Genomic DNA, 56907 nt, shown 5'->3' with positions numbered 1-56907 from the left:
CCTTACTGGATCGGCGGCAGTGGGCCGCTCTGAGGCAAGCCGTTAAGGCATGGCTTTAAGGCAAGCCTCTGGCGCAAGCCGGTAGCCGGTCCTTCGCGTTTCCGCCTGCCGCGTTGCAGGGGAGAGAAGGCCCCGGGGGTGCCCCCGGGGCCTTCGCTTGTGTATCCCGCGGACGGCCCCGTCGGGCCCACCGCACCCGAACGTCGCGTCCGTGCGAGAATCCTCCGGTCCGGCCGCAGCTCGGCGGCGGGATTTGCCGGACGGTGCGGCGTATTGCCGTTCCCGATCACAATCCGTTCGCGACGGCCGCCGCATCCGGCGGAACCGATCGCGGCACCAGATGGAGACAGGAATTTCCCATGGGCATCACAGAACTTCTTGCGCAGCCGATTGGCAACCTGGCGGACTGCGTGCGGCTGCACGCCGCCGAGCGGCCCGGCCACACGGCGGTGATCGACAACCGCCGCTCGCTCACCTACGCGGAATTCGATGCGCTGGCCGACCGGGTCGCCGCCGCCCTGCAGCGTGACGGCTTGCGGCCCGGCGCGGCGCTGGCCATCTGCGCGGCGGCGTCGGCGGAGTACGCGGCGCTGCTGATCGGCGGCCTGCGCGCGGGCGTGGCGCTGGTGCCGCTGGCGCCGTCGTCCACGCCGGCCAGCCTGGCCGGCATGGTGGCTGACTCCGATGCCCGGGTGCTGTTCGTGGACGCGGATGTCCTGCGCGAGCTCGCGCCGGTGAAGGACGGCATCGGGGTGCCGCTGGTGGGCCTGGCCGGTGCGCCGGCCGGCCAGTCGTTCGAGGCCTGGCTCGCGCCCGAGGGCAGCCGGCCGCAGGAGCACCCGCTGGACCCGGAGCAGGTGTTCAACATCATCTACTCGTCCGGCACCACCGGCACGCCCAAGGGCATCGTGCATGCCCACGCGCTGCGCTGGAACCAGATTCGCCGCGTGCAGGAAAGCGGTGGCTACGGCCCCGACGCCGTCACGCTGATCTCCACGCCGCTCTATTCCAACACCACCCTGGTGAGCTTCATTCCCACGCTGGCGCTGGGCGGCACCGCGGTGCTGATGCCGAAGTTCGATGCGCAGCGCTACCTGGAGCTGGCCGCGCGGCACCGCGTCACGCACAGCATGCTGGTGCCGGTGCAATACCAGCGCTTGATGGCGCGCCCCGACTTCGACAGCTACGACCTGTCCTCGTACCGCATGAAGTTCTCCACCAGCGCGCCGCTGAGCGCGGCGCTCAAGGCCGATGTGCTCAAGCGCTGGCCGGGCGGCCTGGTCGAGTACTACGGCATGACCGAGGGCGGCGGCAGCTGCGTGCTGGCCGCGCACGAATTCCCGGACAAGCTCCATACCGTGGGCCGCCCCATGGAAGGCCACGATATCCGCCTGATCGACGACGACGGCAAGGAAGTCGCGGTGGGCGAGATCGGCGAAGTGGTCGGCAGTTCCAACGCCATCATGGCCGGTTACCACAAGCAGCCCGAGAAGACCGCCGCCGCCCACTGGCACGACGCCGCGGGCAAGCTGTTCATCCGCACGGGGGACGTCGGCCGTTTCGACCAGGACGGCTTCCTCACGCTGATGGACCGCAAGAAGGACATGATCATCAGCGGCGGCTTCAACATCTATCCCAGCGATCTCGAAGGCATCCTGCAGAAGCACCCCGCCGTGGCCGACTGCGCGGTCGTGGGCGTGCCCTCGCAACGCTGGGGCGAGACACCGGTGGCCTTCGTGGTGCTGCGCGACGGCGCGGCAGCCCCCGCGGCATCGGCCGGGGCGCTGATGGACTGGACCAACGATCAGGTCGGCAAGACCCAGCGCCTGGCCGTGGTGGAACTGGTGGACGTGCTGCCGCGCAGCGCGATCGGCAAGGTGCTCAAGCGTGAACTGCGCGACGGGTTCCGGCCGGGGCAGGCGCTGGACTGAGGCGGCCCGGGGCAGGCGGCGGGCGCACCGCTCGCCCCCTGCCGTCTGCCGTCTGCCGCCAACCGCTATCGCGGCGCGATCATGTCGATGAAATCCTGCATATAGCCGCGCACGTACTGGTCGGCCCGCAGGCTGACTGCCGCCATCGACGGCGGGAACAGGTCCGCGGTATCGATTACCGCGAGATCGGTGTCGCGCCGCGGCTCCACCGCCATCTGCTGGACCACGGCCACGCCCAGGCCGGCGGCGACATAGGCCTTGATCACATTGGCGTCGGTCGCGCGCACCACCACGCGCGGCGACAGCCCCCGGCGCTGGAACTCGCGCATCACCACCCATCCCGAATTGAAGTGCTCGTCGTAGGTCACCAGCGGGTAGCGCGCGATGTCTTCGATGGTCACGCGCGCCAGCTTCAGCAGCGCATGGCGGCGCGGCACGATCAGGCAGCGCGGGATGGGGTAGGCCTCGACCGAGATGATGCCCTCCGGCGTGACGTCCGGCAGCGTGGAGATGCCCAGGTCCACCGCGTTCTCGCTGACCCACTGCAGGATCTGCGCGGGGTGGCCCTGCAGCAGTTCCAGGTTGACCGCCGGGTACGCGGTGCTGAAGCGGCGGATGGCGTCGAGCAGGCCATAGCGCGCATGGATGTGCGTGGTGCCCACGCGCAGCGTGCCGCTGCCGCCGCCCGCCTGCCCGGCGCCGGCCAGCCCGTTCAGCGCGCGGGTGTCGTTGAGCACGCGCCGCGACAGCGCCGCCGCTTCCTGTCCCGCATCGGTCAGGCTCACCAGCCGGTTGCCACGGCGCACGAACAGCTCCACGCCAATCTCGCTCTCCAGTGAGCGGATCAGCTTGCTGACTGCCGGCTGGGTGGTGTGCAGGGCGTCCGCGGCGCGGGAGACGCTGAGCTGGCTGGCAATGACTGCCTGCAGGCAACGTAGTTGTTGGAGGGTCATATCATGCCATTTTGGCAATGATTGTCTACGAACATGTCATTTTACAGAAAGAAGCCGGCGGCCGAGAATGGCTGTAACCCCTCAGGCGAAAAAGGCTTCCGCGATGACCAGCAGTGTGTTCGACCAGTCCCTCCAGCAGCACATGTGGAGCACCGATGAGATGCGGGCCGTGTTCTCGGAGGAGAACCGCGTGCAGAAGTGGTTCGATTTCGAAGCCGCGCTGGCGGCCGCGCAGGCGGAACTCGGCATCATCCCCGCCGCGGCGGCCGCCGAGATCGGCGCCCGGGCGCGGGTGGCGGACATCGACCTGCCCGCGCTCGCTGCCGAAACCCGCCGCGTAAAGCACCCGCTGGTGCCGGCGGTGCGCGCCCTGCAGCGGCAATGCGCCGGCGGGCTGGGCGAGTTCGTGCATTTCGGGCCGACTTCCCAGGACGTCTACGACACCGGCATGATGCTTCAGGTGCGGCAGGCCCACGGCATCCTGATGCGCGACCTGGGCGCCGTGTCGCGCGAGCTGTACCGCCTTGCCGACGAGCACAAGCACACGCCGATGGCCGGGCGCACGCATGCCGTGCAGGCCTTGCCGATCACCTTCGGCCACAAATGCGCGATCTGGCTGTCGGAACTCGGCCGCCACCACGAGCGCATGCGCGGCCTGGAGCAGCGCACCTTCGTGGGCCAGATGGTGGGCGCGGTCGGCACGCAGGCCTCGTTCGGCGAGCAGGCCGGCGAGCTGGAGACGCGGCTGATGGCGCGCCTCGGACTGGGCGTGGCGCCGATCAGTTGGCAGCCCGCGCGCGACCGCCTGGGCGAGTACGTGAGCGTGCTCGGCCTGATCGGCGCCACGCTGGGCAAGATCGCCAACGAGATCATGAACCTCGAGGGCGACGAGATCGGCGAGCTGGCCGAGCCGTTCAGCGAAGGCAAGGTCGGCTCGTCCACCATGCCGCACAAGCGCAATCCCGCCGTGGTGGAGACCGTGGTGACGCTCAGCCGCGCTATCCGCTACAGCGTGGCGATGATGCACGACGCCCAGATGGCCGAGCATGAGCGCGACGTGGCGGCCGTGCGCATGGAATGGAAGGCCGTGCCCGAGGGCTGCATGATGGCGGCGGCCATGCTGCAGATGATGCACTACGCGCTGTCCGGCCTCACCGTGAACGCCGCGCGTATGCGCGCCAACCTCGACCTGCTCGGCGGCTTCCTGATGTCCGAGCGCGTGATGTTCGCGCTGGCCGACAAGGTCGGCAAGCAGAGCGCGCACGAACTGGTCTACGCCGCCGCCATGCTGGGCATGGAAAGCGGCATCACCTTCGAGCAGGCACTGTCGCGCGATCCGGCCATCCGGGCGGCGCTCGAACCGGCGGCGCTCAATGCGCTGCTCGATCCCGCCACCTATGTCGGGCTTGCCCCGCAGATCGTGGAGCGCTTCCTTGGCGAGACCCGGGCAAGCGGCTGGCTGGACTGAAGGCGACCATGCCTGCAAAGACAGCAGTCAACAGATAACAGATAACAGAAAACAGACAGGAGACACAGTCATGAACCGAATTGCCAGGTTACTGGGGCGCGCAGGCGCGCTGGCGCTGCTCTGCATGGGCGCCGCCGCGGCGGCGCCAGCGCAGGCCGACACCTATCCGAACCGCCCCGTGCGCGTGGTGGTGCCCTATCCGGTGGGCGGGGGCGGCGATACCGTCGCGCGGCCGCTGACCTTGTACATGTCCGAGCGCATGGGCCAGCGCATCATCGTGGACAACCATGGCGGCGCCAACGGCAATATCGGCATGGACATGGTCGCCAAGGCGCCTGCCGACGGCTATACGCTGGCGCTTGCGCTGACCTCGCAGCTCGCCGTCAACCAGAGCCTGTACCGCAAACTGCCCTACGACCCGATCAAGGATTTCGAGCCGGTCTCGCTGCTGGCCTCCGCGCCGTACTTCCTGGTCGTGCATCCCTCCGTGCCGGCGAAGAACCTGGCGGAATTCATCAAGCTGGTCAAGGCGAATCCCGGCAAGTACACCTACGGCTCGTCCGGCAACGGCAGCGGCCCGCACCTGTCGATGGAGCTCCTGAAATCCATGGCCGGGCTCGACATGGTCCATGTGCCGTTCAAGGGCACGGGGCCCGCCATGCCGGCGCTGCTGGCCGGGCAGGTCAGCGCGATGTTCGCCAGCTACGGCGTCGCGTCGCAGCAGATCAAGGCCGGCAAGCTGCGCGTGCTCGCGGTGTCGACGGCGCAGCGCGCGGCTTCGATGCCCAACGTGCCCACCATCGCCGAGGCGGGCGTGCCCGGCTACGAATCCAACGTCTGGTACGCGCTGCTGGCGCCGCGCCCCATCGTCGACAAGCTCAGCGGCGAGATCGCGGCCCTGATCAAGAACTCCGACCTGCGCAAGCGCTTCATGTTCGACGGCATCGTGCCGGTGGGCTCCACCCCCGAGGCCCTGGGCGCCTACATCCAGTCAGAGAGCGTCAAGTGGTCTGCCATCGTCAAGCGCTCGGGCGCCACCATCGACTGAGCCTGGCCCGCACGCCCATCCAACCGCAAGACCACAGGAATCCGCAACCATGAAGATCGAACGCGTAGAGGCCATTGCCGTCCGCATCCCGCTCAACAAGGTGTTCTCCGGCAGCTCGTACAAGGTCGACAGCCGCGCCACCGTGATCACCCGCATCCATACCAGCTCGGGGCTGGTCAGCGAGGTGTACAACGGCGACCCCCGCGAACACGGCCCCGAGATCGCCCGCATGATCGAGCAGGACATGGCGCCGCTGCTGGTCGGCGAGTCCGTGCATGCCTGCGAACGCATCTGGGAGAAGCTGTTCCGCCTGACCATCAAGGCGCCGGACCGGCCGCTGGTCATGAACGCGATCGCCTGCGTGGATTCGGCCGTCTGGGATCTGGCCGGCAAGGCGCTCGGCGTCAATGTGTGCCGCCTGATGGGCGGCTACCGCCAGGAAATCCCCATCATCGCCATCGCCGGCTACTACCTGCCGGGCAAGACGCCTGCCGACCTGGCCGGCGAGATGGCGTGGCTGAGGTCGGTCGGCATGGCCGGCTGCAAGGTGAAAGTGGGCGGGGCAACGCCCGAGGAAGACGCCGAGCGGGTGAAGTACGCACGCGAAGGCGGCGGCCCGGACTTCCTGCTCGCGGTGGATGCCAACCGCGGCTGGAGCGTGGCGGAGGCAACGCGCTTCGCCCGCCTGGTCGAGCCGTACGACATCGCATGGTTCGAGGAACCCTGCCACTGGCATGACGATGTGCGCGGCATGGCGGCGGTGCGCCAGGCCACCTCGATCCCCATCAACGCAGGCCAGAGCGAAGTCAGCGCGGCCGGCGTGCGCCGCCTGCTGGACGCCGGCGCGGTGGACATCGTCAATTTCGACGCCTCGGAAGGCGGCGGCATCACCGAATGGCGCCGCGCCGCCGCGGCCTGCGCGCTGGCCGGCGTGCGCATGGCGCACCACGAAGAGCCGCAGATCGCCTCGCACATGCTGGGCGCCATGCCGCACGGGATCTGCGTCGAGTGCTTCCCCGACCCGGACCGCGATCCGATCTTCCCCGGCATGTGGGCCAACCCGCCGCGCATCAAGGACGGCATCATGGCGATCCCGCAAGGCCCGGGCTTCGGCATCGAGCTGGACTGGGACATGGTGAAGCGATACCGGGTGAACTGAGCGACTGCAGTTGCAACTGCAACTGCAACTGCAACTGCAGGGCACGGCGTGCCGGGGCGTCCCGATATGTCTTGCCGGCCGGCCCGCGCGCGCCTCGGGGCAGGCTTTCCGTGCTCTTTCCTTGCGCCTTCTCTGCCCCTTCCGGCGTCGTTCCCGCGCACCGTCCCCGACCCTCCCGCTTCACCCTTGCGCCCAACCGTGATACTGTATAAATATACAGTAATCGGAAATCTCGCCTTGTCCCTCGGGGTAAGGCCGCAAGCGTCACATGACACCCCATCTTCAGACCGACTCGCCCGGCTTGCCGGGCGTTTCTTCCTTGGCGCCGGCACCCGCGGGGGGCCGCCAGGAGGCGCTGGATGCGCTCGAGCGGCGCTATCCCGGCCTGTGGCGCGCGGGGCAGCTCGGCCGGGCGGGGCAGGCGGGTAGCGTGCCGGCGGTGGAGACTGGACATGCCGCGCTGTCGGCTGAGTTGCCGGGCGGCGGCTGGCCGCTGGGGGCGCTGACGGAGCTGCTGCTGGCCGAGCCCGGCGTGGGCGAGCTGCGCCTGCTGCGGCCGGCCCTGGTGGCGCTGGCGGCGGGGCAGCGCCGCCTGGCGCTGGTGGGGCCGCCGCACCTGCCCAATGCAACGTGCCTGGCCAGCTGGGGTTTGCCGGCCCGGCAGGTGTTCTGGATGCGCGCGCCGGCCGGCGCGGGCAAGGCCGCGGCGCAGGCCGATGTGTTGTGGGCGGCGGAGCAGGTGCTGCGCAGCCAGGCCTTCGGCGCGGTGGTGGTATGGCTGCCCGCGGCGCGTCCCGAGGCGCTGCGCCGCCTGCAGGTGCTGGCGCAGGCCGGCGACGCGGCGGTATGGGCGTGCCGGCCGGCCGGCGTGCTGCACGAGTCGTCGCCGGCGGTGCTGCGGCTGCTGCTGGCGCCGGCGCCGGGCAATGCGATGTCGATCACCTTTCACAAGCGGCGCGGGCCGGTGCGCGAGCAGCCGCTGGTGCTGCCGCTCGACGAGATGATGGCGGTGCCGGGCCGTCCGTGCGCGCCGCGGACCTTGCCTGCGGAGGTTGCGCCATCGCCGGTTTCCCAGGCTATTGCGGGAGAGCAAGCCCATGTCGTACTGGATCGCGGTGCATCTGCCGCGCCTGTCGCTGGACGCGCTGCAGCCGAACTGGCCTGAGCCTGCCGCGGCCGCTGCCGTTCCCGGCCTGCTGCATCACAGCGTGCCGGTGGCGGTGGTGGAGCGCGAGCGCGTGGTGCTGGCCAACGGGCCGGCGGCGGCGCTGGGCGTGCAGGCCGGCATGCGGCGCGGCGGGGTGCAGGCCTTGTCGGCGCAGGTGGTGCAGCTCGAGCGCGAGCCGGCGGCGGAGGCGCAGCTGATGACGGCGCTGGCGCTGGCGCTGTTGCATTTCTCGCCGCATGTGGCCTTGCACCCGGACCCCGACGCGGCCACGGTGATGATCGATGCCGGCGCCAGCGTGCGGCTGTTCGGCGGGCATCGCACGCTGTGCCGCGCCGTGTATGCGCGGGTGCGCCGGCTGGGGGCGTTCCTGCAGCTTGGCTGCGCGCCGAGCGCCTTCGGCGCGGCGTGGCTGGCGGCGCAGCCGTTCAGGCGCGACCGGCGCGGCGCCATGGTGCGCCCGGCGCGGCGCGCGCTGCAGCCGGCGCGCATGGCACGGCTGCTGGACCGGCTGCCGGTGGGGATGCTGCATGGCGTGGCCGACGAGGGCTGGCTGGACGGCATCGGCTGCCGCACCGTGGGCGAGGTGCGCCGCCTGCCGCGCGCCGGCCTGCGGCGCCGCCTCGGCGCGGACTTGCTGGTACGGCTGGACCAGGCCTACGGCGAGGTGCCGGTGCGCTTTGCCTGGTTCGGCGCGCCGCCCGCCTTCGCGCAGCGCATGGAGCTGCCGGGCCGCACCGAATCCGTCCAGGGCGTGATGGCGGGCGCGCAGCGCCTGCTGCTGGCGCTGGGCGGCTGGCTGGCGGTGCAACAGGCCGGCGTGACGCGCGTGGTGCTGCGGCTCGAGCATGAGCGTTACCGCCTGGGCTGCGAGACCCCGGCCACGCCGGTGACGGTGAGCCTGGCCGAGCCCAGCCGCGATCCGGCGCATTTGTCCCGGCTGCTGCAGGAGCGGCTGGACAGGGTGCAGTTCACCGTGCCGGCGGTGGGACTGATGCTGGTGGTGGAGGCCATGCAGGCGTACCTGCCGCAGAGCGAGTCGCTGTTTCCCGAGCCGGGCGGCACGCCGGCCGAGCTGGGCCGCCTGCTCGATACGCTGATGGCGCGCCTGGGCCGCGAGAACGTACTGCAGCCGCAGCCGCTGGCGGACCACCGGCCCGAGCGCGCCAGCCGCTGGTGCCCCGTGGACGAGATGCCCGCGCGCGCGCAGGGGGCGGGCACGCAGGCCTGGCCCGAGCGCCCGCCCTGGCTGCTGGCGCAGCCGCTGCCACTGACCGTGCAGCGCCACCGGCCTTGCCACGGCGGGCCGCTGGCGCTGCTGTCGCGGCCCGAGCGCATCGAGTCCGGCTGGTGGGACGACGCGCTGGCCACGCGCGATTACTTCGTCGCCGAGCGCGCCGACGGCCTGCGCTGCTGGGTCTATCGCCAGCGCCCGGGGCGGGAGGAGGGCGGCGAGTACCGCTGGTTCCTCCACGGGTTGTTCTGAAACCGGAACGGCCCCCAGGCCCCCGCATTTCCTATTTCGCGTTCCCTATTTGCATTCCCTGTTCGCATTCCAGTTTCGCATCGTTGCTTCCCGTCCGCCTCCATCATGTCCAGCCAGCCTGCCGCTCCTTCGTTTTCCGCCTTGCCGGCCGCGCTCTCGGCGCTGCTGCCGGCCTTGCCCGACTATGTGGAGCTGCACTGCATCTCGAACTTCACCTTCCTCGAAGGGGCCTCGCACCCGGTGGAGCTGATCGAGCGCGCGTTCGCGCTGGGCTATGGCGGCCTGGCGCTGACCGACGAATGCTCGGTGGCCGGCACGGCGCGCGCGCACCAGGCGCTCAAGGATCTGCGCGAGCGCACCAGCGACGCGCTCGCGCGCAGCGCGGCGCGGCTGGCCGCCGGCCTGGATGCGGGCGAGGACGAGGAAGGCGAAGATGACCTGGAGGCCCTGGCCGCGGAAGAAGCGCAGGAGGGCGAAAGCAGCGAGCCAGGCGCGCAGGGCGCCTGGCTGGATGCCGCGGTCGCCGCGGGCCCCGGCGAGGCCGCCGAAGCGCGCCTGCTCCGCCATGAAAAGCTATCCGCCGTGGCCGCCGCCGCGCAGGAGTTCCGCCTGCTGATCGGCAGCCGCTTCACGCTCACCGGCCACGATGGCGAGCCGGCGCTGCGGCTGGTGCTGCTGGCGCAGGACCGCGAAGGCTTCGGCAATCTCTGCGAGTTCATCACGCTGGGCCGCCGGCGCGCGGGGAAGGGCGCCTATTGCCTGCACCCGGAAGACATCGCCGCGCCGCAGGCGGAGCAGGCCCACCTGCGCGGCATGCCCGATTGCGTGGCGCTGCTGCTGCCCGCGTATTGCCCCGAGCCGCAGGCGCTGCTGCGGCAGGCGCAGTGGATGCGGCAGGTCTTCGGCGCGCGCGCCTGGATCGCGCTCGAGCAATTGCAGGGCCATGCCGATGCCCTGCACCGGCTGCGGCTGGAGGATGCCGCCGCGCAGGCCGGCGTGCCGCTGGCGGCGGCGGGCGCGGTGACCATGCATGTGCGCTCGCGCAAGCCGCTGTCGGACGTGCTGAGCGCGATCCGCACCGGGCAGACGCTGGCCGGATGCGGCATGGCGCTGGCGCCCAATGCCGAGCAGCACCTGCGCATGCGCCAGCGGCTGTCGCGGCTGTACCCGCGCGATGCGCTGGCGCAGACGCTGCGCATCGCCGGCCTGTGCGATTTCTCGCTGGATACGCTGCGCTACGAATATCCGGAAGAACTGGTGCCCGCTGCCCTGACGCCGTTTGGCTACCTGTACAGCGAGACCATGAAAGGCGTGAAGCTGCGCTTTCCCGGCGGACTCGAACCCAGGTGGGAAACGCAGTTGACGCAAGAGTTCGCCCTGATCCGCGAGAAGCAGTACGAGTCGTTCTTCCTCACCGTGCACGACATCGTGCGTTTCGCGCGCGGCGAAGGCATCCTGTGCCAGGGGCGCGGCTCGGCGGCCAATTCGCTGGTCTGCTATTGCCTGTTCATCACCGAGGTCCATCCGGCCGACGCCAATATGCTGTTCGGCCGCTTCCTCTCGCGCGAGCGTGACGAGCCGCCCGATATCGATGTCGACTTCGAGCACCAGCGGCGCGAAGAAGTCATCCAGTACATCTACGAGAAATACAGCCGGGACCGCGCCGCGCTGGCGGCATCGCTGATCACCTACCGCTCGCGCAGCGCGCTGCGCGACGTGGGCCGCGCGCTGGGCATCGATGCCAGCGTGGTCGAGCAGGTGGTCAAGGGCCAGGCGTGGTGGGACGGCGGCAGGGGATTTCTCGAGCGCATCGCCCAGTACGGGCTGGATCCCGAGTCCCTGGCGGTGCGGCAGTGGGCCAGCCTGACCACGCAGCTGCGCGGTTTTCCGCGCCACCTGTCGCAGCACGTGGGCGGCTTCGTGATCGCGCGGCACAAGCTGTCGCGGCTGGTGCCGATCGAGAACGCGGCCATGGCGGACCGCAGCGTGATCCAGTGGGACAAGGACGATCTCGAGTCGCTCGGCCTGCTCAAGATGGACGTGCTGGCGCTGGGCATGCTGTCGGCGATCCGGCGCGCGCTGGAGATGATCGGCGGTTTCCCCGGCGCGCCTCGCAGCATGGCGGACATTCCTCGCGATGATGGGAAGACCTACGACATGATCTGCGCGGCCGACACCATCGGCGTGTTCCAGGTGGAGTCGCGCGCGCAGCAGTCGATGCTGCCGCGCCTGCAGCCGCGCACCTTCTATGACCTGGTGGTGGAAGTGGCCATCGTGCGGCCCGGCCCGATCCAGGGCGGCATGGTGCATCCCTACCTGAAGCGGCGCGAGCTGGTGCGGCGCACCGGCCAGCCGCCGGTGTACCACGACAAAGTCATCGAGAACGTGCTGGGCCGCACCCTGGGCGTGCCGATCTTCCAGGAGCAGGTGATGCAGCTGGCCATCGACGCGGCCGGCTTCTCGCCCGGCGAGGCCGACCAGCTGCGCCGCTCGATGGCGGCGTGGCGGCGCAAGGGCGACCTGCGCAAGCACCAGGACAAGCTGGTCAGGGCGCTGACCGCCAACGGGTATCCCGAAGCCTTCGCGCTGGCCATCTGCAAGCAGATCGAAGGCTTCGGCGAGTACGGCTTCCCGGAAAGCCATGCCGCCAGCTTTGCCAAGCTGGTGTATATCAGCGCGTGGATCAAGTGCCATCATCCGGCCGCCTTCCTGTGCGCGCTGCTCAACAGCCAGCCGATGGGCTTCTACTCGCCCTCGCAACTGGTGCAGGACGCGCGCCGCCACGATGTGCGCACGCACCCGGTGGACGTGACGGTGAGCGGCTGGGAGAGCACGCTCGAGCATGAGGCGGCAACCCACGCGCAGCCGGCGGTGCGGCTCGGCCTCGGCCGCGTGAGCGGCATGCGCGAGGCGGCCGCGCGGCGCATCGAAACCGCGCGCGCCGCGCGGCCCTTCGCCAGCGTGGAAGACCTGGTGCTGCGCGCCCGCCTGGACCGCCACGACATCGACGTGCTGGCCGCCGCCGATGCGCTCCGCGGCCTGGCCGGGCATCGCCGCCAGGCCCGCTGGCAGGCCCGCGCCGCCGCGCTGCAGGCAGCCCACCGCGACCTGCTCTACGAAGCACCGCCGCCCGAGAGCGAACTGGTCCTGCCCGCGCCGCGGCTGGGCGAAGACGTGGCCGCCGATTACGCCAGCCTGGGTTTGTCACTGAAGTCGCATCCGCTCGCGCTGCTGCGGCCGCGCCTGGACGCCATGAAATACGCCACCGCGCAGCAGCTCGCGCAGTACGGCAACGGCCGGCGCGTGCGCGCCTGCGGCATCGTCACCGTGCGCCAGCGGCCATCCACCGCCAGCGGCACCATCTTTGCGTCGATCGAGGACGAGACCGGCTCGGTCAATGTGATCCTGTGGCCAGACCTGGTCGAGCGTCAGCGCAAGGAGGTGCTGGGCGCGACCATGCTGGGCGTGATCGGGGTCTGGCAGCGCCAGGGCGAGGTCAGGCACCTGGTGGCGACGGAGCTGGTGGATCTGAGTCCGATGCTGGGGCGGCTGATGGTGAGCAGCCGGGACTTTCATTGAGGGGGAGGGTGCGGCTGCCCGGGCATCCGCGGGCCGGGCGGCAAGCCCGGTGCAGGCGGGCCTCAGGCCGCCCCTACCCGCTCCGAAGCGCCCCCCACCCTGTCGCGCCACCCCACCGCCTTCAGCACCGCAAAACCATGCACCGTCACGCGCGGACAGCGATGGCCGGAAGTACATTCCTCGAGCGATACCAGTCCGTGCTCGACCAGCGTCTCAAGGTCCACGGGGTCAAGTTGCAGGCAGTCCTGCGCATCGCGGACCAATAGCAAGGTGGCAAATTCGTGGGGGCTCAACATCGGTGACTCCAGGTTAGGGATGCCTGCTTTCGCAGGACCGCGGTGCGCGGTGACTGACGGAAAGACAGCGCTGCCGCGGATTGGTTCATGCGTTTCGCGCCGCGTGGCCGGCGCGGCGCGCCGGATTTCGTGTCCCCTCCCTTTCTACGAGCGGATTGCGTCCTGCGTGCGTCCGTTTTGTGTCCGCATTATTTCGTTCTCCTGTTTTCCGATTCCGTCGCAGCGCATCGTGCCTGCCGCCGGCCAGCGCGTCCGCGCCGCCTGTCTCGTCCTTCGCATGTCTGTTTCGCGCCCGTTTTGCGGGCATCCTGCACCGTCATCGTGCTGTTTCGGCCCCACCCTTGTGCGCGCGAAAATAAGCCATAAAAGGGCCCTTCAGTACATTGCGGAGCGGCCGATACAAGGCGCATGCATGTGTCATTCCTGGGGACCTCCGTGGCGTCTTTTCTCTCTCCCGCAGTGCGCCTGATGGCGCGCCTGAACATCACCCGCAAGCTTGCCTTGCTTGCCATCCTGTTTCTGATCCCGCTGTGCGGCACGCTCTATGCGGTGCTGGGCATGTCCGTACAGTCCATTCGCGCCGCGCAGGACGAACTGCGCGGCCTCGCCATCGTCGACCGCGCGCTCGATTTCATGCGCGAGACGCAGGTCAGGCGCGGCGCGGCCAACGCCGTGCTGGCCGGCAACGCCGCATTTCGCGCCACCTTCGACGATGCCGATGCCAAGGCTGCGGCACACCTGGCGGCGCTCAGGCAGCAGGCCGGCGCGGGCGGCAGGTTCGATGTGACGCCCGATGCGGAAAAGCTCGTTCAGGCGTGGCAGGCCATGCATGAATCGGGCCTGAACGGGACCGCGGGCCCCTTGTTCGCGCAGCACAGCGCGCTGGTCAAGCAGATCCGCCTGTTTATCGGCGACGTGGCCGACCGCTCGTCGCTCGCGCTCGATCCCGACAGCGGCTCGTACTACCTGGTCAACCTGATGGTCGGGCCCATGCCCAAGCTGGCGGAGCTGAGCGCGCTGGCGCGCGGCCGGGGGGCTGCCATCATCAGCCAGGGCGGTTACTCCGATGCGGCGCAGCAAGCAGAACTGGCCGCGCTGGGCGAGCAGATCCAGGACGGCCTGGAATCCGTGCGGCGCGACATGGGCCGCGTCATGCGCGGCGCCCCGGCATATCGCCAGCGCGTGGAAGCGTCGCAGGCGCAACTGGCCGCCGTGGACGCGTTCTACCGCACGCTCAAGGACAAGATGCTGGGTGCCAGCGGCATCGCGATCGATGCCAAGGCCTACTTCGACGAGGCCAGCGCCGCCATCAACGCCGTGTCGGCGGTCAACAAGGAATTCTCGGTGATCGGGCACGCCATGCTGGAGGAGCGCATCGCCGCCGATACGCGGGAGCTAGCAGCGCTGGGCGGGGTGGCGCTGCTGGCGGTGGGCGCGGCGTTCTACCTGTTCGCGGGCTTCAGCAGCGGCATGCGCGCGGATGTGCGCGAGGTGGGCGCGATGGTGGAGCGCATCAACGCGGGCGACCTGGCGCTGCGCATGGCTGTGCATGGCCGCGATGAGCTGAGCGAGGTGAAGCGGCACCTGCTCTCRCTGGTGCAAAACTGGCGCGCGCTGATCGGCGATACCAAGGCCGGTGCGCAGAACGTGCTGGCCGCCGCCGGTGAAATCGCCCAGGGCAACCTGGACCTGTCCCGGCGCACCGAGGCGCAGGCGTCCTCGCTGGAGCAGACCGCCGCCAGCATGGAGCAGCTCACGGCCGCCGTGCAGCAGAACGCCAGCAGCGCGGACCAGGCCAGCGCGCTGGCCGGCGAGGCCCGCGATATCGCCGTGACGGGCGGCGCCTCGGTGGGGCGGGTGCTGCAGACCATGGGCGAGATCGAGGCCGATTCGAGGCGCATCGTCGAGATCATCGCGGTGATCGACGCGATTGCCTTCCAGACCAATATCCTCGCGCTCAATGCCGCGGTGGAGGCGGCGCGCGCGGGCRAATACGGCCGCGGCTTCGCCGTGGTGGCCACCGAAGTGCGCGGCCTGGCCCAGCGCGCGGGCAGCTCGGCAAAGGAGATCCGCGCGCTGATCTCGCAATCCGTGCAGCGCGTGCAATCGGGTTCCGCGCTGGCCGGCGATGCCACCGCGACCATGGCCAGCATCGTGGACGCGGTCAGGCGCGTCACCACCATGATGGACGAGATCAGCAGCGCCTCGCGCGAGCAGAGCAACGGCATTGCCCAGGTCAACCAGGCCGTCACGCAGATGGACCAGGTCACGCAGCAGAACGCCGCGCTGGTGGAGCAGGCCGCGGCGGCGGCCGATGCGCTCAAGGAGCAGGCACACCGCATGGAGCAGGCGGTCGGGGTGTTCCGGCTGGAGCAGGCGCTGGCCGCGTAGCGCGCCCGGGCATGGCAAGCCAGGCGCAGGCGCCCGGCCGTCGACTCAGCGCCGGTTGGCGAGCCAGATGCCGCCGACGATGGCCGCCAGGCCGGCCGCATGGAACCAGCGCGGCCAGTCGCCCAGCAGCGCGCTCGACATCAGCGCGGCAAACACCGGTGTGAGCGTGAAGAAGAACACCGGCAATTGCGCGCCGGCGCGCGCGATGGCGCGGTCCCAGGCAAAGTAGCCGAGCAGCGACGGCACCGTGGCCACGTACAGCAGGATGGCGACCACCTTGCCGTCCAGCTGCAGCGGCGCGTGCGCGGCCATCATCTCCCACGCTGCGAACGGCGCGCTGGCCAGCACGCCCGCCACGATCTGCGCGAACAGCAGCACGGCCAGCGGCAGGTCGGGGCGCCGCTTGCGCAGCAGCCAGGTATAGGCGCTCCACATGATGGTGGCCGCCAGCATGAACAGGTCCCCCGGCACGAAATCGAGCTGCGCCAGCCGCGCGGGATCTCCGCGCAGCAGCACCACGCCCACGCCGGCCAGGCAGAGCAGGGCGCCCGCCACATGCCAGCCGCGCACGCGCTCGTGGAAGAACAGCGCGCCGATGATCAGCAGGAAGATCGGCGCGGAAGCCCCGATCAGGGTGACGTTGATCGGCGACGACGTGGTCAGCGCCAGGTACTGCAAGGCGTTGTAGACCGACACCGACAGCATGCCCATGGCGGCGATCACCCCGGCGTGCTGCCTCAGGGTCGCGGCGTGCTCGCGCAAGCCCCGCCACACGGCGGGCGCCAGCAGCAGCCCGGCCAGCGCCCAGCGGGCAAAGTTCAGCGTGATGGGCGGGATGGCGCCGGCGGCGTAGTGGCCGACGATGGCGTTGCCGGCCCAGCTCAACGGCGGAAATGTCAGCAGGCCAAGCGTGGTCCAGTCGAGGCCGGCCTTGCCGGCGGCGGTAGCGCGCATCAGAGGGTTATGGTCCTGTCGGTGTTGCTGTTTTTCTTGGTTCCGCGTCTGGCGGGCATTATGCCGCAGCGTCGAATGCAATCGTCCCGGAACCCGCGGTCGGAAACGTGCAATCGGGACCATGCCGGTGCGCGAGCGCCTCGCGCGGCTTGCGAGCGATGTCCGGCATGCCCGGCGAGGTCCGGATACGAACTGTTACACGTGGATGCGGGCAGGCTGTCAACACGGCAAAGCGGCGGGCCGTTTTTACAGGCAACGCGCAAGCTGCGCGCCTCACCTGGAGATCGCAATGAAAAAAGTCCTCGCCATCCTGACCCTTGGACTCTTCGCAGCGGGCGCTTACGCCCAGACCCCCGCTCCGGCCGCCGAACCAAGCAAGGAGCCGGCCAAGGTCGAAAAGAGCGCGCACAAGAGCAACAAGACTCACGCCACCAAACATAGCAAGACCGCTTCGCCGGCCAAGCCCGCCGCGCAATAATGCGGTGTTCCGGAATGCGCTCCGCCCGGGGCGCATTCCTTTCCCTGCCTGCTGACCCATGCACCTGATCTGGACCATTCTCATCGGCTTCATTGCCGGCCTCGTGGCGCGCGCCATCACGCCTGGCAGTGGCCCCAGCGGCTTCATCCTCACCGCTGCGCTCGGCATCGCCGGCGCGCTGGCCGCGACCCTTCTCGGCCAGTTCCTGCACTGGTATCGACCGGGCCAGTCGGCCGGTTTCATCGGCGCCGTGGTCGGCGCGGTGATCCTGTTGCTTGGCTATCACCTGGTCGCCGGCAAGCGCTGAGGCCGTGGCGCGGGCGCCTGCATTCCGCCGCGGCGCCGGGCGCGCGAAGCGCCTCGACATGGTGCGTGATGCGCGCCGCGGCGCGCCCCGGCATTTGCGCCGGCCTATGCCGGCACGCGGCGCCGATGCGTCGCGCGGGGCCTGCGATCGCGTGCCATCAACGGCCAATGGCGAATGGCGCCTCGCGGTCACATCACCGTGGCAAGAATTGCCAGAAGCGCGATGACAGGATTAAGTAAATTCAATTTGCCTGGCGCCAAGGCGCCGCCTAGTATGGGGAAAAACTAAAAACCGGCGGGTCGTTGGGGAGGCGCAGATGCAGCAGTCTCGAACGCCCGTGGCCTTCCGGCCGCCGCCCGCGCGGTATCGAACCGCGCCGCCTGGCAGGATCCAGCACTGTCGCTGGCCGCACCGTCGGCATGCGGGGGCGACTACCGGCCCGCGCCAGGACGTGAGGCCGCGTGCCTCGCGCAGCGTCGGCGTGCGGTCTTCTGCCGCCACGCCATCGGCGGGCGATTCCGATACCCCCTCATCATCCCGAAGCCGGCGCTCTGCCGATACCAGTCACGACTTGCCGCGTTCTTGCCGGGCCGCCGCAGGCCCGGCCGCGCGCTTTGCCCGGTTGCCCTGAGTCCGGACCGGTAACCCATCTTCGCGGGCCATGGGATGCGTGTCGTTCTCTACCAGGAAGACCCCCGGCAGGCCGCGCAGTTGCTGCGCGCACACGGCCTGCCCGACCATCTTGACGTGTCGGGCGCGGGCGAGGGCATGCTGGTGGTCGTCGCGCGCGCCCGCGGCGACCGCGTGGCGGCCGCCGCGCAGCAATGGCTGCGCGGCTTTCCGCTGCCCGATGCCTTTATCGCCGGCTGCACGGCGAGCACGCGCTGCGATTGCCAGGCGCAGGGGTGGTGGCCCGCGGCGGTCTGCGACCTGGTTGCGGCCGAGGACGACGATGCATTGCTGACCGAACTCGCGTTGCGCCTGGCGCGCCTCGCGGAGATGGAGACCATCCTGTCCTCGGACTGGCTGCAAAAGCGCGCCGTGGGCAAGTCGCCGGTGTGGCGCGGCACGCTGCGCGCGGTGGCGGAGGTGGGGCGCTTCGGGCGCGGCGCCTGCCTGCTGCTGGGCCATAGCGGCTGCGGCAAGGAGTTGCTGGCGCGCCTGATCCATGACCTGGATCCCGTGCGCCGCCGGGGACCGTTCATGGTGGTCGACTGCACCACGCTCAGCCCGGAGCTGTCGGGCAGCGAACTGTTCGGCCATGCGAAGGGCGCCTTCACGCATGCGGTGGCCGCGCGCGACGGCGCGGTGGCGCTGGCCGACGGCGGCACGCTCTTCCTCGACGAGATCGGCGAGCTCGAGCCGTCGTTGCAGGCGCGGCTCCTGCGGGTGATCCAGGAGCATATGTACAAGCGGGTGGGCGAGGACAACTGGCGCCGTTCGGATTTCCGCCTCACCTGCGCGACCAATCGCGATCTCGAGGCCGAGGTGCTGGCCGGCCGTTTTCGCGGCGATCTCTACTTCCGCATCACGCAATGGACCGTGCGCGCGCCGGGCCTGGCCGAGCGGCGCGAGGACATTCCTTTGCTGGTCCGGCATTTCCTGGCCGAAGCGGATGCCGGGGTGCCGGAGGTGATGCCCGAGGTCATGCACCAGCTGATGCGGCGCGAGTACCAGGGCAATGTGCGCGAGTTGCGCAATGTGGTGCTGCGCATGGCCGACCGTCAGCACGGCTTCGGCGTGCTGAGCACCGGCTCGCTCGACCGCCAGGCGACGGACGGTGGCGCGCCCGACGCGCCGGACGACTGGACGCAGACGCTTGCCCGGGCCGTGGAAGGCGCGCTCGACGCCGGGCTCGGGCTCAAGAGCATCGGCCAGATCGCCGAGGCCATCGCGGTGCAGGTGGCCGAGCGCCGCGCGGGCTCCACGGGGCGCGCGGCGGAGATGCTGCGCGTCACTCCGCGCGCATTGCAGTTGCGGCGGCAACTGCGGCCGGTGGAGGGCGGCCAATGAGCCGGGCGGCCGGCAACGGCGCGCGGCGCAGCAGCCGCAGCGCGTTGCCGCCGGCCATGCGCGCGAAGGCCGCGGCCGACGGCCGCAGCGCACGGATCTTGGCGAGTTCCAGGCCGGGGTGCAGCCAGGGCCCGTCCGAGCCGAACAACAGCTTGCCGGGCCCCGCGCGTGCGAGCGCCTCCTCCAGCAGGTCGAAGCGGCGCACGCCCGCCGTGTCGGCGAACAGGTTCGGGTAGCGCGCGATCAGGTCGATCACCTGGCGTTGCGCGGCCCAGTCGTCGGCGAAGCTGCCCAGGTGCGCGAACACGAAGGGCACATCCGGATGCGTCTGCGCCAGCAGGCTCAGCGCGCCGGTCTCGCCGCCGGGGTCGTAGAGCACGGGAAGCCGCCAGCGCCGCGCCGCGTCGCAGACCTGCCGGTGGATGCGCGCATCGTGGCGATGGACCTTGATGCCGCGCAGGCCCAGGCGCAGCACCGCCTCCTCGATCATGCGGTGGACCCGTTCGCGGTCGCGCTCGGCGTGCACCATGGCAAAACCGGTCCAGCGGCGCGGGTCGGCGCGCACGAGCGCGGCCACGTCGCGGTTGCCCTGCGCGTAGTCCGACTGGAACACGGGCAGCAATACCGAGTGCGCGATGCCGGCCTCGCTTGCGCGGCGGGCATAGGCGGCCAGCGGGGCGGTGGTGTCCCACGGCCCGGTCATGCCATCGCCCTGGCCGGCGTGGACGTGGAAGTCGATGATCATGGCGCCAGCTCGAACGCGGAGTCCGCCGGATGGGACATGTGATTGCCCGGCGGCGCGAGCGCCGACATGGCCACCGGCAGCACGCAGCGGATATCGACGCCGCCGGCGCCGACCGAGACCGAGCCCGTGCGCTGCGTATTGACCAGCATGGAGCGCCTGCCGGTGGTCCTGGGCGCCCAGTAGGAGAGCAGGCGGGTCAGCGCATGTTCGACGGCGTCCAGGTCCGCCGGCGGGACCTCGGCGGCCCACACGGCAAGGCCTGTGTCGCGATGCAGCCGTTCGTGCAGGCGATGGTCCAGCATGYGACCGCGCAGGTCGCGGGACTTGCCGACATAGACCGGCACGCCGTTGCGCTCCAGGAGATAGACACCGCTGCGCGGCAATGCCTGCTGGGCGCTGACCGCCGCGTTGATCAGGCTTGGCCACCGGCGCCACGCCAGCGTGCGGTTGACCGAGCGCTTGGGCATTTTGTACTCGGCCTCATCCGCGTAGCCCTTCGGCAGATAGCGCTCGGACAGATGCCCCGACAGATCCGCCGACAGATCCGCCGGCAGACGCGCGGACAGTCGCGCCGGCAGATCTTCCGGGAGATCTCCCGACAGCGCTGGCACAAGGCTCAGGCCAACCAGCGACAGCACGCCTTGCTGCAGCCGCGCGAGCAGGCAGGCGCGGCAGCACGCCCCGGCGCTTTCGAAGCGCGCCGTGCCGAGCCGCGGCTGCGTGCTGACGCGGCGCGCGCGCGCCACGATCTGCCGCAGGTCGTTGACGAGCATCTGCGGCGGCGTGCCGGCGGGGTAGCGGCGCGTGTCGGCAAGCAGCCGCAGCAGCCTGCGCATGCGCCATGGCGCGAGATCCAGCATCTCCCCATCTGCGGTCTTAAACATGCTGTTGCTCCTCAAGGCAAGGTGCGTGGGGCACGGCGCGGCAGGGCGGCAGTTGCCGGACCAGCGTGGCCATCGTGGCCAGCAGCGCGTCGATCTCGTCAATCCCGTGGCTGGCGCGCACGATCACGGCCAGTACGTAGCGGCCCTCGGGCCGGCGCAGCAAGGCGGTGCGGAATCCGCCCGCGCGCAGCTCGGCGTGGAGCGCGAGCGTGCGCTCCGGTGCGCCGAGCCAGATCTGCTGCATCGGATGCGTGGGCAGCGTGGCCTGCAGGTCCGGCAAGGCCGCCCGCGCGAGCCAGTGCAGCCCGGCGCGCAGGTGGTGCACGCGCTGCAGCAGGCGCAGCCGCAGCGCGTCGCCCTCGCGCCGGTTGGTGGCCAGCGCATCGAGCCCGGCCAGCAGCGCCGCCTCGCTCGCGGCGCTGCAGTGCGACTGGGTCGGGCCGTCGCGCGCGATCTCCGCGATCAGCGCGGCGGGGCCGCACAGGCTGGCCAGCGGCGCACCGAAGGCCTTGGCCCATGACGCCAGCAGCAGCACGGGCTGCGCCGCGCCGAGCCCTGCGTAGCGCAGGATGCCGCCGCCGCCGTGTCCCCACGGATGGCGCGCAGAAGGCTGCCGGCCCAGCAGGCCGAGCACCTGGCTGTGATCGACCACCAGCACGCCGCCGCACGCGGCCACCGGTGCGAGATACCGGGCGAGCGGCACCACCGCGCCCTCGCGGCGCGTGGCATCGGTGATGACCGCCGGCGCGCGCGCAGGGTGGCGCTGGCGCATGCGGCGCAAGCGGGCAAGCATGCCGGCCAGGTCGGCATGCGCGAACCACGACACCGGCGTGCCGAGGCCGGCCACGCGCTCCAGGCCCCAGCGCATGACCGGGTAGAGCGCGTCGTCGGCGATCAGCACATGGGTGCGGGCCAGCCGGTCGAACACGTCGATCGCCAGGTGCAGCGTGGATGGCGCCACCAGGCCCGCCTCGCTGCCCTGCAGCGCCGCGGCCTGCAGCGCCAGCCGCCCGGCTTGCGGCGACGCGCCCAGCGCGGCCGGCATGCCGGTGGTCAGCGCCGCAAAGCCGCCGATCCGCGAGGCGGGGTGCGCCAGGCCCAGGTAGAGCGCGGAAGCAAAGTCGACCATGGCGCCGCATCCTGTCGCTCAGGCCACCTTGATGCCCTTTTGCTCGCGCAGGCGGCGCAGCAGGTGCATGCCCGGCACCTGCACGTCGACCGGCTCTGCGCCGACGTCGATGCCGGTCACCGCGCGATAGGAGTGGATGTAGGTCTGGATCTCGGGCCGGAAGAATGCCGCCCAGTTCGCCGCGTTGGACGGGTCGTTGACCGAGTTCCAGTCGCTCCAGCGGATCGACGACACGATCTGCTCGCCGGTGGTGGCCAGCTGCCAGAACTGGTAGGTATTGGTGTCGCCCCAGCCCTGCAGCTTGCGCATGCTCTCCACCGAATGCATCCACGGCTCCGGGTACGCGATCATCGAGCGGCGCGGCAGGAACTCGCGGAACTCGGTGCGCGCCAGCATCCACTGCTGCATCATCATCTCCACGCGCGCCGTGGTGGGCAGGTCGCGGAACTGGTTGTGCGCGCCTTCGGACAGGATCAGGTGGACCTCGCGCAAGGCATTGAGCAGCGGGAAGCCGTCGGGCACCACCGTGGTGTCGTCGGCCTGGCGGAAGAACGGCACGCACAGGTTGAGCAGCGTATGGAAGGCGGCGAGGAACTTGCTGCGCGTGTCGGCCGGCTGCATCTGCGGCACGGCCTTGCCGATCAGGCGGAAGCCGTACTCGTGCATGTACTCGGCCGCGCGGCGCTCGATCGGCAGGCGGTGCTGCTCGTCCTGGACCCAGCCCCAGATCATGTTGTTGAGCGGGCGCAGCGGATCGAGCTCGAGCTGGGCCAGCGGGTCGTGCTGGCCGACCGAGATGTTCTGGAAGCGCCGCGAGATCGCGTTCATGGTCTGCACCAGTTGCAGCTCCTCCATCCAGTAGCTCCAGATCAGCTCGATCAGCGGGGGCTGGGCCAGCTTGGCGGAGATATTGCGGTTCCAGTGGCGCAGCCACAGGCAATTGTTGCCGCACGCGCCGTTGGGGTCGGGCACGTCGTCGCCTACCTTGCCGGCCTCGTCCTCGAGCATGCCCTGGATCACGCCGGCCGCGTCGGTGCCCTGCATGGCGATCGCCACCCGTTGCAGGTAGGGCAGCGATGGCGGCACGCTGGCGTCGCCGAAATACTTGGCGACCAGGCCCTCCACCGCGAGCTGGTTGAGGCGCAGGCCGAGCCGGTCGTTGGCCAGCGCGATGGCGGCCGAGTCCGCGCTCAGCAGCTCGCTCAGGAGGGCCGCGTCGAGCGGCTTGGGCACGACCGCGCCCCATGTCACGATAAACGCTTCGGTGGCGACCTTGAGGGCGCGGTAGGCGTCGGTATCGGTAAACGGCAGGAAGCGGCGGCGGCTGAGCTGGGCGGCCGCGGCATACATCGGCGCGGCGGTGCCGGCCATGCCGTCGGTGAAATCGCCCGGGAAGAACAGGCGGTCCATCTGGTTGATGTAGTTGTCCCAGCTCAGCATGTCGGCATTGAGCTTGATCAGCAGCCACAGCGCGACGTCGCCGGTCAGCGTCCGGGTGGTCCGCTGCAGGGTGACCGGGGTGGGGTGGCCGTAGCTGTCGCGCGCGAGCGGGCCGGAACGCTCGGTGATGAGGTCGGGCAGGGGGTGGAAGCCGGTGACCTGGCCCCCCGTGCCCGTGCCTGTGCCCGTGCCAGGGTTCGCCGGGACCCCCGGGTTGGCATTGGGATCGGCGCGGGACGGAAATACGATCTTGCCGCTGATCTGCGCTTCCTTCTGGAGCATGAGACAGCTGACGATCTCCAGGATCATGACGTCCCGCGAGTCATCCGGCAGTGCCAGCAACTGGGTGAATATCTTGCGTACTTCGGAGACCGCCTTCTTCATGGCTTTCTCATCGCCGACCCGGCCCGAGATTTCCTTCGGCTGGATCGTCAGGATGGCCTCAGGCGCCTCCCGCGAGGCAAATTGCAGCCCTTCCTTGGGGATGTCCGCATACTTGTCTCCGCTCTTGATCCTCGCCGCGCATTGCACCGCATGCATCCATCCGCCCTCCTCGATAAGCGAGGCCGGATTGCGCGCCACGAAGAACTGGCCGTCTTCCACGTACCCGCCGCCCAGGTCCAGCGGAGCGCTGAAAGTCATCTTCTCGATCGTCGTCATCATCCTTCTCCATCAGACTTCACAGACTGCACAGACTTCAGGCGTACATGCCAAAGGGCGCCGCCGCGCCGGCCTGTGGCCGGACCGGCTGCCGCTGGTTCAACACCACACTCAACTGTGGACTCCCCGCGCGCCACGGCAGATAGCCCGCGAGCGCCCAGCGCTGCAGCAGCTCCGAGATCACGAACAGTTCCTGCCTGGCCGGCAGCAGTCCGCTGTAGCGCGCCTGCCCGAGCACGGCGAAGGCCAGCGTGGGGGTGTCCGCGAGGAACTGCTGGGGCCGTGCCTTCACCGTGTGCCAGAGCCGCAGCAGGGTGTGCGGGTGGCGGTCGGGCAGGCGCAGTGCCGCGCCGAGCGTGCGCCCGGCGAGCAGCGGCGGGCGCAGCGACAGCAGCATGGCAAGGAAGGCCGGGATGGCGCGGTCGAGTTCGTCGAACGCGCTGCGCTGGCTCGCGCTCATCTGCCAGCGGGGATACAGCCGTTCCCACAGCTGCGCCAGCGCTGCCCACTGCGGATGCGGATAGAGCGCGTTGCCCATCGCGATGGACAGCTTGACGCGGATCCACGGCGCCGGATGCGGATCGTCCAGGTTGATGCGCAGCACGAACGCGCGCGGCAGGCTCACCACGCTCATCAGCCCGCAGGTGGCGGCGATGCCTACGCGCGACACGGCCCACAGGTCGGCCATGATCTCGCTGATCCAGCGCTCCCACACACGCCAGACGGAGTGCGCCTGCGCATGGCCGAAACGTGCCGCGGAAGCGCGCCGGTAGCCGTTCACCAGGTCGAGCAGCGCAGCCGCCTGGTGGCCTACCTCGTGGAACAGCGACGCCGCCACGCCGGTCCCGACCATGCGCTCGCGCGGCATGCGGATGACCGCCACCGGGTTCGCGCCGCCGCCGGGCAGGCGCGTGCGCGCGCGCCGGATCGCGCCGCCGTGGCCACGCTCGACGTAGCAGATCACGGGCGGCAGCGCCATCGGCACGCCGGGCTGGCGCAAGCCGTCCTGCGCGGCAACGTCGAGCCCCGAGAGCCATACCCCGGTGCCATGCTGGCTGCGCTGGGTGAGCACCTCGGCGAAGATCTCGAAGTGCGTCAGCGCGGCGTGGAAGTACAGCTTCAGCATGGCATAGCGCTGCTGCGCCTGTGCCACGTCGCGCGGCGTGGCGCGGGCGTGCCGCAGGTAAGCGAGAAAACGTGCGATGCGCACGCGCAACTGCTTGCGCGCGGCCTGCATGTGCCGCTCGATGGCGCCCATCGCCTCGTCGCTGACGTTGGCCGCGGGCACCATCGGCATCTGCAGGGCGTAGGGCAGTTGCGCGTCCAGGCGTGCGCGGATGCCGAGCACTTCCTGTTCGAGCAGCCGCAGGGCTTGGACGCAGGCGTTCATCGCAATGCTCCCGGGCTCAGTACGGTTGCCGGCGCGGCGCGAGGTAGAGGATGATGGCGTGGCCGTTGCGCGAGCGCCGCCACGTGCCGCCCTGCGCCACATGGACGTGGGCCGGCCCCGCGCCGCAGGTCGGGCATGCGGGGCCGGGGGTGGGGTAGCCGCCAGGCATGGGCCGCATGGGCGGCGCCGGCGCATAGGCGGCGCCCGCGCCGGCGTAGTCGGGTTGCCCGCCGGCGAAGGCCGGTTGCCCGCCCATGAAGGCCGGCTGCATCGCGCGTGGTGCGGCGGCAGGGGCGCCGAAGATCGGCATGGGCAGTTGCCGCGCACCGGCGATGCCACCCTGGGAGATCGCGCGCATGGCCGGCAGCAGGCCGGGCGCCACCTGGCGTGCCCCGCGCAGGAAGGCGATGCGCGCCGCGCGGGCCGGCGGCACATTGCGCGGCATGCTGCTCAGATGGTGTGCCGCGTGCTGGCCGATGCGCACCAGCCGGCGCGCCACCTCGAACTCGCGGTCTTCATTGCTGAGGCCTTCGAGCTCGAGCCCGAGCGCGCTGCCGGCCATGCCGGCCAGCTTGCCGCCGATCAGTCCGCCGGCGCCGGGCAGCACGAGATTGCCCAGCGCGCTGCCGACGATGGGCAGCGCGGACTTTGCCGCCGAGCGCAGGATGCCGCCGAGCGCCTTGCCCGCCGACGACTTGGCGAAGTTGGTCGCGACGCGGCCCACCGACTTGATCAGCCCGCCGAGGAACTGCTCCATCTCCTGTTCGCTGTTGACCGCGAGCAGTTCCGCGGCAAGCTCCATCTCCTGCATCTCGCCGGAGACTTCGKTYTCGAACTCGTTYTCGAAYTCGCTTTCGCCCTGCTCGAATTCAGTCTCGAACTCGTGGCCGAACGCGCCTTCCTGCTCATGGCCGAACTCGCCGGCCGTTTCCCCGGAAAGCTCGTGTTCGAACTCGTTGTAGCCGGTCCCCCAACCGCCCGGCCTGGCGCTCCCGATATCGTGCATTTGCAGCTCCTTTCAGCAGAGGTTGGCGAGCAGCGGCACTCGCGTGACAAGCTGTTCGCATCGAGCGTGCCACCTCGGCGCCAGGAGCCAAGTCTTTGAAAAGAAAGGGGTTTGCGATTCGCGGCCACGGGCGGGCTGCGAATGTGGCTTCGCCGGGACACCTGCGCAGGGACGCCGGCGCGAAGCGCGCTTCGCCACCTCGCGCGCGGGGCGGCGCGCCGGGTGCGTCTCAGGCGGGCGAGCCGAATGCCTCGCGGATCATCTCGCCGATCTCGCGGCGCCGCGCCACCGGCATGCGCGAGGCCGTGGAGACGATGCTGATCGCGGCCTCGCCGGCCAGCGGCAGCGCGAAGGCGTAGCCCACCCCCGCCACGCCGCCGGCGCCCGCCAGCGCATAGCCGAGCTTGCGGCTGCGCTCCACGCCGCGCTGCAGCTTGAGCAGGCTCAGGCCGCTGGATTCGTACTCGGCGCGGTGGCGCTCGTAGTGCGCGACGATTTCCTCGTCGGCCAGCTTGGCCAGCAGCGCCATGCTGGCGGTACCCTGGCCCAGCAGGCGGGTGCTGCCGGCGAGCAGGTGGAAGTGCTGCACGCGGTGGCTGCCTTCCTCGGCATGCATGCAGTAGCCGTGGTCGCCGATGCGCACGATCAGGAAGACGGTGTCGCCGGTGCGGCGCGCCAGCGCCTTCATGCGCGTGGCGCAGGCGCTGGCCAGCGGCGAGCGGTTCATGGTGCGCAGGCCCAGCGCCATGGCCGCCATGCCGAGGCGAAAGCGCTTGCCCTGTTCGTCCTGGCTGGCAAAGCCGGCGTGCAGCAGGTAGCGCAGCATGCGGTGGGCCGTGGTGCGGTCGATGCCGGTCTGCGCCACCAGCTGCGCCAGCGTGAGGCCGGTTTCATGCTGCTCGGCCAGCAGGCACAACAGGGTAAACGCGCGGTCCAGGCTCTGTACGCCGGGCATGGGCGCGGGCTGCGGAGCGGCCACGGGGGACGGCGCGGGGTGACGGGCGGCAGGGGTCGGCATCGGGGGCGTGTCTCAAAGACGGATTTGTGCACATTATGCACAAACGGAGGGATTGCGCTTGTCTCGCACCGGCGCCTGGTTTGCAATCGATACATTCCTAGTCCCTTGCCGAGCGCCATGCTTCCCATCGAGTCCCGGATCGATCCCGCCAGTCCCGCCTTCGCCAGCCAGCGCAGCGGCATGCAAGCCCTGATCGAGCGCCTGCGCACGCTGGAGCAGCGCGCCGCCGCCGCTTCCGAGCGCGCCCGCCCGTCCTTTGCCAGGCGCGGCGCGTTGCTGCCGCGCGAGCGGCTGGCCCGCCTGCTGGACCCGGCCAGCGCCTTCCTGCCGATCGCCAACCTGGCCGGCTACGGCATGGACGATCCCGATCCCGACACCTCCATCCCCGGCGGCTCGCTGGTGGCCGGCATCGGTTTCGTGTGCGGGGTGCGCGCCATGGTGGTGGCGACCGATTCCGGCATCGATGCCGGCGCCATGACCGAAGGCGGCAACCTCAAGCTGATGCGCTGCCAGGAGATCGCGCTGGAGAACCGCCTGCCGTTCATCCACCTGGTGGAATCGGCCGGCGCCAACCTGCGCAAGTACCGCGTCGACAAGTTCGTGCGCGGCGGCGGCATCTTCTACAACCTGGCGCGGCTGTCCGCCGCCGGMCTGCCTGTGATCACCGTGGTGCACGGCTCGTCCACCGCCGGCGGCGCCTACATGCCGGGCCTGTCCGACTACGTGGTGATGGTGCGCGGCCGTGCCCGCGCCTTCCTGGCCGGCCCGCCGCTGCTCAAGGCCGCCACCGGCGAGATCGCCACCGACGAGGAACTGGGCGGCGCCGACCTGCACGCCACCGTCAGCGGCCTGGCAGAGTACCTGGCCGAGGACGACGAGCACGCCATCGCGCTGGCACGCGACATCGTGTCCAGCCTGGACTGGCCCGCCGTGGCGCCCGCGCTGCCGCAGCCGGTGCAGCCGCCGCGCCTGGATGCGCGCGAGCTGGACGCGGTCATGACGCTGGACGTGAAGAAGCCGGTGGACATGCTGGAGATCATCGGCCGCATCACCGACGATTCCGCCTGGCTGGCGTTCAAGCCCGACTACGGCCTGTCCACGGTGTGCGGGCGCGGCCGCATCGACGGCCACGCGGTGGGCTTCATCAGCAACAACGGCCCGATCGACCCCGCCGGCGCGACCAAGGCGGCGCAGTTCATCCAGCTGTGCAACCAGAGCGGCACGCCCATCGTGTTCCTGCAGAACACCACCGGCTTTATCGTCGGCCGCGCCTCGGAAGAAGCGGGCATGATCAAGCACGGCGCCAAGATGATCCAGGCGCTGTCCAATTCCACCGTGCCGCAGGTCACCATCTACTGCGGCGCGTCGTTCGGCGCCGGCAACTTCGGCATGTGCGGCCGCGGCTTCCGCCCGCGCTTCTGCTTCTCGTGGCCCAATGCGCGCACCGCGGTGATGGGCGGCGAGCAGGCCGCCATGACGCTGGAGATCGTCGCCCGCCAGCAGGCCGAGCGCAAGGGCGTGGCGGTGGACGAGGCCAGGCTCGCCCAGCAGACCGGCGAGATCGTGGCGAACTTCGAGCGCCAGGCCAGCGCCTTCATCACCAGCGGGCTGCTGCTCGACGATGGCGTGATCGATCCGCGCGACACGCGCGCGGTGCTGGCCTTCGTGCTGGCCACGGCGCGCGAGGCGGCGGCGCGCGCGCCGCGTGCCATGCAGTTCGGCGTGGCGCGTTTCTGAGGGCCGGCGCGTACCCATGGTTTGCTCCCGACTGCCGATTGGGGGGCGGGCGTGACGACTGACAACCAGCGGGCACGCCGGACGGTTTGGCGCACCTGCGCAGATTGAATTGACCCCGGTGCGGACGCGTCAAGCGTTTGCGCCGGCAAAGAACAAGCAAGGAGACAAGGACATGCTCTACACCGAAGACCATCGCAACATCATGGACAGCATCCGCCGCTTCGTGGCGGCGGAGATCAACCCCTTCGTGGACGAATGGGAGGCCGCGGAGATCTTCCCAGCGCATGCCTTGTTCAAGAAGATGGGCGAACTCGGCTTTCTCGGCATCACCAAGCCGGTGGAGTACGGCGGCCTTGGCCTCGATTTCTCGTATGCGGTGGCGGCGGCCGAGGCCTTCGGCTACGTCAACGCGCAGGGCGTGGGCATGGCGGTGGGCGTGCAGACCGACATGGCCACGCCGGCCCTGACGGCATTCGGTTCGGACGCGCTCAAGCGCGAGTTCCTGGCGCCGGCCATCGCCGGCGAGATGGTGGCGGCGATCGGCGTGTCCGAGGCGGGCGCCGGCTCGGACGTGGCTTCGCTCAAGACGCGCGCGCGCCGCGATGGCGATGACTATGTCATCAGCGGCTCCAAGATGTGGATCACCAACGGCACGCAGGCCGACTGGATCTGCCTGCTGTGCAATACCTCCGACGGCCCGGTGCACAAGAACAAGTCGCTGATCGTGGTGCCGCTCAAGCAGGGCGGCAAGCGCACGCCGGGCGTGGAAGTGCAGAAGATCAAGAAGTTCGGCATGTGGTGCTCCGACACCGCGCAGATCTTCTTCGACGAAGTGCGCGTGCCGGTGCGCAACCGCATCGGCGAGGAAGGCATGGGCTTCATCTACCAGATGAAGCAGTTCCAGGAAGAACGCCTGAACGGCGCCGCGCGCCGCCTGGCCTGCACCGCGCTGATCGAGGAGACCGCCGACTACCTGCGCCAGCGCATCGCCTTCGGCAAGCCGCTGCTGGACAACCAGTTCATCCAGTTCAAGCTGGCCGAACTGAAGACCGAGATGGAAGCGCTGCGCGCCCTGGTCTACATGGCCACGCGCACCTATATCGACGGCGGCGACGTGGTCGAGCTGGCGTCCATGGCCAAGCTCAAGGCCGGCCGCCTGTCGCGCGAGGTGGCGGACTGGTGCATGCAGTTCCAGGGCGGCATGGGCTACACCTGGGACAACCATGCATCGCGCGCCTATCGCGACTTCCGCCTGGGCTCCATCGGCGGCGGCGCCGACGAGGTGATGCTCACCGTGATCGCCAAGCAGATGGGCATCATGTCCAAGGGCTGAGCGCCGCGCCGTTGCCTGCCGTGCCACCAATCCAGACGCTGACCGACCCTGCCATGAACCAAGCCATCCAGTCCGAAGCCGCCCAGTCCAGCCACGCCGCGCCAGCCGTGATCGTGCGCGAAGTCCAGGGCGTGCTGTTCGTCACCCTCAACGTGCCGTCCACGCGCAACGCCCTCGCGCCCGAGGTGGTGGCCGCGCTGGAGGCCGCGCTGGCGCGCGCCGAAGCCGATGCCCGATCCGGTATCGCGGTGCGCGCCCTGGTGCTGCGCGGCGCGGGCGGTTTCTTCTGCGCGGGCGGCAACGTGGGCAATTTCCGCGCGCGCCTCGATGCGGACCATGGCACCGATGATCCGGTGGCCAGCCGCAACCGCGAGTTTGGCTATTTCATGCAGCGCCTGGCCGCGCTGCCGGTGCCGGTGGTGGCGGCGGTGGAAGGCGCGGCCATGGGTGGCGGCATGGGCCTGGCCTGCGCCGCCGATATCGTGCTGGCCACGCGCGACGCGCGCTTTGCCTTGTCCGAGACATCGCTGGGCATCATTGCCGCGCAGATCGCGCCCTTCGTGGTGGCGCGGGTCGGCGCGGCGGCCACGCGGCGCCTTGGCTTGTCGGGCGAACGCGTGAGCGGCGACGCGGCGGTGGCGCTGGGCCTCGTCGACGGGCTTGCCGAAGACGGCGCGGGGCTCGACGCGCTGCTGGCCGAGTGGCTCACGCGCATCTGCCGCTGCGGCCCGCAGGCCAACCGCGCCTTCAAGCCGCTGGTGGCGCGCACCGCGCAACTGCCGCAGGGCGAGCTGCTCGACGAGGCCTCCAAGCTGTTCGCGCAATGCATGCGCAGCGAAGGCGCGGAGGGCATCCAGGCCTTCCGCGAGAAGCGCGACGCCGCCTGGGTGGTGCGCTTCGATGCCGCCGCCGTGCGCGCTGCCCAGGCCACGCAGGGCTGAGCGCGCCCGCCCATCCATCCATACCGATTTTCCGCATTCCAGACCGCACCATGCCCGCTACCAGCCGACCCTTCCATACCCTGCTCGTCGCCAACCGCGGCGAGATCGCCATGCGCATCATGCGCACGGCGCGCCGCCTGGGCTTCGCCACCGTGGCGGTGTACTCCGAGGCCGACCGCCACAGCCCGCACGTCGCGTTCGCCGACCGCGCCGTGCGTATCGGCGACGCCGCGCCGCGCGCGTCGTACCTGAACATCGCGGCCATCGTCGAGGCCGCGCGCAGCAGCGGCGCGGACGCGGTGCACCCCGGCTATGGCTTCCTGGCCGAGAACGCCGAATTCGCCGAAGCGGTGGCGCAGGCCGGCCTGGTCTTCGTCGGCCCCCCGGCCACGGCCATCCGCGCCATGGGCAACAAGGCCGAGGCCAAGCGCCTGATGCTGGCCGCCGACATGCCCTGCATCCCCGGCTACCAGGGCGAGGCGCAGGACGACGCCGCGCTGCTGCACGCCGCGGCGCAGATCGGCTTCCCGCTGATGGTGAAGGCCGCGGCCGGCGGCGGCGGGCGCGGCATGCGCCTGGTGCACGAGGCGCAGGCCTTGCCGGGCGCGCTGGCCAGCGCGCGTTCCGAAGCCGGCACCGCCTTTGGTTCCGACGAGCTGATCCTGGAGCGCGCGGTGATCGCGCCGCGCCACGTGGAGATCCAGGTCTTTGCCGATACGCAGGGCAAGGTGATCCACCTCGGCGAGCGTGACTGCTCGGTGCAGCGCCGCCACCAGAAGGTGGTGGAAGAGGCGCCGTCGCCGGCGGTGTCGCCGGCGCTGCGCGCGCGCATGGGCGAGGCCGCGGTGCGCGCCGCCCAGGCCATCGGCTACGTGGGCGCGGGCACCATGGAGTTCCTGCTCGACGGCGACGGCAATTTCTATTTCATGGAGATGAACACGCGCCTGCAGGTCGAGCATGCCGTGACCGAGGCCATCACCGGTTTCGACCTGGTCGAGTGGCAGCTGCGCGTGGCGGCCGGCGAGCCGCTGCCGGTGACGCAACAGCAGGTGGCGCTGCAAGGCCATGCGATCGAGGTGCGGCTGACCGCCGAAGACGTGGCCGCCGGCTTCCTGCCGCAGGGCGGTCCGGTGCTGCGCTGGCGCGTGCCGGGCGCCGCGCACGACGTGCGCGTGGATCACGCGCTGCAGGAGGGCGGCGAGATTCCGGTCCACTACGACTCGATGGTGGCCAAGCTGGTGGCGCATGGCGCCACCCGCGAGGAGGCGCGCCGCAAGCTGCTGCGCGCGGTCGAGCAGACCGTGCTGCTGGGCGTGGCCAGCAACCAGGGCTTCCTGGCCGATTGCCTGGCGCACGGGGCCTTTGCCGGCAATGACGTGCATACCGGTTTCGTCGATACGCATATGCAGGCTGCGTTGGGGGCGCCGTCTCCCGGGCTCCCGCAGCTTGCCTGCGCGGCGCTGGCTGCCACGGGCCTGTTGGCCGCCGCGGCGCGCCCGGGCCTGGTGGCGCCCGCCTTCAGCCTCGGCCTGCAGGCCGGCGCGCAATCATGGCGCGTGGATGTGCGTGCCGCCGCCGACGGCTGGCAAGTGACCCTGCGCGAAGGCGACGATGGCGCGCCGCAGAGCGTCGCCACCCGCGTGCTGCGGGCGGACGCCGGCGACGGCAGCGCGCTGGTGGAATGCAATGGCGCGGCCCTGCCGCTGGTCTTCGCCAGCGAGGCCGATACCCTGCATCTGTTCAGCGCCGGGCGCGCCTGGCGCTTTGCCCGGCTGGACCCGCGCCAGAAAAAACGCAAGCCCGGCAGCGCCGAGAGCGCCGGTGAACTGCTGGCGCCGCTGACCGCGCGCATCGTGGCGGTGAAGGCCGCCGCCGGCGAGCCGGTGCGGGCCGGCCAGGTGCTGGTGGTGCTGGAGGCCATGAAGATGGAGCACGCCATCGTCGCGCCGTTCGACGGCGTGCTGACTGAGCTTCATGCGCGCGAAGGCGGGCAGGCCCGCGCCGGCGCGTTGCTGGCCCGGGTCGAAGCGCAAGCCGGCGCAGGGGAGAAGGCATGAGCAGGATCTTCGGTACTTCGCGCGCGGTGAGCACCGTGAGGATTGGCGGCGCATCGGGCTTCTGGGGCGATTCGGCCATCGCCACGCCGCAACTGCTGGCCGTGCCCGGCCTGCAATACCTGGTCTACGACTACCTCGCCGAGACCACCATGTCCATCCTGGCGCGCGCCCGCGCCAAGGACCCGGCACTGGGCTATGCCACCGATTTCGTGCAGGCCGCGATGGCGCCGCACCTCGGCCAGATTCTCTCGCGCGGCATCCGCGTGATCGCCAACGCCGGCGGCCTCAACCCGCACGCTTGCCGCGCGGCCTTGCTGGGGGCCGCGGCAAAGCAGGGGCTGGCACTCAAGGTCGCCGTGGTGAGCGGCGATGACGTGCTGGGCAGCTTCGAGGGCTGGCGCGCCCAGGGGCTGACCGATCTCTATACCGGCGCGGCGCCGCCCGCGGAACTGCTGTCGGCCAACGCCTATACCGGCGCGCAGGGCATTGCGCGCGCGCTGGCCATGGGCGCCGACATCGTCATTGCCGGGCGCTGCGTGGACAGCGCGGTGGTGGTCGGCGCGCTGGCGCACGAATTCGGCTGGCAATGGCATGACTGGGACCGCCTGGCCGCCGGCACGCTGGCCGGGCATGTGATCGAATGCGGGGCGCAGGCCACCGGCGGCCTGTTTACCGACTGGCAGCGCGTGCCAGACTGGGACCGCATCGGCTACCCGGTGATCGACTGCGCCGAGGACGGCAGCTTCGTGCTCTCCAAGCCGGAAGGCACCGGCGGTCTGGTCGATCCCGCCGCCGTGGCCGAACAGGTGCTGTATGAAGTGGGCGATCCCGCCAACTACCTGATGCCGGATGTCACCTGCGATTTCCGCATGGTGCGCACGGAGCTGCTGGCGCCGGGGCAGGTGCGCGTGCATGGCGCGCGCGGCCGCGCGCCCGGCGCGCACTACAAGGCCAACGGCACCTGGCAGGACGGCTACCAGCTCAGCCTGATGATGGCCATCCGCGGCATCGACGCGCCCGCCAAGGCTCGCCGCACCGCCGATGCGCTGCTGGCCCGCACGCGCGCCATGCTGGCCGAGAGCGGCTTGCCCGATTACACCGAGACCGTGGTCGAGCTGCTCGGCTGCGAGTCGCAATATGGCCCGCATGCGCGCGCGCTGCCTACGCGCGAAGTGGTGCTGCGCATCGGCGCGCGCCATGCGCAGGCCAGGGCGCTGCGCTTCCTGCAGCGCGAATGCTCGTCGGCCGGCACCTCGATGGCGGCCGGCACCCGTTCGTCGTTCGCGGGGCGCGTGGACATCCAGCCGGTGGTGAAGGTGTTTTCCTTCCTGGTGCGCAAGTCGGAGGTGCCGGTGCGGGTGGAGCTCGACGGCAGCGCAGAGATGCTCGCCTGCGCCGCCGTGGCGGGTGACCTGCCGCCCGCGGCACCGCTGTCGGCCGCGATGGCGCCGGCCATGCCCGCGGGCCCGCGCGCGACCGTGCCGCTGGTCAGGCTGGCCTTCGCGCGCAGCGGCGACAAGGGCGACGACGAAAACATCGGCGTGATCGCCCGCCGGCCGGATTTCCTGCCGTTGCTGCGCGAACAGCTGACGGCCGACGCCGTGCGCGCGTACTTCGCGCACCTGGTCGAGGGCGAGGTCGAGCGCTTCGAGGTGCCGGGCCTGCATGCGCTCAACTTCCTGATGCACCGCGCGCTGGGCGGCGGCGGCGTGGCCAGCCTGCGCTCGGACCCGCTCGGCAAGAGCTATGCGCAGATGCTGCTCGATTTTCCGCTGACGGTGCCGCAGGGCTGGGCGTAGACCCGGGGCTGCCATTGCATAACACCGGCCGCCAGCCACCCGATGTCCAAGGCGCCGGCCCTATCCTGACGGAGGAGACATGAACAAGACGAAGACGAACCGGGGCCGCAGCCAGTGGCTGCAAGCCTGCCTGCTCGCGGCAGCGCTGGCTTGCGGCATTTCCGGCGCGGCGCAGGCCGATGCGCCTTACCCGGCCAAGCCCGTGCGGGTGGTGGTGCCCTACACCCCGGGTGGCGTGTCCGACGCGGTGACGCGGCTGGTCATGCAGAAGCTGGCCGAACGCATCGGCCAGCCGGTGGTGGTGGAAAACCGCCCCGGCGCCAACGGCATGATCGGCTCCGACAATGTCGCCAAGTCCGCGCCGGACGGCTACTCGCTGCTGGTGGTGGTGGCCGCCCACGCCATCAATCCCAGCCTGTATCCCAAGATGACCTACGACCCGGTCAGGGACCTGACCGGCGTGAGCCAGATCGGCCGCATCCCGCTGCTGCTGGTCTCCAGCGCGCAGCTGCCGCCCGGCAGCGTGAAGGAGCTCGTCAGCTGGGGCAAGGCGCATCCCGACAAGATGACCTTCGCCTCCAGCGGCAATGGCTCGGGCGCGCACCTCGCGGGCGAGCTGTTCTCGCAGGCCGTGGGCATGAAGATGACGCACGTGCCCTACAAGGGTGTCTCGCCGGCCTTGCCGGACCTGTTTTCCGGCCAGGTGGCGATGATCTTCGACTCGGTGCAGACCATGATGCCGCAGGTCAAGGCCGGCAAGCTCAAGGCCCTGGCTATCACCAGCCCGACGCGCTGGAGCGCCGCGCCCGACGTGCCGACCATGGCCGAGGCCGGCTATCCGGCGGTGACCGCCAGCAGCTGGATCGGCCTGATCGCGCCGGCGAAGACGCCGAAGGACGTGCTGGCGAAACTGTCCGGCGACATGGATGCCGTGCTGCACCAGCCCGACGTGAAGGCGCGCCTGATCGAATACGGCATCGACCCGGTGGGAGGAACCCCCGAGCAGTTCCAGGGATTCATCAGGGAAGAGTCGGTCCGGTGGGGCGCGGTGGTGAAGAAGGGAGGGATCAAGGTGGAGTGAAGGGGGATTCGCTCCCTTCACCCCTGTCCTAGCCGATCAGCTTGAGCAAGGCGGGCACGGTCAGCACGGCGGTGTAGTAGCCCATGAACTGCACGCCGGTGTTGAATCCGATCGCCCTGGAGAGCAGCCCGCCCAGCAGTCCCATGGTCAGGATGACCAGCAGGCCGAGGAACTGGCCTTCCCACACGCTGATCACCAGGATCAGGCCGACGAAGGTGGCGATGATGGCTTCGTGCGACACCTTGCGCGAGACGAACAGGGCGGCGCGGCGGGCATGGTTCATGGCGAACGGGTAGGACACCAGCGCGGCGAGCAGGACGGCGAGCAAGCCATAGCCGAGGAATTCCCCGTGGCTCAGGAGGTTGTGCAAGTTGTGCGTCTGGCCGGAGCCTGCATCCACGGTATACACCGGGGGCGCATTGAACAGCGGTGCGGCAGGGCCGGCGGCAACAGGGCTGAGCGGCAGGCCAAAGGCGATGAGGGGAATCAGGGCCTCGGCGATGTAGGTGGCTTCCGTCACGCCGTTGCGGGCGCTGAGCACGGTGGTCAGCCGGTGATAGGCGTGCCTGATCCTTGCGCCCACGAGTTCTCCCAGCACCACCGTCATGGCCACGGGGCTGAAGACGAACGTCGCGCTGGACACGGTGGCCGTGGCCACGGTCCATTTCACCTGGCTGCGGTCCAGTACCTTGAGCGGATTCGGGAAATAGCCGGACCATCCCTTGACATCGGGCGCGAGGGCGAAGGTGCGCACGCGGTCGCGCTGCATGCGCGGCCGGTCCACCGGAGAGATGACCGAGAAGAGATCGGCGACGAGCGGGCCGATCGCGATGCCCAGGAAGTAGCTGATGCTCAGCTTGACGCCGAATTTCGCGGTCAGCGTCTGCAGCGCCACGATGACGACGACGAAGGGAACCAGCGTCGCGACGGAGGCCCACCGGCCGGCGGAGCTGTAGGCGATGACCGCCGCGGCGGCCACGAAGATCCATGGCGCGGCCTTGGTGATGGCCGCGCCGAACGGCGCGAGCAGGACGGCGAACAGCACCGCCAGCGGCACCGCGATAAAGGCCGCGATGATGGCGCCCGAGATCATCTTGCGCAGCGCGATGTGTGGCACGCCGAGGTTGCGCAGGTGGTTGGCATCCTGCAGCAGCGGCGTGGCCATGGTGTCGCCGGGGATGCCGAGCAGCGCGGTCGGGATGGCATGGGTCATGTGCTTTGCGACGGCGCCGGCAAGGAAGAACGTAAACACGCCCTCGGGCGGCACGCCCAGCAGCACGACCAGCAGCGTMAGCGGTGCCAGCGTGGTGGTCTCGTCGGTGCCTGAGATCAGGCCGATCGCGGCGAAGACGATGGCGCCTGCCAGTCCCATGCCGGTGGCAATGAGGATGTGGGTAAGAAGTGCGGATTCGATCATGATGAACCTTCGATGTCCTTGGGCGGGGGGTCAGGCCAGTGTGGAACGCGCACTGACGGGCCGGGCGGGCGCGGTGCTGTCCTGCGCGGCGTGCGGGGCCGTGGCGCGGCGTTCGCGCGAGGCGAAGAGCTCGTAGAGTTGCAGTTCCTTCAGTTCCTGCACCACGGCCGGCGGCAGGTCCGCGACCGAGCCGAGGCCGCCGGTTTCTTCCTCGAGCTTGTCGAGCACTTCCTCGCGCCAGGCCGGGGCGTGCGCTGCGCCGGGTCCGCCCGCCGCGTCCTCGATCACTTCGCGTTTCGGCCGGAACACCAGCGCGCAGATGACGCCCGCCAGCAGGCAACCGGCAAGGCCGGCCAGCATGGCATAGGCGCGCGCCAGTTCCGGCGATCGGACCAGCCCGGCGAGAATGCGGCTTGCGATCAGGAACCCGGTCAGGCTGACCACCGCTCCGATCGCGATCGACCACGCAAGGTGGCGGGTATCGGCGGTATCGCCCCAGACTTCGACCAGGCGCCGCGCCGGCGCCGCTTCCTGTTTGTTCATTGGCTTGTCTCCGGAATATGGCTGGCACCGAGGCGCGCTGGCGCGTCGCTGGCAGCTCTGTTTATTGTTTGTCCCCTGGTCCGGTGCGGGCCGTATCGAGCCACATCGGGCCACATCGGGCCATATCGGGGTGGATGCCGGCCCGCCTGCCGCGCGCTTACCTGCCCCTCAGTTCGGCCAGCAGCGCGACGGCCCGGTCGGTGCGCACGTCTTTTTCGTCGGCCATCCGCTTGGCGATGCTGTCTGCCTCCGCGCCGACCGCGCCCGCCACCAGCGCGATATTGCGTGCGTGCAGGGCCATGTGGCCGCGCTGGATGCCTTCGGTGGCGAGCGCCCGCAGCGCGCCGAGATTTTGCGCCAGGCCCACCGCGACGGCGGTCTCGCCCAGTTCCTGGGCTGAGCGCGCGCCAAGGATCTTCAGGGCCAGGCGCGCGAGGGGATGCGTCCTGGTGGCGCCGCCGACCAGTCCCACCGGCATCGGCATCTCGATCGTGCCGACCAGGGCGCCGGCCGTGTCTTTCTCCCAGTGCGTCAGGGACGTGTAGCGGCCGCCGCGGCAGGCGTAGGCATGGGCGCCGGCCTCGACCGCGCGCCAGTCGTTGCCGGTGGCCACGATCACGGGATCGATGCCGTTCATGATCCCCTTGTTGTGCGTGGCGGCCCGGTAGGGGTCGATGGCGGCGAAGGTGCAGGCGTCGATCACGCCTTCGATGATCTCGGCGCCGCTGCGCTCCTTCGTGGCGAGCACCTCTGGCGTCAGCCGCACCCGGCCGCGCGCCAGCCGGAGGTCGGCCAGGTTGGAGAGGATGCGCAGCCGCACGGAGCCGCCCGTGATCGTCTCCACCAGCGGCGATACGGCTTCGGCCATGGTATTCACGGTATTGGCGCCCATGGCGTCGCGCACGTCCACGATCAGGTGCATCACGATCATCGCGCCCCGCGGGGTGTCGGGGAAGACGTGGACCTCGATGTCCTTGCAGCCGCCGCCGAGGCCGATCAGCACCTTGTCGCGGCTGTTGGCCACTTCGAGGATCGCGTCCCGATGCCTGAGCAGTGCCTGCCGGGCGCCGTAGGGATCGGTGATGCCGAGGACCTGCACCTGCGCCCGCATGAGCGGACCGGTGCTGGAAGTCTCGAAGCCGCCGCATTCGCGGGCGAGCTTTGCCATGTAGGACGCCGCGGCAATCACCGACGGCTCTTCCACCGCCATCGGCACCAGCACGTCCCGGCCGTTGATGCGGAAATAGCCGGCCACGCCGAAGGGCAGCTCGAACGTGCCGATCACGTTTTCGATCATGCCGTCGGCCCGCTCGGCGCCAAGGGCGCCTGCCTCGGCGACCAGCCGGATTTCGTCGTCGGTCAGGGCGGCGGCCCCCCCAATATATTGCAGGCGCTGCGCCGGCGTCATGGCGCGAAAGTTGGGCAGGCGGGAATCGGTCACCATCGGTGTCTCCGTGAGTGGTATAGGAATGGAGACAGTCTAGGTGTACTGTACCAGTGCAAAAAGGTACAGTTTGGCGGGACAGTTGTCGCCACCCAGATATCGAATCGCCGACCGGAATGTGGAGTACAAGCCCGTGACCAAGCCCAGATCGCCATCGATCGCCACCACGCTGGCGGATTCCATCGAACGCCAGATCGTCGAAGGCGCCTACCGCGTCGGCGACAAGCTGCCCTCGCTGCGGGAGCTGGCGCAACTGCACCGCTACAGCAAGAACACAGTGGTTGCCGCGTTCGAGATCCTGGTCGGGCGCGCGCTGGTCGAGCCGCGGCGCGGTGCCGGCTACTTCGTGCTCGACAGGCCGGTGAAGGCGCGGCAGGACGAAGAGGCCGGCTCGTTCCGGCGCGCGCTGGACATCGTGTGGCTGATGCGCGAGCAATTGAAGAGCAGTCCCGACGTGCTGGCGGTCGGGGACGGATTCCCGCCGGTGGCGTGGCTGTCGGAGGCGCGGCTGGACAAGTACCACCACAAGGTCGTGCGCACGGGGCTGGGGGCGCTGTTCCGGTACGGCAACCGTTTCGGGTACGGTCCGCTGCGCGACCATCTGGTGCGCAAGCTGGGCGACCTGGGCATCGGCGCCGACCCCCGGCAGATCGTGCTGACGCATGGCGCCAATGACGCGATCGACCTGGTGATCCGCTACTTCCTGCCGGCGGGCGCCACCGTCCTGGTCGACGATCCCGGCTACTATCCCTTGTTCGGCAAGCTCAAGCTGGCCGGCGCCAGGATCATCGGCGTGCCGCGCCTTGCCGATGGCCCCGACCTCGAGGCCCTGGAGCAACTGCTGGTCCAGGAGCGGCCGCGCCTGTTCTTCACCCAGTCCGTGGCGCACAACCCGACCGGATCGGACCTCTCGGCCGCCAAGGCCTACCGCGTGCTGCAGCTCGCGCAGCGGTTCAACCTCCTGCTGGTGGAAGACGACGCGCTGGCGGACTTCAAGCCAACCACGCTGCCCCGCCTGGCGGCACTGGACCAGCTGGAGCGGACAATCTATATCGGCAGCTTCTCGAAGTCCTTCTCCGCGGCGCTGCGCGTGGGCTTCATTGCCTGCGGCGCCGACCTGGCCAGCGATCTTGCCGATCTCAAGGCGCTGATCCACGTGAGCAGCTCGGAGTATTGCGAGCGCACCGTCGACGTGATCCTGAGCGAAGGCCACTACCAGCGCTACATCACCAGGCTGAGATCCCGCCTGGCCGAAGCTACCGCCAGGGCCCTGTCCTTGTTCGACAGGCTGGATGCGCGCATCTTCGCGCGGACCGAGCAGAGCCTGTACCTCTGGGGTGCATTGCCGCAGGTGGACGACTCGCTGGTCCTGGCCGAGCAGCTTCTCGCGCAGAAGGTCATGATCGCCCCCGGGCGCGTCTTCCGCGTCGACTCCGAAGCCACCTCGCCGTGGTCACGCTTCAATGTCGGCGCCGTGCTGGACCCGAGGTTCGAAGCGGCGGTACGTGGCACGCTGGGCCGCTCGCGCGGCGCGTGACCGGCGCGCCCGGGCACGCTGCGCGGCGGGCAGCGCTGGCCGCGTCAGGGCTGCTGTTCTCGCGGATCGAAATCCAGTTCGATCCGCGCGCCGTTGGGATCGTGCAGGAATAGTTGCCAGATGCCGGAGCCGGCCTGCCGCCCGAGGCTGAACGGAATATCCAGCCGCCGCAGATGATTCACGAAGTGGGGGAGGTCGGTCGCACTGAATGCCATGTGGTCGAGCACCCCGGCCGCGGGCTTGGGCATCGTATCGGTGACGACAAGATGAACGATGGGAGCGCCGCCGGCGTACAGCCACGCCCCGGGGAAGGCAAACGGCGGGCGCGCGCCGGTCTCGAAGCCCAGCACCTCGCGATAGAAGCTGACGCTGTCTTCGAGCGCGGACGTCAGCACGGTGAAATGGTTCATCCCGGCAATCGGCATGCCTTGCTCCTTTGGCGGAAGCGGTCCGCTCCCTGATTGATACGGCGTGGGGAAGTCCCAGTCTAGGCGTTCCCGCAAGCGCGGCGCAAGCACGCCGCACGCCGAAGTATCATGCATGATATATTCTGTTCGCGTCAATGTCCGGGCGTGAAGCGGGGCCGCGCCTGGCTCGCAGCGGCAGGGATATCCGGCGTTGACGCGTCTCGCGCACCACCAACAAAGAACGCCGTAAGGCAAAGGACGTCTCGATGAAGTACATCAGCCATGGCCCCGGAACCGGGGCGGATACCTTAGTGTTGAAGCAAGCCGATGCCCCGCGGCCGGCCGCCCGTGAAGTCCTGATCCGGGTTGCGTTTGCCGGGGTCAACCGGCCCGACGTGCTGCAGCGGCTTGGTCTCTACAACCCGCCGCCGTCGGCATGTCCTTACCTGGGCCTCGAGGTCTCGGGCACGGTAGTGCAGGTTGGCGAAGCGGTGACGAAATGGAAGGTCGGCGACAAGGTCTGCGCCCTGACCCATGGCGGCGGATACGCCGAGTTCTGCGCGGCCGACGAGCGGCATTGCCTGCCGGTGCCCGCGGGGCTGACGCTGCAGCAGGCCGCGGCGCTGCCCGAGAACTACATCACGGTCTGGGCCAACCTGTTCGCCGGCAAGCTGGTCTCGGCCGGCAAGTCCATCCTGATTCACGGCGGCAGCAGCGGCATCGGCATCACCGCCATCCAGCTTGCCCGCGAGGTTGGCGCCGACGTCGCGGTGACCGCCGGCAACGCGCAGAAGCTGGCGATCTGCCGGCAGCACGGCGCGTCGCACCTGATCAATTATCGCGAGCAGGACTTCAACGACGTCGTGGCCGAGGTGACCGGTGGCCGGGGTGTCGACGTGGTCCTGGACATGGTCGGCGGGCGCTATATCGAGAAGAACCTGCGTGCGCTGGCGCTGGACGGCGCGCTGGTCCAGATCGCATTCCTGGAGGGCAGCCGGGTGGAGATCGACCTGCTGCCGGTCATGCTGAAGCGGCTCAACATGACCGGCTCCACGCTGCGGGCGCGCACGCCTGAGAACAAGGCCGAACTGATCGAGGGCCTGCGCAGCGCGTTCTGGCCGGTGCTGGAGCAGGGCCGGTGCCTGCCGCTTATCCACGCCATCATGCCGCTTGCCGACGCGGGCAAGGCGCACGCGCTGATGGAGTCGAGCACGCACGCCGGCAAGATCCTGCTCGAAGTGAGCCAGGCGGGCGGTCAGGACTGAGGCTGGCCGCAGGCGCGCCGGGCCGTCCCGCCGGCGCGCCTTGCGCCGCGCAGGCGACCGGCGCGCGCCGTACGTCGTGACAGACGGCGAACTGATCACCGGGCAGGACCCGGCGTCGGCCCTGGCCGTCGCCGCCGCGCTGATGGACCGGCTGAAGTAGGCCGGCGCATTTCCGCGGGCATGGCCGCGGTCACGCGCGGCCGGACACGGAATCGCCGAGCTGCGCGCCGACGTAGTCGAGGAACGCCGTGATGCGCGAGGAGAGCAGGGTGTTGCGGTAGTAGACCGCATGGATGGGCTGTCGAACCTCCACGGTGTCCTGCATCAGTACCTGGACCAGGTCTCCCCGCGACCGGCTGGCCTGGGTCATAAAGTCGGCCAGGCAGGCAATGCCCTCCCCGGCGAGGGCCAGCTTGAGCAAGGTCTCGCCGCTGGATGCGCGCACGCTGGGTTCGATGCGCAGGGCCTCGCCGAGTTCGTGTCGCAATGGCCACTGGTTCAGCGTGTCGGGCTGGGTAAAGCCAAGCAGGCTGTGGCCCTGGAGCGCCGCCACCTCGCGCGGCGTGCCGCGTGCCTTGAGGTACGCGGGGCTTGCCACCAGCCGCAGGCGGCTATTGCACAGGGGGCGCGCGTGCAGGGTCGAATCGCGCAGCATGCCGATGCGGATGGCGACGTCCGTGCGCTGCTCCAGCAGGTCGATGATGTGCTCGCTGGTGTGCAGGTCCAGTTCGATCTCCGGGTAGCGCGCGCGGAAGCCGCCGATCAGGGGCACGATCACATGATGCATGAACGGCGTTGCCGCGTTGATCCGCAGCTTCCCGGCCGGTGTGCGGCGCTGCGTCGCCATCTGGTCCTCGGCGGACTCGACGGCCTCCAGTATCCGCCGCGCGTGGGCCAGGAACGTCCCGCCTTCTTCGGTCAGCTCCAGCCGGCGCGTGGTACGCCGCAAGAGCGTGGTTTCCAGTTTCTCTTCGAGCCGTGTAAGCGAGCGGCTGACCGCGGAGACGGTCTGCTGCAGTTGCTCGGCGGCCGCGGTGATGGAGCCTGTATCCACCACGATGGTGAAGGTGAGGAGTTCGTCCAGGGTGGTCTTCATGGCTGCGGTCTTGCCCAGGCGGCTGATGATATTGGCGGATGGCCGACATGCCCGGCGCAATTGGCGCGGGGCGGGGTCTGCCGCCGCAAGCCGGAGGGCTTGCGCGGCTGGAGTATCGCGCCTCCCCGCGTGCGGGAAAAACCCGTCCGGAGTCAGAAGATATTTGCCTGGAGGGCAACAATGGCGGCCGGCCCGGCCAAGGGCGGCCAATCGGGATCAGCGCGTGGCTGCGGGCGGGGACGGGTTTGCGTCTTCCGGCGATGCCCTGCCGTGCAACCGGTTCACCACCTGGGTAGCGGGGGACGAGAAATCGGGCGCACGGGCGTGCGCGCCCCGGGAGATCAGACAGGCTCTTCTTCGCGCGATGCCATCCATTCGAGCAGAACGGTCTTGCCCCACTGGATATCGTCCCGAATGGCCGCCGAGGCAGTCTTGGCGTCGCGCCTGGCGAGGCCGTCGAGCACGCGGTAGTGCGGATGCTCCTCGAGGCTCTCGCGGCTGGCCTGCAGTTCCGTATGGAAGATATGCAGCAGGGGACCCATCCGCACCCACATGCTCTCGACGACCGCGAACAGGTTCGGCAGGTGGGCCGCGGCAAGCAGCTCGAAGTGGAACTTGCGGTTCTGGCTCGCCGCTTCGCGCGGGCTGGTCGACACGGCCTTGATAAAGGCTTCGTGCGTCTTGCGCAGGCGGGCGATCTCTTGCGGGGTGATGCGCAGCGCGGCGGCCTCCGCGGCGGCGCCTTCGAGCAGCGTGCGCATCAGCTGGATCTCCGAGACCGTGCCGGGGTCGAGCTCGGGCACGGTGATCGAGGTTGCCGCGGTCATCTCCAGGGCCTGCTCGCTCACCAGCCTGAAGATCGCCTCGCGCACGGGGGTGGTGCTCGTTCCCAGCGACTGTGCCAGTTCCGCCACGCGCAATCGCTCGCCCGGCACGTACTTGCCGCTCATCAATGCGGACCGAATCTGGTCGTAGACGCGTGACGACAGATTGCTCTTCTCCACGCGCGCGAGTTCTTTCATGACAGCTTGCCTCGGTAAGGAATGTTCAGGAACACATCATATATGATATGCAACGCCGGCCCGCCCGTCATCCCGCGCCACGTTCCCCGCTTCCCACGCTTTCCTCGCCTGCCGGCATGCCCAGCAGGTAATCCACCAGCAGGTCGATCTGCGCCGTCACCATGTGCTCGCCGAGATGGATGCGGCACCCGCGCGCCTTCGCCGCGAGCAGCAAGCGCGTCTGTGCCGGCTGCATGATGACTTCGGCCACGATGCTGTGCGCTCCCAGCGTGGCAGGATCGAGCGGCAGGGGATCGTCGGGCTTGAGGCCGAGCGAGGTGCCGTTGACGACCAGATCCCATTGGCCGGCCGGGCTCGCCGCGGAGGCGACGGGCGCGCCGGGCCGCTTCGCCTTCAGTTGCGCCACCAGGCTGTCGGCCTTGTCGCGCGAGCGGTTGACGATGGTCAGTTGCGCGACGCCTGCATCGAGCAAGGCGGCGGCAACCGCGGTGGCGGCGCCGCCCGCGCCCAGCAGCAGCGCTCGCTTGCCCGCCGCATCGATCCCCTCCGCGCGCATGCCCGCGACGAAGCCCACGCCGTCGAACATCCTGCCGACGAAGCGGCCATCGGGCGTGCGCCGCGCCACATTGCACACGCCCAGGTCCGCGGCGACGCCTTCGAGTTCATCGCAGAGCCGGGCCATCTGTTGCTTGTGCGGCACCGTGACGATCACGCCGGCCAGGTTCTCCACCTGGCGCAGGCCCGCCAGCGCGCCGGGCAGTTGCTCTGGCGAGATCTGCCATGGCACGAGCACCGCGTTCAGCCCCAGGGCGGCGGCGCGTGCATTGAAGAAGGCAGGCGTGCGCACGTGGTGCGTGGGGTAGGCGAGGATGACGACGACCCGCGTGCGGCCGTCGATCGGCGTCACGGGGGGCTTGGTTGTTTCCGGCATGGTGCGGTGCTCCTGAAGAATCGAAAAAGGCTGTGAAGGCAGGGTTGCGGTGACGGCGGCGGAAAAAAGCTTCTTGCCACGCGTCGATAATGATGTAGCATATATCCTATATCATGTATTTGGAAGGGCGCGGCACCGATCGGATCGGCCGGGCGGCGCCCTCCGGCACACAGCAGCAGGCCGGCACCTGGCAGGCCGGCGCTATCCAAGGAGGAGAGAACGTGCAAGCGGTATTTGGCTCGCCCGGACGTTACGTCCAGGGCGTGGGAGCGTTGGATTTGCTGGGCGCGCATGTGGCCCGGCTCGGCGGCGACGCCGTGCTGGTCGCGGACCGCTGGGTGATGGAAATGATCGGCGAGCGGGTCGGGCGGCAATGCAGTGCCGCCGCGGTGGCGCTGCGCCGCGTCAGCTTCGACCAGGGACTGACCCCGCAACTGGTCGCCCGCCTGGTGGACGAACTCGGCGCCAGCGCGCCGGCGGTGGTCATTGCCGCCGGCGGCGGGCGCGGCATCGACGCGGGCAAGGCGCTGGCGGATCACTACCGGGTGCCGGTGGTCACGGTGCCGACCGTTGCCTCCAACGATGCCCCGACCAGCAAGAACTACGTCCTGTACGACGAGCATCACCGCCTGCTGGCGGTCAGGCATCTGCCCTACAGCCCGGCCTGCGTCATCGCCGACACCGCGCTGATCTCGCAGGCCCCGGCAGCGATGCTGCTGGCGGGCATCGGCGACGCCATCTCCAAATCGTTCGAGGCGGCGCAATGCGCGGCCGCGCCACAGGGCGTGAACATGTTCGGCACCCGGCCCCTGCTGTCGGCCGCGGCGCTTGCGCGCGAATGCCACCGCGTGCTGATGGCCGATGCGCAGGCCGCGCTGGCGGTTGCCGGCACGGGCAGGCCGGATGCCGCGTTCGAGCGGGTAGTGGAGGCCACCATCCTGATGTCCGGCCTGGGTTTCGAGAGCGGCGGCCTGTCGATCGCGCACGCCCTGACGCGCGGGCTCTCCACGCTGCGCCAGGCGCAGCGGGCCCCGCACGGGCTGCAGGTGGCATATGGCCTGCTGGTCCAGCTGGAGCTGGAGCGGCGCCAGGACGACGCGCGCGCGGAGGTCGAGGCGCTCTATCGCCGTATCGGCTTGCCCCTGCGCCTGGCGGATCTCGGGCTGACCGACGCCTCGCGCGAGGAACTCGAATCCGCCGCCGCGCTGTCGCTTGCCGCCCCGCACATGAAGAATTTCTCGCGCGAGCTGGACGCAGCCGCCATCGCGGATGCGATGCGGCAGGTGGATGCGCGCGCTGTACAGACCCCACGATAAGCCGGAGACAACATGAATCTGAAGGACGCCGCATTGATGCGCACGCATGCGTACATCGATGGCGAATGGGCCCAGGCCGACGATGGCGCACGGTTCCCCGTGACCAATCCCGCGAACGGCGCGCGCATTGCCGAAGTGCCCGACATGGGCGAGGCGGAAACGCTGCGCGCGATCGCCGCCGCCGAGCGCGCGCAGGTGGCCTGGCGCGCCACCACCGCAAAGCACCGGGCCGACTGCCTGCGCCGCTGGTACGACCTGATCCGTTTGCACCAGGCGGATCTCGCTGCCTTGATGACCGCGGAGCAGGGCAAGCCGCTGGCCGAAGCCGAGGGGGAAGTCGTCTATGGCGCCTCCTTCGTCGAGTGGTTCGCGGAAGAAGCCACGCGCACCTACGGGGAGCTGATCCCGGCGCCGGCCGGCGACCGCCGGCTGATCGTGATCAAGCAGCCGGTGGGTGTGGTCGCCGCGCTCACGCCCTGGAATTTCCCGGTGGCCATGGCCACGCGGAAAGTGGCGCCGGCCCTGGCGGCAGGCTGCACGGTGGTGCTCAAGCCTGCTTCCGAGACACCGCTGTGCGCGCTGGCGCTGGCCGAGCTCGCCCGCCGCGCCGGCGTGCCGCCCGGGGTATTCAACGTCGTGACGAGCGCGCGGGCCGCGGTGGTCGGCGCGGTGCTGGCGCGCAGCCCCGTGGTGCGCAAGCTCTCCTTTACCGGCTCCACGCGCGTCGGCCGGCTGCTGATGGAACAGTCCGCCGCCAATATCAAGAAGCTGTCGCTCGAGCTAGGCGGCAACGCGCCGTTCATCGTCTTCGAAGATGCCGACCTCGACGCCGCGGTGCGGGGCGCGATGGTCTCCAAGTACCGCAACGCGGGGCAGACCTGCGTCTGCGCCAACCGTATGTTCGTGCATGCCGCCGTCTACGACGAGTTCGCGCGCCGCCTGGGCGAAGCCGTGGCGGCGCTGAAGGTCGGCGACGGCAGCGAGCCCGGCATCACCGTGGGGCCGCTCATCAACGCGCGCGCCGCCGGCCGCGTGCACGCCATGGTGGAAGACGCGGCCGCCCGGGGTGCCCGGATACTGGCTGGCGGCAAGCGCCCGGATGCGGGCAGCGCATTCTATGCGCCCACCATAGTCGGCGACGTCACGCCGGCGATGGAGCTCGGGCGCGAAGAGATCTTCGGGCCGGTGGCGCCGCTGCTGCGCTTCGAATCCGACGAGCAGGTGGTGCGGATGGCCAACGACACGCCGTTCGGCCTCGCCGGCTATTTCTACACACGCGACCTGAGCCGCGTGTGGCGCGTCGCCGAGGCGCTGGAATGCGGCATGGTCGGCATCAACGAAGGCTTGATTTCCACCGCGGTCGCCCCCTTCGGCGGCGTGAAGGAATCCGGCCTGGGCAGGGAAGGCGCCCGGCAGGGTATCGAAGACTACCTGGAACCCAAGTACATGTGCATGGGCGGTATTTAAGAGGAGCGTAAGCGATGCATTTTCTTTATCTTTCACAAGAATGCATGATATATCGTGCATCAAAGACAGCCGGAGACGACAGATGAACCACGCCATTGCGCCAGCCAAGCCGGCCGCCACCGAGAGCGCGTTCGCTCCGGGCGCCGGACAGATCGCGCTGCTCAAGGAGCGCGCGACCTTCGTGCGCCTCGAAACCATCAGGCTGATCGAGATCGCCAAGACCGGCCATTACACCTCGGTGTTCTCCGCGGCCGAAACGTTCGCGGCGCTTTACTACGACGTGATGAAGCTGCGCCGGGGCGAACCCGGCTGGCCGATGCGGGACCGCTTCCTGATGGGCAAGGGACACGCCGCGGTGGGCCTGTTCCCGATCCTTGCCGACCTGGATTTCTTCCCCAAGGCCTGGCTCGACGAGTACACGCGGCTGGGCAGCCCGCTGGGCGACCACCCCGACATGCGCAAGGTGCCGGGCATCGATTTCAGCTCGGGCTCGATCGGGCACGCGCTTTCGGCGGGCCTGGGCATGGCGCTGGCCGGACGGCACGCCGGGCTCGACTTCACCACCTTCGTGATGCTGGGCGACGGTGAAATGCAGGAAGGGCAGGTGTGGGAGGCGGCGATGTCCGCCGCGCACCACCGCGCCAACCGCCTGGTCGCCATCGTCGACCGCAACGGCTACCAGCTCGACGGGGCGGTGGACGAGGTGATGGGCATCGAGCCGCTCGACGCCAAGTGGCGCGCGTTCGGCTGGGAAGTCCACGTGGTGGATGGCCATGACGTGGCCGCCCTGACCGCCTTGCTGCGCCAGGTGCGCGCCGATGACGGCCGCACCACGCCGGTGTGCGTGATCGCCAGGACGGTCAAGGGCAAGGGCGTCTCCTACATGGAGACCGAACCCGGATGGCACCTTGGCTATCTGGCTCCCGACGACGCGCGGCGCGCCGTCGAAGAAATTCTCGCAAAGGATCGATAGCATGAACCAGCCACTTTCCAAGGACTCCTGGCAGTACCGGGGCCTGAACGCCATCACGCCCGGCCTCAGCTACCTATCCGACGGCCTGACCGACCTGGTCGAAGCCGGCGCGCCGGTGCTCGCCGGCTCGGCCGACCTGCAATATTCGAACGGGCTGGCCCGCTTCGCGCAGCGCTTCCCCGAGCGCTATATCCAGTTCGGCATCTCCGAGCAGAACATGGTGACCGCGGCGGCGGGCATGGCCAGCGTCGGCTACACGCCGTTCGTCGCGACCTTTGCATCCTTCCTCGCGCTGCTGTGCTGCGAGCAGATCCGCATGGACGTGGCCTATTCGGGCCTGCCGGTCCGCCTGATCGGCCACCACGCCGGTATCTCGCTGGGCTTCTATGGCACGTCGCACCACGCCACCGAAGACCTGGCCATCATGCGCTCGATTGCCGACCTGACCGTAGTGGCGCCTGCGGACGGTCCGCAACTGCGCGCCGCCATCAAGGCCTCGGCCGGCCACGCGCAGCCGATCTACTTCCGCATCGGCCGGGGGCGCGAGCCGCAGGTCTATGAGGACGGCATTGCGTTCGAGTTCGGCAAGGCCATCGAGCACCTCCAGGGCGAGGAGCTCACGCTGATCGCCACCGGCTCGAGCGTGCATCCCGCGCTGGAGGCCGCCAGGCGGCTCAACGCCGCGGGGCACTCGGTCGGGATGATCGACATGGCGACGGTCAAGCCGCTCGACCGCGATGCCGTCATGCGCGCTGCCGCGCGTTCGCGCGTGCTGATGACAGTGGAAGAGCACAACGTGCTCGGCGGCCTCGGCGGCGCGGTGGCGGAAGTCCTGGCCGATGCCGGCGCGGGGGTGCGCCTGGTGCGCCACGGCATCCTCGACGAGTACAGCCTGATCGCACCGCCGACGCATCTCTACGCGCACTACAAGCTCGATGCGAATGGCGTCGAGCAGCTGGCGCGGCAAGTCATCGCGTCATAGGCGGACCCGGCGGCGGCGGACACGGCACCGGCCTGTCCGCCGCGTCGCAGGCATCCGCCTTTGCCAGAACAAGACAGAGTCGATTCGACACAGGAGACAATATGCGTACCCTTATTTCAAGAACCCGGCGCGGGTTCCTGCTGGCGGCTGGCATGGGCGCCGCGCTGGCATGCGCCACGGCCCTTGCCCAGGTCAGGGAAGTGCCGATCGGATTCGTGCTGCCGCTGTCGGGCGGCGCCGCCACCATCGGCAACCAGACCAAGCTGGGCGCGGAGATCGCCGCGGAGCAGATCAACCAGGCGGGCGGCATCCGCTCGCTCGGGGGCGCCAGGCTCAAGCTGATCTTCGCCGACAGCCAGTCGAAGCCCGACGTGGGCGTGGCGGAAACCGAGCGCCTGATCCAGCGCGAGAACGTTCCCCTGATCGTGGGCGCCTACAACAGCGCGGTGACTTTCCCGGCATCCGAGGTCGCGGAGCGCTACAAGGTGTCCTGGCTGGTGACCGGCGCGGTCAAGGACGAGATCACCGAGCGCGGCTTCAAGTACGTATTCCGCCCGAACAACAAGGCCATCTACGACGCGCGCGAGCAGATCGACGCACTGGACCTGCTCAAGAAGGAGACCGGCAACGGGCCCAGGACGATCGGCCTCTTCTACGAAGGCACCGACTGGGGACGCTCGCATGCGGCCAATATCAAGAAGCTGGCCAAGGAGCGCGGCTATGCGATCTCGCTCGATGAATCGTACCCGCCCAACCAGACCGACCTGTCCGCGCAGTTGCTGAAGATCCGCAGCGCGAAGCCGGATGCCCTGATCGTGGTGGCCTATACGCCGGATCACATCCTCTTCACGCGCCAGCTTGCCGAAAGCCGGCTCTATATCCCGTACGGCGTGCACTCGGTGGGCGGCGGTTCGGAAGACCCGAACTTCTATAAGGCGGTGTCGCCCAAGGCCGTCGAGTACATGTTCGTGCAGGATGACTTCCAGGTCGACATCATGCGGGCCGCCAAGGACCCCGTGCTCATCGCCGCGGATGCCAGGTTCAAGGCGGCACTGGGCTACGGCATGAACTCGTATGGCGCCCAGGGCGTGTCCAACGTGTACATCGTCAAGGATGCGCTGGAGCGTGCCGCCTCCGTCGACCGGGAGAAGGTGCGCAATGCGCTCGCGGCCACCGACATCGCCAGCGGGCCGGCGCTTGTCACGGGCTACCAGCGCATCAAGTTCGACGCCCAGGGCCAGAACACCTTTGCCCATGGCGTGATCTCGCAGAACCTGAACGGCGAGCGTCGCACCATCTGGCCGGCGGACAACCGGCTCGCGGGCGTCAAGCCGGTGTGGCCGCTGCCGGCACCCGGCGCGCGCTGAGCCCCCCGCGCAGTCGCACGGTCCGGCGCGGGCGCCGGACCGTCACATCCCGCACGGCGGCCGCGGCCGGCCGTGCCCAATCGAGGTAGGTATATGGACCCAATCATTCTGGCTTACGCCGTCGTCAACGGCGTACTGCTCGGCGGGATCTACGGAGGTATCGCGCTGGGCCTGAGTCTCATCTTCGGTGTGCTGAGGGTGATCAACTTCGCGCACGGCTCCTTCCTGATGCTCGCCATGTATCTCAGTTACCTGATCTGGTCGGTGTTCGGCATCCATCCGTATGCCACGGCCTTGCTGACGGTGCCGCTGCTGTTCCTGCTCGGCTATTTCACCCAGGCCGTCGTCATCGCGCCGCTGTTCCGGCGCGAGACCACCATGGTGGTCGAGCCGCTTGGCGCGCTGTTGCTCACCACCGGCGTCTTCCTTGTCATCGACAACGCAATCCTGATGGGTTTCGGCCCGGATGTGCGCACCGTGACCTCCGATGTGCTGAGCGGCTCGATCGACATCGGCGGCCTGCCCGTGAACGTGCCGCGCCTCATCGCGTGCGCGGCCGCGGTTGCCGTTTCCGCCGGCCTGGCCTACTGGCTGCGTTTCACCGACACCGGCCGGAAGATCCGCGCCACCGCGCAGAACCGCGAGGCGGCGGCGCTGTCGGGCATCAACGTAGGCCGCATCTACAACGTGACCTTCGGCATCGGCGCCGGCATCCTCGGCTTGTTCGGCGCGCTGCTGGTGCCCTTCCTTTCCGTCTCGCCCACCACCGGCCTGGGCTTCGGCATCAAGTCCTTCCTGGTGGTGGTGCTGGGCGGCATCGGCTCGATTCCGGGCTCCCTGCTCGGCGGGCTGGTGCTGGGAGTGTTCGAATCGTTCTCTTCGCAGTTCGTGACCGCCACGTCCGCGTCGGTCTTCTCGTTCTGCCTGTTCATCATTGTCCTGCTGGTCCGGCCGAACGGCCTGCTAGGCCGCAAATGAGGGGGACCTCCGTATGACGTCGTCAAGGACCAATATCAACCTGGTGCTGGGCATGCCGCTGCTGTGCGCAGCTGTCGTGCTGCCCCTGTTCGTCAAGGACAGCTACGCGCTGCACTCGCTCGTGATGGTGCTGTACTTCGCCTACATGGCGTCGGCATGGAACTTCGTGTGCGGCTATGTCGGGCAGCTTTCGCTCGGGCACTCGGTCTTCGCCGGGGGCGCCGGCTATGTCACCGTGCTGCTGTTCACCGGGCTGGGCGTGTCGCCCTGGCTCGGCATGCTCGCCGGCGGGCTGGCCGCGGCGCTGCTGTCCGTGTGCATCGGCTATCCGACCTTCAAGCTCAAGGGGCCGTATTTCACGCTGACCACGATCGCCTTCGCCGAGATCGTGCGCATCTGGATCGAGAACACCGACGAATTCCTCGGCATTCCGCTCAAGGGCGCGCAGGGCCTGGTGATTCCGCCGTCGGCGGGGGGCTGGGCGGTCTTCCAGTTCGATGGCAAGGTGCCTTACTACTACATCATCCTTGCCATGCTGGTGGCGATGCTGCTGGCCACCTACGCGCTGGAGCGCTCGCGCCTGGGCTACTACCTGAAGGCAATCCGCGGCGACGAGGCCGCGGCGCAGGCGGTGGGGGTCAGCACCACGAAGTACCCGCTGATCGCCCTGGCGATCAGCGCCTTCATGACCGGCCTCGGCGGCGCCTTCTACGCGCAGTTCTTCCGCTACATCAACCCGGAGCGGAACATGGGCCTGGACCTGTCGATCGACGCTGCGATCATGGCCATCGTCGGCGGGCAGGGCACCATCATCGGCCCGGTGCTGGGCGCCTTCGTGCTGCACCCGATCGCCGAGTTCACGCGGACCTATTTCGCCGGGCGCTTCCTCGGACTGCACCTGGTGATCTATGGCCTGGTGCTGATCGGCGCGGTGCTCTACTTTCCCAAGGGCATCATCGGCCCGCTCGAGCGCCTGCTGCAACCACGCGCCAGGCGGCGCGCGGCGGTGGACACGGCTGCCACGCGCAAGGTCTAGCGGGAGGACACCATGCAAAACCTACTTGAAGTGAAATCCATCTCGAAGCGCTTCGGCGGCCTGCAGGCGGTGAACCAGCTTTCGTTCACCGTCGGCAGCGGCGAGATCCTGGGCCTGCTCGGCCCCAACGGCGCCGGCAAGACCACGGCCTTCAACCTGATCGCGGGCTTCATCAAGGCGGACGAAGGCGAGATCCTGTTCGGGGGCAAGCAGATCCGCGGCTGCGAGCCTTACCAGATCTGCGCCAGCGGCATCGCGCGCACCTTCCAGTTGTCGAAGCCGTTCGGCGGGCTGAGCGCGCTGGAGAACGTCATGGTGGGCGGCTTCGCGCGGGGCGCCTCGCGCGCCAGGGTGCGCGACGAAGCCTACGCCTGCCTGGAGTTCCTGGGCCTGGCGCAGCGCGCGGACACCGATGCCAACGACCTGACCGCGTTCGACAAGCGCAAGCTCGAGCTTGGCCGCGCGCTGGCCACCAGCCCGCGCCTGCTGCTGATGGACGAGGTGGTTGCCGGCGCCACGCCGAACGAGGCGGGCGAGATGGTCGAACTGGTGCGCAAGGTGCGCGACCGCGGCATCACCGTACTGATCGTGGAGCATGTGATGAAGGTGATCATGGGCCTGTCGGACCGCGTCATCGTGATGGAGCAGGGACGGCTGATCGCCGACGGCGTGCCGGCGGAAGTGGTGAAGATGCCGCAGGTACTGAAGGCTTATTTTGGAGAGGGCTATGTCAGCGCCAGTGCTTGAAGTCAGCGATATCTGGTCCGGATACGGCGAGCAGCAGATCCTGCGCGGCGTCAGCATGTCGCTCGCGCCGCGCTCGATCACGGCGCTGATCGGCGCCAACGGTGCCGGCAAGACCACCTTCCTGCGCACGGTGTCGGGCCTGCTGCGCCGCAAGCGGGGCACGGTGCGCCTGAATGGCAAGGATATCGGCGGGCTGGCCCCGCACGAGGTGGTGCTGGAGGGCTTTGTCCAGTCGCCGGAGGGCAAGCAGTTGTTCCTCGGCATGTCGATCCTGGAGAACCTGCTGATCGGCGCCAGCAACGCGCGCGCGCGCCAGCGCCGCGCGCAGAGCCTGCGCGAAGTGTTCACGCTGTTCCCGATCCTGGAGGAGCGCCAGAAGCTGGCGGCCTCCACCTTGTCGGGCGGACAGCAGCAGATGCTGGCGGTGGGGCGCGCGCTGATGGCGATGCCCCGCGTGCTGGCGCTCGACGAGCCGTCGCTGGGGCTGGCGCCGATCATGGTCGACCGGCTGTTCGACAGCATCCGCCGCCTCAAGGAGCGCGACCTCGCCGTCCTGGTCATCGAGCAGAACGTCAACCAGGTGCTGGACATGGCGGACTACGGCTATGTGATCGAAAGCGGCACGATCGCGCTCGCGGGAACGGGCAGGGAACTGCTTGCCAACCCGCACCTGCGCGCAACCTATCTCGGCGTCTAGTGCAGGCGTCCAAGGGCTCGGCCCGATGCAAGACCAACAGGAGTCAGGAAAGATGGAACAAGCTGTAGCGGTAGTCACGGGGGGCGGCACCGGCATTGGCCGGGCCATTGCCGAAGAACTGAACGCGACGGGGATGCGCGTGGTCTGCCTCGGCATGGATGCCGATGCGGACCTGCCCGGCGGGCTGGCATTCCGCCAGCTCGACGTGACCTCGGCCGAGCACGCGCGGGCCGCCGTGGCGGACCTCGACGAGGTGGCGGTGCTGGTAAACGCCGCCGGCATCATCCGGCACGAGGGCAATGAATTCACGCCGGAAGGCTTCCGCGCCGTGGTCGACGTGAACCTGAACGGATCGCAGATCCTCAGCAGCGTGCTGCAGGAGCGCCTGGTGCGCGCCCGTGGCGCGGTGGTGAATATCGCGTCGATGTGGAGCTATTTCGGCTCGGCCAACAATCCGGCCTATGCCGCCAGCAAGGCCGGCATCCTGGGCCTGACGCGCTCGTACGCCGCCGCGCTGGCGCCGCACGGCGTGCGGGTCAACGCGGTCGCGCCGGGCTGGATCCGCACGCGCCTGTCGGCCGGCGCGCTCGACAATCCGGAGCGCAGCGCCGCCATCATGGCGCGGCTGCCGATGCGCCGCTGGGGCGTGCCGCGCGACGTGGCGCGCGTGGTGCGGTTCCTCTGCTCCGAGGACGCCCAGTATGTGACCGGGGTGATCCTGCCGGTGGATGGCGGCTTCGGCATCGCCTGACGCGCTTCGCTACCCTGGCGCCGCGTCCGTCGTGCTGGCGGACGCGGCGTGCGCTCACCGCCTGGCCAGTTGCCTGCCGCGCGCATGGCCGCACTTGCGGGCGGCCAGCGCCGCCGGCAGCGCGGCGAATTCGTGGATGGTCATCGGGCCCGGGCAGGCGGATGTCTCGCCTGATCTCGGGCACGGATTATCCGGAAACCCGCGGCGCCGAAAAACCTGCGTGCGCGCAAATCATCCTTGTGCGCCGGTCAAGAATGGCCGCCGGCCCCTGGCGCGTCCGCGCGGGGGGCGGCCGGCGCGCTGCCATTGTTGCAGCGAATTCAAGTCTCTTATGCCCGCGCGGCGGTTTTTCTCGCGCCACCGGCTCTCCATACTTCGTTGCACAGCGTGCGGCAGGCCCCAGCCGGGACACCCCGCCACGCATCGCGCTCATTGCGAGCGTCGATACACCGTAACGCCATGGAGATCATCATGAATGCCAGG

General features: G+C 69.6%; 48 protein-coding genes (2 of these 48 only partly in view). 31 read left to right on the top strand and 17 right to left on the bottom strand.

The genetic code is table 11. From position 1 onward, the window contains the following. Both AC1DK4_RS11020 and AC1DK4_RS11015 read left to right on the top strand, forming a co-directional pair. On the top strand, window positions 1-33 hold the 3' portion of the coding sequence (locus AC1DK4_RS11020) for a PRC-barrel domain-containing protein (RefSeq protein WP_441614207.1). Its footprint begins 411 nt before the window's first position; only the last 33 of its 444 coding nucleotides appear in the window; the start codon falls outside the window, past its left edge; its stop codon occupies window positions 31-33. Between the two features lie 326 nt (window positions 34-359). After that, on the top strand, window positions 360-1931 hold the full coding sequence (locus AC1DK4_RS11015) for a class I adenylate-forming enzyme family protein (RefSeq protein ID WP_441614208.1): 1572 nt from the start codon (window positions 360-362) through the stop codon (window positions 1929-1931). 65 nt (window positions 1932-1996) lie between these two features. Here AC1DK4_RS11015 and AC1DK4_RS11010 read toward each other — a convergent pair whose 3' ends face one another. Continuing rightward, window positions 1997-2884, bottom strand: a complete 888-nt coding sequence (locus tag AC1DK4_RS11010) for a LysR substrate-binding domain-containing protein (RefSeq protein ID WP_441614209.1) — start codon at window positions 2882-2884, stop codon at window positions 1997-1999. A 103-nt stretch (window positions 2885-2987) separates the two neighbouring features. Here AC1DK4_RS11010 and purB point away from each other — a divergent pair, with 103 nt between their 5' ends. The 6 genes from purB to AC1DK4_RS10980 all read left to right on the top strand — a co-directional run bounded on the left by purB (window position 2988) and on the right by AC1DK4_RS10980 (window position 12789). Beyond that, window positions 2988-4352 (top strand): adenylosuccinate lyase, encoded by a 1365-nt coding sequence (gene purB, locus AC1DK4_RS11005; RefSeq protein ID WP_441614210.1) that lies wholly within the window; start codon window positions 2988-2990, stop codon window positions 4350-4352. A gap of 70 nt (window positions 4353-4422) precedes the next feature. Next, on the top strand, window positions 4423-5400 hold the full coding sequence (locus tag AC1DK4_RS11000; protein ID WP_441614211.1) for a tripartite tricarboxylate transporter substrate binding protein: 978 nt from the start codon (window positions 4423-4425) through the stop codon (window positions 5398-5400). A 49-nt stretch (window positions 5401-5449) separates the two neighbouring features. Further along, the gene (locus tag AC1DK4_RS10995; RefSeq protein ID WP_441614212.1) at window positions 5450-6559 is read left to right on the top strand and encodes a mandelate racemase/muconate lactonizing enzyme family protein; all 1110 of its coding nucleotides are present in this window, start codon (window positions 5450-5452) and stop codon (window positions 6557-6559) included. 268 nt (window positions 6560-6827) lie between these two features. Beyond that, window positions 6828-7724, top strand: coding sequence for a translesion DNA synthesis-associated protein ImuA (gene imuA, locus AC1DK4_RS10990; protein ID WP_441614213.1), 897 nt, complete (start codon window positions 6828-6830; stop codon window positions 7722-7724). Continuing rightward, a complete protein-coding gene (locus tag AC1DK4_RS10985) occupies window positions 7657-9210 on the top strand; it encodes a Y-family DNA polymerase (RefSeq protein ID WP_441614214.1) in 1554 nt (517 codons plus the stop codon). Before imuA ends, AC1DK4_RS10985 begins: the two co-directional genes overlap by 68 nt. Before the next feature lie 105 nt (window positions 9211-9315). Then, entirely contained in the window at window positions 9316-12789 is a 3474-nt protein-coding gene (locus AC1DK4_RS10980; protein WP_441614215.1) for an error-prone DNA polymerase, read from the top strand. A 62-nt stretch (window positions 12790-12851) separates the two neighbouring features. Here the strand turns inward: AC1DK4_RS10980 and AC1DK4_RS10975 are convergent, their stop codons facing one another. Further along, window positions 12852-13085, bottom strand: coding sequence for a hypothetical protein (locus AC1DK4_RS10975; protein WP_441614216.1), 234 nt, complete (start codon window positions 13083-13085; stop codon window positions 12852-12854). A gap of 408 nt (window positions 13086-13493) precedes the next feature. On the opposite strand from AC1DK4_RS10975, the gene AC1DK4_RS10970 reads away from it, so the two are divergent. Further along, window positions 13494-15476 carry a methyl-accepting chemotaxis protein gene (locus AC1DK4_RS10970; protein ID WP_477131525.1) on the top strand — a complete coding sequence of 661 codons (1983 nt, stop codon included), beginning with the start codon at window positions 13494-13496 and terminating at the stop codon, window positions 15474-15476. 45 nt (window positions 15477-15521) lie between these two features. Here AC1DK4_RS10970 and AC1DK4_RS10965 read toward each other — a convergent pair whose 3' ends face one another. After that, on the bottom strand, window positions 15522-16430 hold the full coding sequence (locus AC1DK4_RS10965; RefSeq protein WP_441614218.1) for a DMT family transporter: 909 nt from the start codon (window positions 16428-16430) through the stop codon (window positions 15522-15524). Window positions 16431-16719: 289 nt separating this feature from the next. Between AC1DK4_RS10965 and AC1DK4_RS10960 the strand changes: the two genes are divergently transcribed. The 3 genes from AC1DK4_RS10960 to AC1DK4_RS10950 all read left to right on the top strand — a co-directional run bounded on the left by AC1DK4_RS10960 (window position 16720) and on the right by AC1DK4_RS10950 (window position 19228). Beyond that, the gene (locus AC1DK4_RS10960) at window positions 16720-16908 is read left to right on the top strand and encodes a hypothetical protein (protein WP_441614219.1); all 189 of its coding nucleotides are present in this window, start codon (window positions 16720-16722) and stop codon (window positions 16906-16908) included. A 58-nt stretch (window positions 16909-16966) separates the two neighbouring features. Next, the gene (locus AC1DK4_RS10955; protein ID WP_441614220.1) at window positions 16967-17215 is read left to right on the top strand and encodes a GlsB/YeaQ/YmgE family stress response membrane protein; all 249 of its coding nucleotides are present in this window, start codon (window positions 16967-16969) and stop codon (window positions 17213-17215) included. A gap of 666 nt (window positions 17216-17881) precedes the next feature. Further along, window positions 17882-19228, top strand: a complete 1347-nt coding sequence (locus tag AC1DK4_RS10950; protein WP_441614221.1) for a sigma 54-interacting transcriptional regulator — start codon at window positions 17882-17884, stop codon at window positions 19226-19228. Here AC1DK4_RS10950 and AC1DK4_RS10945 read toward each other — a convergent pair. The 7 genes from AC1DK4_RS10945 to AC1DK4_RS10915 all read right to left on the bottom strand — a co-directional run bounded on the left by AC1DK4_RS10945 (window position 19170) and on the right by AC1DK4_RS10915 (window position 27437). Next, a complete protein-coding gene (locus AC1DK4_RS10945; RefSeq protein WP_441614222.1) occupies window positions 19170-19973 on the bottom strand; it encodes an amidohydrolase family protein in 804 nt (267 codons plus the stop codon). The two genes, AC1DK4_RS10950 and AC1DK4_RS10945, sit on opposite strands and share 59 nt — an antisense overlap. Beyond that, entirely contained in the window at window positions 19970-20857 is an 888-nt protein-coding gene (locus tag AC1DK4_RS10940) for a GIY-YIG nuclease family protein (RefSeq protein ID WP_477131524.1), read from the bottom strand. The genes AC1DK4_RS10945 and AC1DK4_RS10940 overlap by 4 nt, the downstream gene beginning before the upstream one ends. Continuing rightward, window positions 20850-21986 (bottom strand): aminotransferase class I/II-fold pyridoxal phosphate-dependent enzyme, encoded by a 1137-nt coding sequence (locus tag AC1DK4_RS10935; protein ID WP_441614224.1) that lies wholly within the window; start codon window positions 21984-21986, stop codon window positions 20850-20852. The genes AC1DK4_RS10940 and AC1DK4_RS10935 overlap by 8 nt, the downstream gene beginning before the upstream one ends. Before the next feature lie 18 nt (window positions 21987-22004). Next, a complete protein-coding gene (locus AC1DK4_RS10930) occupies window positions 22005-24089 on the bottom strand; it encodes an 8-amino-7-oxononanoate synthase (protein ID WP_441614225.1) in 2085 nt (694 codons plus the stop codon). 34 nt (window positions 24090-24123) lie between these two features. Beyond that, window positions 24124-25476, bottom strand: a complete 1353-nt coding sequence (locus tag AC1DK4_RS10925; protein ID WP_441614226.1) for a hypothetical protein — start codon at window positions 25474-25476, stop codon at window positions 24124-24126. A gap of 16 nt (window positions 25477-25492) precedes the next feature. Then, on the bottom strand, window positions 25493-26482 hold the full coding sequence (locus AC1DK4_RS10920; protein ID WP_477131523.1) for a hypothetical protein: 990 nt from the start codon (window positions 26480-26482) through the stop codon (window positions 25493-25495). Between the two features lie 229 nt (window positions 26483-26711). Next, entirely contained in the window at window positions 26712-27437 is a 726-nt protein-coding gene (locus AC1DK4_RS10915; RefSeq protein ID WP_441614228.1) for an IclR family transcriptional regulator, read from the bottom strand. Between the two features lie 180 nt (window positions 27438-27617). On the opposite strand from AC1DK4_RS10915, the gene AC1DK4_RS10910 reads away from it, so the two are divergent. The 6 genes from AC1DK4_RS10910 (at window position 27618) to AC1DK4_RS10885 (ending at window position 36448) form a co-directional block, all read left to right on the top strand. After that, on the top strand, window positions 27618-29237 hold the full coding sequence (locus AC1DK4_RS10910) for an acyl-CoA carboxylase subunit beta (protein ID WP_441614229.1): 1620 nt from the start codon (window positions 27618-27620) through the stop codon (window positions 29235-29237). Between the two features lie 172 nt (window positions 29238-29409). Further along, window positions 29410-30570, top strand: coding sequence for an acyl-CoA dehydrogenase family protein (locus tag AC1DK4_RS10905; RefSeq protein ID WP_441614230.1), 1161 nt, complete (start codon window positions 29410-29412; stop codon window positions 30568-30570). Window positions 30571-30623: 53 nt separating this feature from the next. Beyond that, complete coding sequence (locus AC1DK4_RS10900) at window positions 30624-31511, top strand: enoyl-CoA hydratase/isomerase family protein (RefSeq protein ID WP_441614231.1); 888 nt, start codon at window positions 30624-30626, stop codon at window positions 31509-31511. 50 nt (window positions 31512-31561) lie between these two features. Continuing rightward, window positions 31562-33568 carry an acetyl/propionyl/methylcrotonyl-CoA carboxylase subunit alpha gene (locus AC1DK4_RS10895; RefSeq protein WP_441643231.1) on the top strand — a complete coding sequence of 669 codons (2007 nt, stop codon included), beginning with the start codon at window positions 31562-31564 and terminating at the stop codon, window positions 33566-33568. Beyond that, window positions 33565-35367 (top strand): acyclic terpene utilization AtuA family protein, encoded by a 1803-nt coding sequence (locus AC1DK4_RS10890; protein ID WP_441614233.1) that lies wholly within the window; start codon window positions 33565-33567, stop codon window positions 35365-35367. Before AC1DK4_RS10895 ends, AC1DK4_RS10890 begins: the two co-directional genes overlap by 4 nt. 79 nt (window positions 35368-35446) lie before the next feature. Further along, complete coding sequence (locus tag AC1DK4_RS10885) at window positions 35447-36448, top strand: tripartite tricarboxylate transporter substrate binding protein (protein WP_441643232.1); 1002 nt, start codon at window positions 35447-35449, stop codon at window positions 36446-36448. A 28-nt stretch (window positions 36449-36476) separates the two neighbouring features. On the opposite strand, the gene AC1DK4_RS10880 is transcribed toward AC1DK4_RS10885, so the two are convergent. The 3 genes from AC1DK4_RS10880 to AC1DK4_RS10870 form a co-directional block, all read right to left on the bottom strand. Further along, window positions 36477-37865, bottom strand: a complete 1389-nt coding sequence (locus AC1DK4_RS10880; protein WP_441614235.1) for a tripartite tricarboxylate transporter permease — start codon at window positions 37863-37865, stop codon at window positions 36477-36479. Window positions 37866-37895: 30 nt separating this feature from the next. Further along, window positions 37896-38408: a hypothetical protein gene (locus tag AC1DK4_RS10875; RefSeq protein ID WP_441614236.1), complete on the bottom strand. Its 513-nt coding sequence runs from the start codon at window positions 38406-38408 to the stop codon at window positions 37896-37898. 157 nt (window positions 38409-38565) lie between these two features. Next, complete coding sequence (locus tag AC1DK4_RS10870; protein ID WP_441614237.1) at window positions 38566-39852, bottom strand: hydroxymethylglutaryl-CoA reductase, degradative; 1287 nt, start codon at window positions 39850-39852, stop codon at window positions 38566-38568. A 133-nt stretch (window positions 39853-39985) separates the two neighbouring features. Between AC1DK4_RS10870 and AC1DK4_RS10865 the strand changes: the two genes are divergently transcribed. Then, the gene (locus AC1DK4_RS10865; RefSeq protein WP_441649859.1) at window positions 39986-41389 is read left to right on the top strand and encodes an aminotransferase-like domain-containing protein; all 1404 of its coding nucleotides are present in this window, start codon (window positions 39986-39988) and stop codon (window positions 41387-41389) included. A 44-nt stretch (window positions 41390-41433) separates the two neighbouring features. Here AC1DK4_RS10865 and AC1DK4_RS10860 read toward each other — a convergent pair whose 3' ends face one another. Beyond that, complete coding sequence (locus AC1DK4_RS10860) at window positions 41434-41814, bottom strand: VOC family protein (protein ID WP_441614239.1); 381 nt, start codon at window positions 41812-41814, stop codon at window positions 41434-41436. A 248-nt stretch (window positions 41815-42062) separates the two neighbouring features. Between AC1DK4_RS10860 and AC1DK4_RS10855 the strand changes: the two genes are divergently transcribed. Then, window positions 42063-43061 carry an NAD(P)H-quinone oxidoreductase gene (locus AC1DK4_RS10855; protein ID WP_441614240.1) on the top strand — a complete coding sequence of 333 codons (999 nt, stop codon included), beginning with the start codon at window positions 42063-42065 and terminating at the stop codon, window positions 43059-43061. A 190-nt stretch (window positions 43062-43251) separates the two neighbouring features. On the opposite strand, the gene AC1DK4_RS10850 is transcribed toward AC1DK4_RS10855, so the two are convergent. From AC1DK4_RS10850 to AC1DK4_RS10840, 3 genes are all read right to left on the bottom strand, one after another. Beyond that, a complete protein-coding gene (locus tag AC1DK4_RS10850; protein ID WP_441614241.1) occupies window positions 43252-44157 on the bottom strand; it encodes a LysR substrate-binding domain-containing protein in 906 nt (301 codons plus the stop codon). Window positions 44158-44498: 341 nt separating this feature from the next. Then, entirely contained in the window at window positions 44499-45179 is a 681-nt protein-coding gene (locus tag AC1DK4_RS10845) for a GntR family transcriptional regulator (RefSeq protein WP_441614242.1), read from the bottom strand. A 67-nt stretch (window positions 45180-45246) separates the two neighbouring features. Further along, window positions 45247-46110, bottom strand: coding sequence for a shikimate dehydrogenase family protein (locus AC1DK4_RS10840; protein WP_441614243.1), 864 nt, complete (start codon window positions 46108-46110; stop codon window positions 45247-45249). Window positions 46111-46331: 221 nt separating this feature from the next. Between AC1DK4_RS10840 and AC1DK4_RS10835 the strand changes: the two genes are divergently transcribed. The 11 genes from AC1DK4_RS10835 to AC1DK4_RS10785 form a co-directional block, all read left to right on the top strand. Next, window positions 46332-47426, top strand: a complete 1095-nt coding sequence (locus AC1DK4_RS10835; RefSeq protein WP_441614244.1) for an iron-containing alcohol dehydrogenase — start codon at window positions 46332-46334, stop codon at window positions 47424-47426. A gap of 12 nt (window positions 47427-47438) precedes the next feature. Continuing rightward, window positions 47439-48893 carry an NAD-dependent succinate-semialdehyde dehydrogenase gene (locus tag AC1DK4_RS10830; RefSeq protein ID WP_441614245.1) on the top strand — a complete coding sequence of 485 codons (1455 nt, stop codon included), beginning with the start codon at window positions 47439-47441 and terminating at the stop codon, window positions 48891-48893. Window positions 48894-48975: 82 nt separating this feature from the next. Continuing rightward, a complete protein-coding gene (locus AC1DK4_RS10825; protein ID WP_441643233.1) occupies window positions 48976-49866 on the top strand; it encodes a transketolase in 891 nt (296 codons plus the stop codon). A gap of 1 nt (window position 49867) precedes the next feature. Next, window positions 49868-50848: a transketolase family protein gene (locus AC1DK4_RS10820; protein WP_441614247.1), complete on the top strand. Its 981-nt coding sequence runs from the start codon at window positions 49868-49870 to the stop codon at window positions 50846-50848. Between the two features lie 101 nt (window positions 50849-50949). Further along, window positions 50950-52215 carry an ABC transporter substrate-binding protein gene (locus tag AC1DK4_RS10815; protein WP_441614248.1) on the top strand — a complete coding sequence of 422 codons (1266 nt, stop codon included), beginning with the start codon at window positions 50950-50952 and terminating at the stop codon, window positions 52213-52215. Window positions 52216-52308: 93 nt separating this feature from the next. Next, window positions 52309-53193 carry a branched-chain amino acid ABC transporter permease gene (locus AC1DK4_RS10810; RefSeq protein WP_441614249.1) on the top strand — a complete coding sequence of 295 codons (885 nt, stop codon included), beginning with the start codon at window positions 52309-52311 and terminating at the stop codon, window positions 53191-53193. Between the two features lie 13 nt (window positions 53194-53206). Continuing rightward, window positions 53207-54229: a branched-chain amino acid ABC transporter permease gene (locus tag AC1DK4_RS10805; RefSeq protein ID WP_441643234.1), complete on the top strand. Its 1023-nt coding sequence runs from the start codon at window positions 53207-53209 to the stop codon at window positions 54227-54229. 12 nt (window positions 54230-54241) lie between these two features. Beyond that, window positions 54242-54976 carry an ABC transporter ATP-binding protein gene (locus tag AC1DK4_RS10800; RefSeq protein WP_441614251.1) on the top strand — a complete coding sequence of 245 codons (735 nt, stop codon included), beginning with the start codon at window positions 54242-54244 and terminating at the stop codon, window positions 54974-54976. Next, a complete protein-coding gene (locus AC1DK4_RS10795; RefSeq protein ID WP_441614252.1) occupies window positions 54957-55673 on the top strand; it encodes an ABC transporter ATP-binding protein in 717 nt (238 codons plus the stop codon). Before AC1DK4_RS10800 ends, AC1DK4_RS10795 begins: the two co-directional genes overlap by 20 nt. Before the next feature lie 52 nt (window positions 55674-55725). Then, the gene (locus AC1DK4_RS10790) at window positions 55726-56424 is read left to right on the top strand and encodes an SDR family NAD(P)-dependent oxidoreductase (protein ID WP_441614253.1); all 699 of its coding nucleotides are present in this window, start codon (window positions 55726-55728) and stop codon (window positions 56422-56424) included. A gap of 471 nt (window positions 56425-56895) precedes the next feature. Further along, window positions 56896-56907, top strand: the 5' portion of a protein-coding gene (locus AC1DK4_RS10785; RefSeq protein WP_441614254.1) for a hypothetical protein. 300 nt of this gene lie beyond the right edge of the window; the window shows 12 of its 312 coding nt (coding positions 1-12); it begins with the start codon at window positions 56896-56898; its stop codon lies off the right edge, out of view.

The organism is Cupriavidus sp. 05N38, from assembly GCF_056397345.1.
Note: the sequence above shows the minus strand (reverse complement) of the source record. Positions and strands in the feature narration are given on the sequence as shown.

Excerpts from the sequence above, each read along its gene's own strand:
- AC1DK4_RS11015 (WP_441614208.1), top strand. The coding sequence starts at position 360 with ATGGGCATCACAGAACTTCTTGCGCAGCCGATTGGCAACCTGGCGGAC.
- AC1DK4_RS11010 (WP_441614209.1), bottom strand. The coding sequence starts at position 2,884 with ATGACCCTCCAACAACTACGTTGCCTGCAGGCAGTCATTGCCAGCCAG.
- purB (WP_441614210.1), top strand. The coding sequence starts at position 2,988 with ATGACCAGCAGTGTGTTCGACCAGTCCCTCCAGCAGCACATGTGGAGC.
- AC1DK4_RS11000 (WP_441614211.1), top strand. The coding sequence starts at position 4,423 with ATGAACCGAATTGCCAGGTTACTGGGGCGCGCAGGCGCGCTGGCGCTG.
- AC1DK4_RS10995 (WP_441614212.1), top strand. The coding sequence starts at position 5,450 with ATGAAGATCGAACGCGTAGAGGCCATTGCCGTCCGCATCCCGCTCAAC.
- imuA (WP_441614213.1), top strand. The coding sequence starts at position 6,828 with ATGACACCCCATCTTCAGACCGACTCGCCCGGCTTGCCGGGCGTTTCT.
- AC1DK4_RS10985 (WP_441614214.1), top strand. The coding sequence starts at position 7,657 with ATGTCGTACTGGATCGCGGTGCATCTGCCGCGCCTGTCGCTGGACGCG.
- AC1DK4_RS10980 (WP_441614215.1), top strand. The coding sequence starts at position 9,316 with ATGTCCAGCCAGCCTGCCGCTCCTTCGTTTTCCGCCTTGCCGGCCGCG.
- AC1DK4_RS10975 (WP_441614216.1), bottom strand. The coding sequence starts at position 13,085 with ATGTTGAGCCCCCACGAATTTGCCACCTTGCTATTGGTCCGCGATGCG.
- AC1DK4_RS10965 (WP_441614218.1), bottom strand. The coding sequence starts at position 16,430 with ATGCGCGCTACCGCCGCCGGCAAGGCCGGCCTCGACTGGACCACGCTT.
- AC1DK4_RS10960 (WP_441614219.1), top strand. The coding sequence starts at position 16,720 with ATGAAAAAAGTCCTCGCCATCCTGACCCTTGGACTCTTCGCAGCGGGC.
- AC1DK4_RS10955 (WP_441614220.1), top strand. The coding sequence starts at position 16,967 with ATGCACCTGATCTGGACCATTCTCATCGGCTTCATTGCCGGCCTCGTG.
- AC1DK4_RS10950 (WP_441614221.1), top strand. The coding sequence starts at position 17,882 with ATGCGTGTCGTTCTCTACCAGGAAGACCCCCGGCAGGCCGCGCAGTTG.
- AC1DK4_RS10945 (WP_441614222.1), bottom strand. The coding sequence starts at position 19,973 with ATGATCATCGACTTCCACGTCCACGCCGGCCAGGGCGATGGCATGACC.
- AC1DK4_RS10935 (WP_441614224.1), bottom strand. The coding sequence starts at position 21,986 with ATGGTCGACTTTGCTTCCGCGCTCTACCTGGGCCTGGCGCACCCCGCC.
- AC1DK4_RS10930 (WP_441614225.1), bottom strand. The coding sequence starts at position 24,089 with ATGATGACGACGATCGAGAAGATGACTTTCAGCGCTCCGCTGGACCTG.
- AC1DK4_RS10925 (WP_441614226.1), bottom strand. The coding sequence starts at position 25,476 with ATGAACGCCTGCGTCCAAGCCCTGCGGCTGCTCGAACAGGAAGTGCTC.
- AC1DK4_RS10915 (WP_441614228.1), bottom strand. The coding sequence starts at position 27,437 with ATGCCCGGCGTACAGAGCCTGGACCGCGCGTTTACCCTGTTGTGCCTG.
- AC1DK4_RS10905 (WP_441614230.1), top strand. The coding sequence starts at position 29,410 with ATGCTCTACACCGAAGACCATCGCAACATCATGGACAGCATCCGCCGC.
- AC1DK4_RS10900 (WP_441614231.1), top strand. The coding sequence starts at position 30,624 with ATGAACCAAGCCATCCAGTCCGAAGCCGCCCAGTCCAGCCACGCCGCG.
- AC1DK4_RS10895 (WP_441643231.1), top strand. The coding sequence starts at position 31,562 with ATGCCCGCTACCAGCCGACCCTTCCATACCCTGCTCGTCGCCAACCGC.
- AC1DK4_RS10890 (WP_441614233.1), top strand. The coding sequence starts at position 33,565 with ATGAGCAGGATCTTCGGTACTTCGCGCGCGGTGAGCACCGTGAGGATT.
- AC1DK4_RS10885 (WP_441643232.1), top strand. The coding sequence starts at position 35,447 with ATGAACAAGACGAAGACGAACCGGGGCCGCAGCCAGTGGCTGCAAGCC.
- AC1DK4_RS10875 (WP_441614236.1), bottom strand. The coding sequence starts at position 38,408 with ATGAACAAACAGGAAGCGGCGCCGGCGCGGCGCCTGGTCGAAGTCTGG.
- AC1DK4_RS10870 (WP_441614237.1), bottom strand. The coding sequence starts at position 39,852 with ATGGTGACCGATTCCCGCCTGCCCAACTTTCGCGCCATGACGCCGGCG.
- AC1DK4_RS10860 (WP_441614239.1), bottom strand. The coding sequence starts at position 41,814 with ATGCCGATTGCCGGGATGAACCATTTCACCGTGCTGACGTCCGCGCTC.
- AC1DK4_RS10855 (WP_441614240.1), top strand. The coding sequence starts at position 42,063 with ATGAAGTACATCAGCCATGGCCCCGGAACCGGGGCGGATACCTTAGTG.
- AC1DK4_RS10850 (WP_441614241.1), bottom strand. The coding sequence starts at position 44,157 with ATGAAGACCACCCTGGACGAACTCCTCACCTTCACCATCGTGGTGGAT.
- AC1DK4_RS10845 (WP_441614242.1), bottom strand. The coding sequence starts at position 45,179 with ATGAAAGAACTCGCGCGCGTGGAGAAGAGCAATCTGTCGTCACGCGTC.
- AC1DK4_RS10840 (WP_441614243.1), bottom strand. The coding sequence starts at position 46,110 with ATGCCGGAAACAACCAAGCCCCCCGTGACGCCGATCGACGGCCGCACG.
- AC1DK4_RS10830 (WP_441614245.1), top strand. The coding sequence starts at position 47,439 with ATGAATCTGAAGGACGCCGCATTGATGCGCACGCATGCGTACATCGAT.
- AC1DK4_RS10825 (WP_441643233.1), top strand. The coding sequence starts at position 48,976 with ATGAACCACGCCATTGCGCCAGCCAAGCCGGCCGCCACCGAGAGCGCG.
- AC1DK4_RS10820 (WP_441614247.1), top strand. The coding sequence starts at position 49,868 with ATGAACCAGCCACTTTCCAAGGACTCCTGGCAGTACCGGGGCCTGAAC.
- AC1DK4_RS10815 (WP_441614248.1), top strand. The coding sequence starts at position 50,950 with ATGCGTACCCTTATTTCAAGAACCCGGCGCGGGTTCCTGCTGGCGGCT.
- AC1DK4_RS10810 (WP_441614249.1), top strand. The coding sequence starts at position 52,309 with ATGGACCCAATCATTCTGGCTTACGCCGTCGTCAACGGCGTACTGCTC.
- AC1DK4_RS10805 (WP_441643234.1), top strand. The coding sequence starts at position 53,207 with ATGACGTCGTCAAGGACCAATATCAACCTGGTGCTGGGCATGCCGCTG.
- AC1DK4_RS10800 (WP_441614251.1), top strand. The coding sequence starts at position 54,242 with ATGCAAAACCTACTTGAAGTGAAATCCATCTCGAAGCGCTTCGGCGGC.
- AC1DK4_RS10795 (WP_441614252.1), top strand. The coding sequence starts at position 54,957 with ATGTCAGCGCCAGTGCTTGAAGTCAGCGATATCTGGTCCGGATACGGC.
- AC1DK4_RS10790 (WP_441614253.1), top strand. The coding sequence starts at position 55,726 with ATGGAACAAGCTGTAGCGGTAGTCACGGGGGGCGGCACCGGCATTGGC.